The sequence below is a fragment of the Cellulomonas phragmiteti genome, from assembly GCF_016862775.1.
Classification (GTDB): domain Bacteria; phylum Actinomycetota; class Actinomycetes; order Actinomycetales; family Cellulomonadaceae; genus Cellulomonas; species Cellulomonas phragmiteti.
This window is the reverse complement of record NZ_BONP01000031.1, coordinates 1-40,668: the sequence shown is the minus strand read 5'-3', so window position 1 is coordinate 40,668 and position 40,668 is coordinate 1. Positions and strand designations below refer to the sequence as shown.

The window sequence follows — 40,668 nt, the reverse complement described above, 5'->3', positions numbered from 1 at the left end:
CACGGGCGACCGTCGCCGAGCTGACCCCGAGCCGGTCGGCCAGCAACCGACTCGACCAATGCGTGACGCCCAGCTTCTTCGGCGGCGGCTTCAACGTCGCCGTCACGATCGCGGCATGGTCGGTCGTGCGCGGACGGCCCGAGCGCGCCTGGTCGACCAGCCCGGCCAGCCCTTTGCCCAGGTAGCGACCACGCCACAGCAGCACCGTCGGGACCGAGACCCCCACGACCTGCGCGATCCGCGCGTTCGCCTCCCCGTCCGCGGCCAGCAGCACGATCCGGGCTCGACGCGCCGCGCCGGCACCGATCCTCGATGCCCGCAGCCACCGCTCGAGCTCCTCGCGATCGCCCGCACGCAATGTCAGCGCCGGAGCAGGTCTGTTCGCCATGCCACATGGTCTCGAACCCAAACCATAAAGGCACTTACGACACGCGACACTAGTGGCCGTGGCCGGGGACCTTCCGCGCATGCGGCGATCGCCCGCTAGTCTCGGCGCCGCACCCGACCGGACCCGGAGAAGATGCGTGAACGCGCCCCAGCAGTCGACCGTCGAGCTCAGCACGTCCCCGGCAGGCATCGCCCGCCTCCTGCTGCTGGGCGTGCTCATGACCGCCGCCTCGGCCTGGCTCGTCGTGCTCGACGGCGGGGTCCTGATGACCGTCACCGGGTGGGTCGGTGTCGTGTTCTTCGGCGGGTGCGGGGTCCTGTGGGTCGCGCGGGCCGTCCGGCTCCGCGGTCGCGTCGTGACGATCTCCCCCGAGGGCTTCCGTGACCTGCGGGTCGCCCGCGAGGTCGTGCCGTGGTCCGAAGTCCTGGAGATCTCGACGTGGACGCACTCGGGCCAGCAGGTCATGGTCCTGCGCGTGCCGGACGAGGTGTGGGACCGCCTGAGCCTCACGGTCATCGCGCGCTCGTCGCGCCGCGCGAACCGGGCACTCGGTGTCGACGGGCTCGCCATCTCCGCGCAGGGCCTGCGCGCGACCTACCCGCAGATGTTCGAGGCGACCGTGCGTGCGGCCTCGGCCGCGTGGGAGGCGGGCCACGGGCCCGGTGCTCGCCCCGCCGGCAGCTGATCGGCGCGCTGGTTCACCCGGCCGCGGGCGGCGGGGCCCGTCGGCCCTGCGTAGCGTCCGGACCATGCCCCGCGACCGCGCCGCCGACCGTTCGCACGTCCCCGGCTGGGCGCTCGCGTCCGCGGTGGCCGCACCCGTCGGCATGATCGGCGGCTGGACCGTGGCCGCCGCGCTCCAGGACGCGTTCGACCCGGTGCGCGAGACGATCAGCGCGCTCGCGGCGTCCGACGCGACCGCGCCGGGGGTCATGACCGCGGGACTCGCGCTCACGGGAGTCGCGCACGTCGTCACGGCCGCCGGGCTGCGGCCGCTGCCGCGGGCCGCCCGGGCGCTGCACGCGCTCGGCGGGGTCGCGACGCTCGCCGTCGCGGCGCTGCCGGTCGACGTGTCCGCCCGCCCGCACGGGATCGCCGCCGGGATCGGGTTCGTCGCGCTCGCGCTGTGGCCGGCCGCGGCGTGGCGGCCGGCCGGCCGTGGCGTCCTCAGCCGGCGGGTCGCACTCACCGCGGCCACCGTGCTCTCCGGCTTGCTCGTGCTGTTCGTCGCGGAGCTCCAGGGCGTGACGCCCGATGGCGGAGCGGCGACCGGCCTGACCGAGCGGCTCGTGGCCGGGGCGCAGGCGCTGTGGCCGCTCGTCGTCGTGGTCGCGCTGCGCCGCGAGCAGGGCCGCACGCGTCGGCCCTGACCCTCTGCACCCCGCGCCCCGCTCACCGCCGCGTCGACACCGTCACCGTGAACTTCGGGTCCCGCCCCACCTGCCGCGTCGGCCCGACCACCTGCTCGAGCGTCGGCCGGTAGTGCAGGTGCGAGTTCCACACCGCCCAGAGCTCGCCGCCGGGCCGCAGCACGCGCGCGGCCTCGGCGAACAGCGCGTGCGCGGCCGCGGGTGCGACGGCGGCGCCGACGTGGAACGGCGGGTTCAGCACGACGACGTCCACGCTCGCGTCCGGCAGGTCGCCGGCGCCGTCGGCGCGCGTGACGGTGACGCGGTCGGCGACGCCGTTGGCATCGACGGTCGCGCGCGCCGACGCGACCGCCGCCGCCGACTCGTCGGTCGCCGTCACCACCAGGCCCGGGCGCAGCCGGGCGAGCGCGACGGCCAGCACCCCGGTGCCGCACCCTAGGTCGACTGCCGTGCCCGCGGTCGTCGCCACCCCGTCGAGGTGGGCCAGCAGTGCGCGCGTCCCGATGTCGACGCCCGTCCCGGCGAACGCCCCTCCGTGCGCGCACACCACCAGGCCGTCGTGCTCGGCCCGCTCGGGCCACCGCCGCGCCGGCCGCTCGCCCGCCGGCCGCTCGCCCGCCGGCCGCGGCGCCGACGCGACGAGCACCCGGGACTTCTGCCGTGCGAGCCGCGCCTCGACCACCGCGAGGTGCCGCCCGAGGACGTCGTTCATCGCCGTCGTCATGTGCTTGACCCGCCCGCCGGCGACGACCACGACCGACGGGTCCGCGTGCTCGGCGACCAGGGCGGCGATCTCGTCGAGGGCGTCGAGCGCGCGCGGCAGCTGCAGCAGGACGAGCCGCGCGCCGGCGACCAGCTCGCGCGTCAGACCGTGCGACGTGAACCCGCCGAGCCCGAGGCGCGCGGCGTTCGCGTGCAGCGCCCGCTCCCCGGTCAGCCGGTCCTGGTGCGTGCGGACCCCGGTCACGCCGTGCCGGGCGACCGCCCCCAGGGTCAGCGCCCCGTACCGGTCCCCGATCACCACGACGGTCCCGTCCGTCGCGCCCGCGAGCGCCTCTGCGGCCTCGTCGAGCACCAGCCGGTCCGTCGCGTCGACGGCGTACAGGTTGGGCGCCTCGACGTCGGGGTGGCGCCGCAGGCTGTCGAGGACGTCGCTCACGACGTGCGGCGGGGTCGGGTCACCGGGCCGAGGCTAGCAACGGGCGCCGCGCCGGACGCCAGGCGCCAGGCCGCGGTGTTTGTGGCGTCCGCGAGACCGGGATCAGGTGACTGACCAGCCGCGAGGATCGACCTGAGCCCGGTCTCGCGGTTTCGCGGCGAGGAGGTTCGCGGCGAGACGCCCGATAGCCTGGCGCCGCCCCGATCGCCGCCGATCGACCCGAGGAGACCCGTGCCCGCACGTCGTACCGGCGTGGCCACCGCCCTGGCCGCCCTGCTGGTGGTCGTGGGGGTCCTCGCCGCGGCGCTCAGCGGTCCGCTGACCCTCGAGGCGCGGCCGCGCGTGGAGCCGACATGGACGCCGCCCGTGGCCACGGACGTGCCGACGAGCACGCCCGCCCCGGCGGCGCAGGACCTGGGCGAGGCCCCGCCGACCCCCGCGTGGGCGCAGTGGCTCGTGCGGGCCGTGCAGGCCCTCGTGGTGCTCGCCGCGCTCACCGCCCTCGCGCTGCTGCTGCGCTACGTGACGCGCGGCTGGCGGTGGGACCGCCCCGACCCCGACGCGGACGACGTCCCGCCGGGCGACGACGCGGGGGAGGAGCTCGGGGACACGGCCGTGGCGGTCCTGCGCGAGGGCGTGCAGGAGGCGACGCGGGCCCTCGAGGACGACGTCCCGCCCGGTGACGCCGTGATCGGCGCGTGGCTCGCGGTGGAGACCGCCGCGGCCCGCACGGGCGTCGTCCGCGACCGCGCGCAGACCGCCAGCGAGTTCGCCGTGCAGGTCCTCGACGCCACCCGTGCCGACCCGGCGGCCACACGGGAGCTGCTGCGGCTGTACCTCGCGGCCCGGTTCGGCACGCACGGGGTGGCCGTCGACGACGTGCGACGCGCGCGGGACCTGCTGGGCGTCGTCGGGCAGGGGCTCGTGCCGCGCGAGCCGGCCCCGTGAGCGCCCGGCAGGCCCGTCCGGGCCGTGCGGGTCCGGTGCGCTCCGTCCTGCGGACGGTGGGGCAGGCCGCCTGGCGCCCGGTCGTGATCGCGGCGGCCGTCGGCCTGGTCGCCGCCGCGCTGGGCATGGTCCCGCGGTCCGCGGTCGTGGTGGCGCTCGCCACCGGGACGCTCGCCGCGGTGCTGCTGCGCGTCGACGCCGTGCCGGAGCCGCGCCCCGCGGGACGCACGCACCACGCCCGGGACGGTGCGCGCGGCGAGGTGCAGGACCTCGCGTGGTCGATGGCGGGCCGCGACGGACGCGCCGGCGAGCGGGCCCTGCGGCACCTGCGCACCGCCGCGGCACGCCGCGTCGCGCGCCACGGCCTGGACCTGACCGACCCCGAGCAGGTCGACGCGGTCACCGCGCTGATCGGTGCGCGCGCCCACGGCACGCTCACCCGTCGGCAGCACCCCCTGCCGACTCTGCCCGACCTCGTGCACACCCTCGGCGTCCTCGAACGCCTCGGCCCCACCCGCACGCGTCCGGCGACGCCCCACCCCGGCACCGACCCCCACCCCGCCCCCGACCCCCACCCGAGGAGCCCCCGATGACGTCGACGCCCGAGCCCACCACGGCGCCGACCGCCACCCCGGCGACCGCCCCGTCCGCCCCGTCCGTCGCGGACGTGGCCCGCGACGGCCGCGCCGTGCTCGACGAGGTCGCCACCGCCGTCGTCGGCATGACCGAGCCGCTGCGCATCGCGCTCGCCGCGCTGCTCGCCGGCGGGCACGTGCTGTTCGAGGACGTCCCGGGCCTGGGCAAGACGCTCGCCGCGCGCAGCCTGGCCACCGCGCTGGGGCTGGACTTCCGCCGCATCCAGTGCACGCCGGACCTGCTGCCGTCCGACGTCACGGGCTCGAGCGTCTTCGACCCGGCGACCTCGCAGTTCGAGTTCCGCCCCGGCCCGGTGTTCACGGGACTGCTGCTCGCCGACGAGATCAACCGCACCGCCCCCAAGACGCAGTCGGCGCTGCTCGAGGCGATGGCCGAGCGCCAGGTCAGCGTCGACGGGACGACGCACCCGCTGCCCGCGCCGTTCCACGTGGTCGCGACGTCCAACCCCGTGGAGTACGAGGGCACGTACCCGCTGCCGGAGGCGCAGCTCGACCGGTTCATGGTGCGGCTGGCCGTCGGGTACCCCGAGCGGTCCGCCGAGGTCGACGTGCTGACCCGGCGCCTCGCCCGGCGGCAGGAGGGCGCGTCGGTGCGGCAGGTCGTCGACGGGGCCACGCTGCTCGCCATGCAGGCGGGCGTCGAGGCCGTCGAGGTCGACGCCGACGTGCTCGCGTACTGCGTGGACCTCGCCGCCGCGACGCGCGCGCACCGTGCGGTGGAGGTCGGGGCGTCGCCGCGCGGGTCGCAGGCCCTGGTCCTGGTGGCGCGTGCGCTCGCGGTGCTCGACGGCCGCGACTACGTGACCCCGGAGGACGTGAAGGCCGTCGCCGCCCCGGCGCTCGCGCACCGGCTGTCCCTGACGCCGCAGGCGTGGGCCGCCGGCCTGGCACCCGAGGCCGTCGTGACCGAGGTGCTCGCGCAGGTCGCCGGGCCGACGACGGCACGGCGCGCGTGAGCCTGCCGGAGGCGCCACCGGCCCGTCCGCCCACGTGGGTGCCGGACGTCCCGGCGGAGGACCCGGGGGCGGCGACCGGGCCGTGGACGCCCGCGCTGGCGGCGACGTGCGCGTCGGCCGCGTGCCTCGTCCTGCTCGTGCTGGGCGTGCTCGCCGCCCGCCCGGACGTCGCGGTGCTGGGGGCCGCCCCGCTGGTGCTGGCGGTCCGGGCGCTGCGGGCGCGGCCGACGGGGGCCGTCCAGGCGCGCTTCGAGGCCGGCGACGACGACCCGGGGGCCCCGAGCAGGGCCGGGCGGCTGCACGCGACGCTGGTCCTCGACGGACCCGCGCGCTGGGGGCTCGTCACCACGACGCGGCAGGGCCGCGCGGGCGCCGAGGTCCTCGTCCGCGCCGTCGGCGGCCGTCGCCTGCCGGTCGTCGCGAGCACCGTGCGCACCGGGCCGCAGGAGATCGCCGCGGCCGACGTGCAGGGCGTCGGGCCCGACGGCGCGAGCGTGGCCGAGCCGACCCCGGCGGTCACCCGCTCGACCGTCGTGCTGCCGTCGACGACGCCGCTGCTCGACCTGCCGCTGCCGCAGCGGCTGCGCGGCCTGACCGGACCGCACGAGTCCCGCCGTCCCGGCGAGGGCGGCGGGCTGCGCGACGTGCACCCGTGGGTGCCCGGCGACCGGCTGCGCCGCATCGACTGGCGCGTCACCGCCCGCCGCTCGCCGGACCTGTCCGAGCTGTACGTGCGGCGTGAGCACGCACAGGCCGAGGCCGTCGTGGTGCTCGTCGTCGACTCCCGCGACGACCTGGGACCGGACCCGCGCACCTGGCGGGGGTCGGTGGCACCGCGCCCGCAGGACGCCACGTCGCTGGACCGTGCGCGGCAGGCCGCCGCGTCGCTGGCCCGCGCGTACCTCGAGCGCGGCGACCGCGTCGGGCTGGACGACCTGGGGGTGCGACGGCGCCCGGTGCCGCCCGGCGGGGGACGCCGGCAGCTCGACCGGATCCGTCACGCGCTCGCGCTCACCGCGCCGGAGGGTGAGCCCGCCGCGCGGCTGCGGCCCCCGCGGCTGCCGTCGGGTGCCCTGGTCGTGGTGTTCTCCACGTTCCTCGACGAGGAGTCGGCGCAGGTCGCCGCGCGGTGGCGGACCGCCGGGCACCGGGTCGTGGCCGTTGACGTGCTGCCGCGGGTGCGTGCCGCCGGGCTGTACGACCGCGAGCGGCTGGCCCTGCGGATGATGACGCTGACGCGCGAGGACCGGATGGCCGAGCTCGTCGACCAGGACGTGGAGCTGGTGACGTGGCGCGACGAGCCCGCGGTGGCGCTGCGGGTGCTCGCGCGCCGTGCGCAGCGCCGTGCCGGGGCGGGGGTGCCGCGGTGAGGGCCCGGTACGGGTCCGAGGGCCTGGGGGCGTGGGTGCTCGACCGCGTCGGGACGGGCGCCCGGGCCCCGCGCCGGCGCGGGGAGCCGCCGGAGGTCGACGTGCGGACGTCGCGCAGCGTGCCGTCCGTGACGGTGCGTGCCGCGCTCGCGCTGGTGGCGGTCGCGGCCGTGGTCCTCGCCGTGACCGCGCCCGGGAGCGTGGTCCCCCCGGGTGTCGTCGCGCTGCTGCTCGGGGTGGCCCTGGCGCCGGCCGTGGTGCCGCGCTGGCCGGTCGCGGCCCTGGTGGTGCTCGTCGTGGGCGTGCGGGTGTGGCTCGCCGACCCGGTGTCGCCGCTGGTGCTGGCGACGCTGGTGCTGCTGGTGCACGTGCTGCTGCGGCTCGCGGCGGTGGCGGCGCGCACGACCTGGCGCACGCGCGTCGAGGTCGCGGTGCTGACCGACGACTGGCGGGCCGCGCTCGCGGTGCAGGGGGGTGTGCAGGCGCTCGCGCTGCTCGCGGGCGCGGTCGCCGCGGCGGGGGACGACGGGGCGTGGCGGCTCGCCGGTCTGGCTGCCGTGCTGGGGCTGTCGGTGCTCGCGCTGGCGCGGCCCGCGCGGCCGTGGTGGCAGGGGCGCCCGGGCGCCTGAGCCGACCACAGTCCCGCTGCCGGGCGGCGGCGTCCCCAGGGCCCGTCGCGCGCCGGCCCGCGACGTCGGCGAGGTCCCTAACGTCGCGGCCATGTCGACGACCGTCATCTCCGCCGCGCTCGCGGACGTCCGCGCCCAGGTGTGGGCCGCGCAGGTCGCGGTGGTGCGCGCGGGTGCCGCCACCTGGGCGGGCGGCGCGGCCGACGCCGCCGAGGTCCGTCGTGCCGACCTGCTGGCGGACCTGCGGCGCTGCCTCGACGCCCTGGACGCCGCGGACCGGCTCGTGGACGTCGCGCGGCGGGCGGAGCAGCAGTGCGTCCCCGGCCGGGCCGTGGTGCGCGCGGGGGTGGCGGCGTGGGCGTGAGGGACGGCCGGTCGCTCACGCTCGGTGGCGGCGGTCCGGTGCTCGTCGACGCGGCCGAGCTGGTCGCGGCGGCCCAGCGGCTGCGTGGTGCGGCGGACGGGCTCGACCACGCGGACGTCCGGCTGGGTGCCGCGGCGTGGCGGGCGGGGACGCTCGCGGCCGACGTGCCGGAGGCGGGTGCGCTGTTCGACGCGCTCGACACGGTCCGGCGTGCGACGTGCGGACCCGCCGGCCTCGCGCGGGACGTGCGCGACCTCGCGGCGCGGACGCGTGACGCCGCCGCGGCCTACGACCTCGCGGAGACCGACGCGCAGGCCCGGTGGGCGTCGGGCGTCGGCCTGCTGGGACGGGTCGTGGGTGCCGGGCCGCTGGGTCCGGCGCTGCTGGGCAGCGCCGCGCTGGGCGTCGCGATCGGGGACCTGCTGCTGGCCGAGGCGCGGTCGCTCGCCCTCGACCCGTGGGGCACCCTGTCGCCGCTCGGGCTCCGCGACGACCTCGAGCGGCTCGCCACCGTGCCGCAGCGCGTGGTCGCCGACGGGCGCGGGGCGCTGGTCCTGCAGCTGCTCGCGGCGGCGCTCGGGTCCGTGACCGGCGCCCACGGGCCGCACCTCGACCCCGTCCGACGGTTCGCCGCGCACGTCGCCGGGCTGCTGCCCGCGCGCGACGTGCGGCTGGTGCCGCGCGCCGACCCGCCGGACCTGCCCGCACCGCGGGGGATCGAGGGACTCGTCGACCTGGTCGCCCGGACGTACGACGAGGACACCGCGACGGGCGAGCCGGGCACCCCGCTCGCCACGGTGACGGTGCAGCGCCTCGACCACGCCGACGGCACCCGCTCCTGGGTGGTGGCCGTGCCCGGTACCCGGGCGGCCGGCCTGACGGGCGACGTGCCCACCGACAACGGCACCAACCTCGCGCTCGAGGGCGGCGTGCCCGACGTCATGACGCGCGCGGTCATCGCGGCGATGGGCGAGGCCGGGATCGGTGCCGGGGAGGCCGTCGCGCTGGTGGGGCACAGCCAGGGCGGCATGGTCGCGACCAACGTCGCGGCGGCCACGGCCGGGACGTACGCGGTGCGGCTGGTCGTCACCGCCGGGTCGCCCGACGTCCCGGCGGTGACCCCGCCCGGTGTGGCCACCGTGACCCTGCGGCACCGTGAGGACGCGGTGACGATCCTCGACGGCCGGGTCGGCGAGCGCGGGGGACCGGACGCGCTGTCGGTGGTGCGGGACCTCGCACCCGCGGGCGGGACGCCGCCGTCGTTCACCGAGGCCCACTCGGTGGCGGAGTACGCACGGACGGGCGCCCTGGTGGACGACGCGCTCGGCGAGCTGCCGCCGGACGACCCGGTGCGGCGTGCGCTGACCGACGTGTTCGGGGCGACGCCGACCGGGGCCACGACGACGCAGGTCACCGTGACCGCCGCCCCGCCACCGGCGCCCGTCGCGCCGCCCGCGCCGCAGGTCGCGCGGCCGATCACCCCCGTGCCCGCCGCGCCGGGGGGTGGACCGTTCGACGCACCCGGTGCGCCACCGCCGTGGCCGCCGACCCCTCGGACGCCGTGGTCCCCGTAGCGGGCGGCGGGTCGACCCGGCGGACGCGGGACGCCTGCGCGCCCGAGCAGGTCGGGGTCGAAGCGGCTGCCCGTCAGTCCCGGGACGACGTCATCGACGACAGCACGAAGCTGACGACCGACACGATGAGGGCGCCCAGCACCGCGGTGCCGAAGTTGTCGATGCGCAGGCCCCACGTCGTCTGCTCGGTGATCCACGCGGTGAGCATGAGCATCAGGGCGTTCACGACCAGCGTGAACAGCCCGAGCGTGAGGATGTACAGCGGGATCGAGATCACCGCGACGATCGGCTTGACGACCGCGTTGACCAGACCGAACACCAGCGCGACGAGCAGCACGATCCCGACACGCTCCGCCGTCGACTCACCCCCGACCACTGCCAGGCCGGGCAGGAGGAGCGTCGCCAACCAGATGGCGACACCGCTGACGAGTACGCGCGCGACGAATCCCATGCCCCGATCCTGCCACCGGAGCCTGTCCGGCGGCAGATCCGGTGCGGACGCCGCACCCGACGCGCGACGGGTGGCATGCTGACCGGCGTGAGCCGCGTCCCTCTCCGTCGTGCCTTCTCCGACCTGCCCGCGTACGTCCCGGGCGCGCGCGCCGCGGTCGGTGCCGCCGCGTACAAGCTGTCGTCCAACGAGAACCCGTACCCGCCGCTGCCGTCGGTGGTCGCGGCGATTGCCGACGCGGCCGTCGACGTCAACCGCTACCCCGACATGTACGCCACCGAGCTCACCGCGGCGATCGCGCAGCGCCTGGGCGTCGCCCCGGAGTCCGTCGTGGCGGGCACGGGCTCGGTCGCGGTCCTGGGGCACGTCCTGTCGGCCGTCTGCGAGACCGGCGACGACGTCGTGCTGCCGTGGCGCTCGTTCGAGGCGTACCCGATCGCCGTGACCCTCGCGCACGCGCACCAGGTCCGCGTCCCCGTGCTCCCCGACGGCCGCCTCGACCTGCCGGCGATGGCCGCCGCGGTCACCGACCGCACCCGCGTCGTCCTGGTCTGCACGCCGAACAACCCGACGGGCCCCGCGGTGCGCGACGCCGAGCTGCGCGAGTTCCTCGACGCGGTCCCGCGCGACGTGCTGGTCGTGCTCGACGAGGCGTACGTCGAGTTCGTCCGGGACCCCGACGCCCCCGACGCGCTCGCGCTGTTCGCCGCCCACCCCAACGTCGTGCTGCTGCGCACGTTCTCCAAGGCGTACGGCCTGGCCGGCCTGCGCGTCGGGTACGCCGTCGCGCGACCGCGCCTCGCCGCGGGCATCCGCACGGCGTCGACGCCGTTCGGCGTCTCGCACGTCGCGCAGCTCGCCGCCGTCGCGTCGCTGCGCGCCGAGACCGAGCTGCTGACGCGCGTCGACGCGATCGTCGCCGAGCGCACGCGGATGCTCGACGGACTGCGCGCCCAGGGCTGGGACGTGCCGGACAGCCAGGCCAACTTCGTGTGGCTCGCGCTCGGCGACAGGACGGCGACGTTCGCGGACCGCTGCGCGCAGGCCGGTGTGCTGGTGCGGCCGTTCGCCGGCGAGGGCGTGCGCGTCAGCGTGGGCGAGACCGAGGCGACCGACATCTTCCTCGACGTCGCCGCGGAGCAGGCCCCCCGCTGACGGTCGGCCGTCCGCGCGCCGACGTCGCAGGATCGTGCGGGGTTGCCGTCGTCCCGCGGCGGGAACCCCTCACGATCGCGCAGCCGTGCTCTGCCGTGTGCGCGGGGCGGCTGTGGGATGTCGACAACGGGGGCTCGGCAGGGTTTGTCGGGCTTCGGTCCTACTAACCTACGGGTGCGTAGCCTACGCTGACGTAGGTTCGCACCCCAGGCGAAGGAGAACCGCGTGAGCACGTCCGCACCCGCGGCCGACGGCCCCCTGACCGACGACGGTCTCGTCCAGCTGCTCACCCCGGCAGGCGAGCGCGTCGCGCACCCCGAGTACGACGCGTGGGCCGCCGAGCTCGACGGCGAGCGGCTGCGGGCGATGTACCGCGACATGGTCCTGACCCGCCGGTTCGACACCGAGGCGACGTCGCTGCAGCGCCAGGGCGAGCTCGCGCTGTACGCGCAGTGCCTGGGCCAGGAGGCCGCGCAGATCGGCTCGGGCCACGCGCTGGCCCCGCAGGACCACGTGTTCCCGTCGTACCGCGAGCACGGCGTGGCCCTCGCGCGCGGGCTGGAGATGACCGACCTGCTGCGGCTCTTCCGCGGCGTCGACCACGGCGGCTGGGACCCGGCCGCGCACGGGTTCCACCTGTTCACGCTGGTCATCGGCTCGCACACGCTGCACGCCACCGGCTACGCGATGGGCGTGCAGCGCGACGGCCTCGTCGGCACCGGCGACCCGACGCGCGACACCGCCGTCGTCACGTACTTCGGGGACGGCGCGACCGCGCAGGGCGACGTCAGCGAGGCCCTCGTGTTCAGCTCGGTCAACCAGGCGCCCGTCGTGCTGTTCTGCCAGAACAACCAGTTCGCCATCTCCGAGCCCACGTCCCGCCAGTCCCGGGTGCCGCTCGCCGACCGCGCCCCCGGCTTCGGTGTGCCGTCCGTGCGCGTCGACGGCAACGACGTCGTCGCGACCTACGCGGTGACCCGCCAGGCGCTGGAGCGCGCACGCAGCGGCGGCGGCCCCACGTTCGTCGAGGCGTTCACGTACCGCATGGGCGCGCACACCACGTCCGACGACCCCACCCGCTACCGCACCTCGGAGCAGGAGGAGCACTGGCGCCGCCGCGACCCGATCGAGCGGCTGCGCGTGCACCTCGAGCGCACCGGCGAGCTGCCCGAGGTCTTCCAGGCGCAGCTCGCGGCCGAGTCCGACGCCTTCGGCGAGCACGTCCGCGCCGCGGTGCGCGCGATGGGGCACCCGTCGCCGCACAGCATGTTCGAGCACGTCTACGCCACGCCGCACGCCGTCGTCGAGAGCGAGCGGGCGTGGTTCGCGCAGTACGAGCAGTCCTTCGTCGGCCCCGACGGCCGCACCACGGGAGGCCACCGATGACCGTCACGAGCGAACGCACCCGGCAGGCCACGACCGACCTGCCCCCGGCACCGGCCCCCGCGCCCTTCCCGACGGGCACGCAGCGTCTGCCGATGGCCAAGGCGCTCAACCTCGGCATGCGGCGCGCGCTGGCCAACGACCCGCGCGCCCTGCTCATGGGCGAGGACATCGGCCGCCTCGGCGGCGTGTTCCGCGTGACCGACGGGCTGTTCGCCGAGTTCGGCGAGGACCGCGTCGTCGACACCCCGCTCGCGGAGTCCGGCATCGTCGGGACCGCGATCGGCCTGGCGCTGCGCGGGTACCGGCCGGTGGTCGAGATCCAGTTCGACGGGTTCGTGTTCCCCGCGTTCGACCAGATCACCACGCAGCTGGCCAAGATGCACTACCGCTCGCAGGGGCGCCTGAAGCTGCCCGTCGTCATCCGCATCCCCTTCGGCGGGGGCATCGGCGCCGTCGAGCACCACAGCGAGTCGCCCGAGGCGCTGTTCGCGCACACCGCGGGCCTGCGCGTCGTGTCCCCGTCGACCCCGGCCGACGCGTTCACGATGATCCAGCAGGCCATCGCCTCCCCGGACCCCGTGATCTTCCTCGAGCCCAAGGGCCGGTACTGGGAGAAGGGCGACGTCGACCTCGACGCCCCCCTGCCCGCGCCGCACGGCGGCCCGGCGGACCTCGACCACGCGCGCGTCGTGCGGGCGGGCACCGACGTCACGGTCGTCGCGTACGGCCCGACGGTCGCGACCGCGCTCAAGGCCGCCGAGGCCGCCGCCGCGGAGGGCACGAGCATCGAGGTCGTCGACCTGCGCACCATCTCGCCGCTCGACACCGCGACCGTCGCCGCGTCCGTGCAGCGCACCGGTCGGTGCGTCGTCGTCCACGAGGCGCCCGTGCTCTACGGGTCCGGCGCCGAGGTCGCGGCCCGCATCACCGAGGAGTGCTTCTTCCACCTGCAGGCGCCCGTGCTGCGGGTCGGGGGGTTCCACACCCCGTACCCGGTCGCCAAGATCGAGCACGACTACCTGCCCGGTCTCGACCGGCTGCTCGACGCCGTCGACCGCGCCCTCGCGTTCTGACCCCCGCCGCCACCGGAGAGCCCCGCGTGCCCACGTACCAGCAGTTCCCCCTGCCCGACGCCGGCGAGGGCCTGACCGAGGCCGACATCGTCACCTGGCACGTCGCCGTCGGCGACCGCGTCGAGGTCAACCAGACGATCGTCGAGATCGAGACGGCCAAGTCGCTGGTCGACCTGCCGTGCCCGTGGACGGGCGTCGTCACGCGGCTGCTGGTCGACGTCGGCCAGACGGTCGAGGTCGGCACCCCGATCATCGAGGTCGACGTGGACCCCGGCGGCGCCGCCCCGGCACCCACCGCCGCCCCGGCCGCCGAGGGGGTGCGCGCACGCCAGCCGCACGCCAGCCGCTCGTCGGTCGAGCCCGGCGGCGCGGACGAGGTCGGGTCCGTCCGCGACGAGCTGCGCACCGCCGCCGCGTCGGACGACACCGCCGGGTCCGGCGCCGTGCTCGTCGGGTACGGCGTGGCGGACGGCACCGCGACGCGCCGGCAGCGGGCGACGGCGCCGGCCGCGACGTCCGCTCCGACGACGGCCCCGACGACGGCCCCGACGTCCGCCCCCGCGGACACCTCGGCGACCCGCCCCGACGGCACCGCGCACGCGTTGGCCAAGCCGCCCGTCCGCAAGCTCGCCCGCGACCTCGGGGTCGACCTCGACGCCGTCACCCCGACGGGCCCCGGCGGGATCGTCACCCGCGAGGACGTGCTCGCGCACTCGGTGCGCGCCGAGGGTCGCGAGCTCGCGACGTACCCGGGCGACGACCGCCCGTGGGCCGCGGGCGGCGTCGTCAGCCCCGACGGCCGCCAGACGCGCGTGCCGGTGAAGTCGGTGCGCAAGCGGACCGCCGAGGCGATGGTGTCCAGCGCGTTCAGCGCGCCGCACGTCACGGTGTTCCACACGGTCGACGTCACGCGGACCATGAAGCTGGTCGAGCGGCTGCGCGCCGACCGGGAGTTCGCGGACGTGCGCGTCACGCCGCTGCTGGTCGCCGCCAAGGCGCTGCTCATGGCCGTGAACCGCCGCCCCGAGATCAACGCGTCCTGGGACGAGGCCACGCAGGAGATCGTCTACAAGCACTACGTGAACCTCGGCATCGCCGCGGCCACACCGCGCGGGCTGGTGGTGCCGAACATCAAGGACGCGCACCGCCTCGACCTGCTGGGCCTGGCACGCGGGCTGGGGGAGCTCACCTCGACGGCGCGGGCGGGCCGCACGTCGCCCGCCGACATGTCCGACGGCACGATCACCATCACCAACGTCGGGGTGTTCGGCATCGACACGGGCACCCCGATCCTCAACCCGGGCGAGGCCGCGATCCTCGCGTTCGGCGCGATCCGTCAGCAGCCGTGGGTGCACAAGGGCAAGATCAAGCCCCGCCACGTCACGCAGCTCGCGCTGAGCTTCGACCACCGGCTCGTCGACGGCGAGCTGGGCAGCCGCGTCCTGGCCGACGTGGCCGCGGTGCTGGCCGAGCCGGCGCAGGCGCTCGTCTGGGGCTGACCCCGTCCTCGGGCGTCGACGGGTGTCGGCCGTCCGAGGGGTGGGACGAGGTCTCGACGGGACCGGGCTCAGCCACGGCCACGGGCTGCGTGAGGGCCCTGAGCCCGGTCTCGCGCACCGCCCGTCCCAGGACGTGGCGTGGACCGGCCGGCGGGAGGTGCCGACGGGCGACGACGGCCGCCGGCAGGCACTGAAGCGATTCGGTGCCTGGACCGCGGAGGCCCCGCGGGTGATGTTCGGCGGATGCCGCCCGCCGAGACGACGCTCGCGCCGGGCCGGACCCCGGGGGTGCTGGCCCGCGGTGCCGGCCTGACCGCCGCCGTGCTCGCAGGCGCCGTCGCGGGCCACTGCCTGGCCGGCGGGCACGTCCCCGGGCCGGCCGTGCTCGGCGCCCTCGGCGCGCTCGTCCTGGTCGTCGGGGTGCTGAGCGCGCGCAGCGTCGCCCGGCGCAGCACCCGGGTCACGGCCGTGCTGGCCGCCGCCGTGCTCGCCGCGGCCCTGCACCCGCTGCTCGTCCTGCTGGCGGCACCGACCGCGACCGCCGCCGCTCCCGGTGGGCACGCCGCGCACGGCGCCGCACCCGGTCAGGACGGGGCGACGACCGCGGGGCCGGCACCCGTGGACCTCGACCCGCTCCTGCGGGCCGGGATCGACCTCGACGCCGTGCGGGCCGCGGGCACCGACCTCGACGCGCTCGTCGCCGCGGGCCTCGACGCGCCCACCCTCGCGGCCGCGGGCCTCGACCCGGCCGACCCGCACGCCCCGCACACCGTGTCCTCCCTGGTGGCGGCGGCGGACCGGGCGGCGGCAGCCGGCGACGGGGCCGCCGCGGCCGCCGCACCCGACGGCGACGCCGGGCCCGTGATCCGCGACACCCCCGCCCAGGCCCTGGGCCTGCCCGAGGTCGGGCGGCAGGTCGCGCTCGCGGTGACCGTGCTGCTCACCGCCCTGCTCGCCGTCGCGACGCTCAGCGTGCCCGCGCACCGTCGCCGTCCCGCACTGCGGTCCGCGGCCGCGTGAGGCTCCCGCGCCCGTTCGCCCGCACCGGGGCACCCGTGATGGGATCGAGGGACCCCGCCCCTGCAGGAGAGGTGCTCGTCGTGCCGTCCGTCGTCCCGTCCCCCCGCCCGCTCACCCCGCGGCGCGCCGGAGCGCTCGCCGCGCTCGCGCTGCTGCTGGCGTCGCTCGGGACGGCGCTGCTCGCGTCGCCCGCCGCCGCGCACAACACGCTGCGCTCCACGGACCCCGCCGACGGCTCGACCGTCGCGACCGCGCCCGCGCAGGTCACGCTCACGTTCGACCAGCCGGCGCTCGAGCTCGGGACGCAGATCGTGGTGACCGGCCCCGACGGCGTGGCCGTCAGCGACGGCCCCGTGCAGCTCGTGGACGTGTCGGTCGTCCAGCCGCTCGTCACCACCCTGCCGGCCGGGACGTACGACGTCGCGTGGCGCGTGACGTCCGCGGACGGCCACCCGCTGACCGGCGCGTTCACGTTCACCGCGACGGAGCCGGTGGGCGTCCCCGCGCCGGCCGAGGAGCCCACGGACGCGAGCGAGCCGACGGACGCCGCCGCGACGACGGCCGAGGCGACGCCCGCGGCCGAGCCGAGCGACCCGGCCTCGCCGACCGAGGAGGTCGTCGCGACGCCGATCAGCGCCGAGCCCGCGCAGGACGGCCTGCCCGCCTGGGCGTGGGCCGGGCTGGCGGTCGCCGTGCTGGCCGCGGGCGGGATGGTCGCGCTGCTCGTCTCCCGGCGTGGGCTGGACGGCGCATCCGGCACCGGCACGGGTGCCGGCGCCGCGCCGGGGCCCGACCCCACCACCGACCCCAGCGTCGACCCCACCACCGACCCGACCACAGGGCCCGGCCCCGGCGGCCCGCTCGACGGTCCGCCGCCCCGCGCGTGACCCGCCGGGCCGTGCGCCGCGGCCCCGTCGCCGGCGGCCCGGTGCCACCCGCGTGCGGCCTCGTCAGGCCCGCTCGCCCGGCTCGCCGCGACGCCTAGGCTGGCCGGGTGGACGAGTCCGTGACCCTGGTGCGGCGAGGTGCGCTCGGCGTGCTCGCGGCGACGGGCGCGGTCGCCGCGCTCGTGGGCGTCGCGTTCACCGGGGTCGCGGCAGCGGTCGCGGTCGGCGACCCGGGCGCCCTGGTGCGGTGGGGGCTGCCGGTCGTCGAGACGCTCACGGAGCTCGCCGCCTCCCTGACGGTCGGGGCGCTGCTGCTCGCCGTGTGCGTGCTCCCGCGCCGGGTCCCGGCACCGGGGGGTGCCGCACGGCCGGGGGCCGCCGACGGCTCGGCGTACCCGCGCAGCCTGGTCCTGGCAGGTGTCGCCGCGGGGGCGTGGACGGTGCTGTCGGTCGTGCACCTCGTCCTGGCGTACGCGTCGGTCGCGGGCGCCTCACCGACCTCGCCGACGTTCGGCGACGAGCTCGCGCTGTTCGTCACGCAGATCGACCTCGGGCGCACCCTGCTGTCCGTCACGACGGTCGCCGCCGTGGTCACGGCCCTCGCGCTCGTCGTCGCGACCCCCACCGGCGCCGCGTGGGCGGCCGCCCTGTCGCTCGTCGCGCTGTGGCAGCTGGGGCAGACGGGCCACGCCGCGGGGGCCGCGAGCCACGACCTCGCGACGTCCGCGATGGTGCTGCACCTGGTGAGCGCGGCCGTGTGGATCGGTGCGCTCGCGGCGCTCGCCGTGCTCGTGCGGCGCCTGGGCAGCGACGTGGTCCCAGCCGTCGCGCGGTTCTCCGTGGTCGCCGGGTGGTGCGTCGCGGGCGTCGCGGTCTCCGGCGTCGTCAACAGCGTCGTGCGCCTCGGCGGCTGGGACGGGCTGCAGACGCGGTACGGCGTGCTGCTGATCGTCAAGGTCGTGCTGTTCGGGTCGCTCGCGCTGCTCGGGCTGGCCCACCGGCGGGCCACCATCCCGCGCCTGGCGGGCCCCCGTGGCGGCCTGCTGTTCTGGCGCGTCGTCCTCGTCGAGCTCGCCGTCATGGGCGCCGTCTCCGGGGTCGCGGTCGCGCTGGGCGCGTCCCCGCCGCCGGTGCCGGACGTCGCCGTGGCCGACACCTCGCCCGCCTACGTCCTCACGGGCCACGCGCTGCCGCCCGAGCCGACGGCGCTGCGCTGGCTCACCGAGTGGCGCTGGGACGTGCTGATGGCCTCCGCCGCCGTCGCCGGGATCGTGGTGTACCTGCGGTGGGTGCGCCGGCTGCGCCGCCGCGGTGACACCTGGTCGTGGGCCCGCACGGCGTCCTGGGTCACGGGCATGCTGCTGTTCGGCTGGACGACGTCCGGCGGCCCGTCCGTCTACGGCCACGTCCTGTTCAGCGCGCACATGATCCAGCACATGGTGCTCGTCATGGTGGTGCCGCTGTTCGTCGCGCTGTCGGCGCCCGTCACGCTGCTGCTGCGCGCCGTGCCCGCCCGCGCCGCGACCCTGCGGGACGACGCGTCGCGCGGCCCGCGCGAGTGGGTGCTGACGCTGGTGCACAGCCACGTCGGCCGGTTCGTCGCGCACCCGCTGGTCGCCGCCGTGAACTTCGCCGGGTCGATGGTGCTGTTCTACTACTCGGGCCTGTTCGAGTGGTCCCTGCGCTCCTCGGTGGGGCACCTGGCGATGATCGTGCACTTCACGCTCGCCGGGTACCTGTTCGTCAACGCGCTCGCGGGCATCGACCCGGGCCCCACGCGCCCGCCGTACCCGATGCGCCTGCTCCTGCTGTTCGCGACCATGGCGTTCCACGCGTTCTTCGGCGTCGCGCTGGTGGACGGCGAGGCGCTGCTGGTGGCCGACTGGTTCGGCCTGACGGGCCGGCCGTGGGGGCCGTCGGCGATCCGGGACCAGCAGATCGGCGGCTCGATCGCGTGGGGCATCGGGGAGATCCCCACGCTCGCGCTCGCGGTGCTCGTGGCGGTGCAGTGGATGCGCGACGACGAGCGCACGGCACGGCGCCGGGACCGGCGTGTGGAGCGCGACGGCGACGTCGAGATGGACGAGTACAACGCGATGCTCGGCCGGCTGGCCGAGCGCGACGCCCCGCGCTGAGCCCGTACCGCGCGCCAAGAGTTCGCCGTCCCGTCGCCGATCCGCCATCCCCTGGTCCCCGCGTCCGATTGGTCGGGTTGCCAGGCTGGGTCCTGTCACCCCGCCGCTTGACGACGACGAGGACCTGCGATGACGACGACCTCCCACGACCGCCCCGGCCCCGGGCGTCGTGCCCTGCTGCCCTTCCTGCCGATGGCGGGCCGCACGGCCGGTCGCCGGTCACCCGTGACGTGCCACCTGCGGTGCGGGGACGCGTGCGCGCAGCCGGTGCCCAACACCAGCGACTCGCCGTACTTCCGTGACGTCGCGGACGCGGCACTGACCCGGCGGTCGGTGCTCGCCGGCGCGCTCGCCGCCGGCGCGGCGATCACCATCGGTCCGGACCTCCTCGGTGCGGCGCCGGCGGCCGCGCACGACGGGCCGGGCAAGGGCCGCCTGCCGTTCCGTCCCATCGCCCCCGTCCCGGCCACGACGGACGCGCTCACCGTGCCGCCGGGCTACCGCTGGTCGCCGATCGTGCGCTGGGGGGACCCGCTGTTCTCGACGGCGGACACGTTCGACCCGACGACCCTCACGCCCGAGGTCGCCGAGCGGCTGCTCGGCTACAACTGCGACTACGTCGACCTGCTGGAGGACCGCCGCGGCCGGGACGCGCTGCTCGTCGTCAACCACGAGTACACCAACGAGGGCATCATGTTCCCGCCGGCGACGACGCCGCAGGAGCTGGACCGCCAGCGCCGGGTCGCGATGGCGTCGCACGGCATGTCGGTCGTCGCGCTGCAGCGGCCCCGCTCCGGCCGGCCCTGGACCTACCGCGTGGGCGCTCCCCAGAACCGCCGGATCACGGCGACGACGCCGTGCGTCGTCGACGGACCCGCCGCCGGCTCGCCGCTGCTGCGGACGGTGGCGGACCCGGCCGGCACCACCGTGCTCGGCACGCTCAACAACTGCGCCGGCGGGACGACGCCGTGGGGGACCGTGCTGTCGGGCGAGGAGAACTTCCACCAGTACTTCAGGACGACGGGCGCCACCCCCGCGGACCGTCGGTACGGCCTCGCGGACCGGGAGACGACCCGCGGCTGGGAGCACGTCGACGCGCGCTTCGACGCCCGCACCCCGGGGTACGAGAACGAGCCGCACCGCTTCGGCTGGATGGTCGAGGTCGACCCGTCCGACCCGTCCGCGCCGCCCGTCAAGCACACCGCGATGGGGCGGTTCAAGCACGAGGGCGCGCACGTGCGCGTCGGGCGCTCGGGGCACGTCGCGGCGTACATGGGCGACGACGAGCGGTTCGACTACGTCTACAAGTTCGTCTCCCGGGACCGCTACCGCCGCGGGGACAAGCACCGGCAGCACAACAAGGGCCTGCTGAGCGCGGGCAGCCTGTACGTCGCGCGGTTCGACGGCGACTCCCCGACGTCCGAGATCACGGGCACCGGCGCCCTGCCGTCGGACGGCGCGTTCGACGGCACCGGGGTGTGGCTGCCGCTCGTCGTCGACGGCGTCAGCCAGGTCCCGGGCTTCACGACGGACGAGGTGCTGGTGCACACCCGCCTGGCGGCCGACGCCGTCGGCGCGACCAAGATGGACCGGCCCGAGGACGTCGAGCCGCACCCGACGACCGGCCGCGTCTACATCGCGTGCACCAACAACAGCGACCGGGGCGCCGCCGGCAAGGAGGGGGCGACGGAGTCGAACCCCCGTCACGCCAACCGCGACGGCCACGTCATCGAGCTCACCGAGGCCGGCGACGACGTCACGGCCACGACGTTCGGCTGGAGCATCCTGCTGCTGTGCGGTGACCCGGCGACCAACACGACGACGTACTTCGCGGGGTTCCCGCCGGAGAAGGTCTCGCCGATCTCGTGCCCCGACAACCTCGCGTTCGACTCCGCGGGCAACCTGTGGATCTCGACCGACGGGCAGCCCGGCGTCATCGGGTACTGCGACGGGCTGTTCAAGGTGCCGCTCACGGGGCGCGAGCGGGGCCGGGTGCAGCAGTTCCTGGCCGTGCCGGCCGGGGCCGAGACGTGCGGGCCGGTCGTGCGGGACGACGACGGCATGGTCTACGTCGCCGTGCAGCACCCCGGGGAGGACGGGTCGTGGGACGCGCAGCAGTCGCTCTTCCCCGACTACGTGGCCCCCGGTGCGGTGGGCGGGGGCCGGTGGGGTGGGCCGCGGCCGAGCGTCGTGCAGGTGTGGAAGGCCTGACACGACGCGGCGCGGCCCGCGACACGCCGCCCGACACCGAGGTGTCACACGCGGGTCACCGTGTCGCGGTGGTTCCGGAAACACCGCCGCGCCACGATTCACCCGTCCGTGCCACCCGGTTGAGGGAAGTGGATCCGCCCGTGCTGAAGAAGTCCCGTTCCGTGAAGTCCGCCACCTGCACCCTGACGTTCGCCCTGCCGTCGACCGCGCTGGACGGTCCCGTCAGCGTCGTCGGGACCTTCAACGACTGGACGCCCGGCGTCCACCCGCTGCGTCGGCGGTCCAACGGCACCGCCAGCACGTCGGTCGTCGTGCCCGCCGGCTCGACCGTGCGGTTCCGCTACCTGGGGACGGACGGCCGCTGGTTCGACGACGCCGACGCGGACGAGATCACGCCGGAGGGCTCGGTCGTCCTGGCCTGACCCCACGGTGTGACGACGGCGCCCGGACTCCTCTCGCCCGGGCGCCGTCGTGGACGTCACACGGGTCAAGGCGTGCCCTGCTGCGGGCCGGGTGCGGCCCGCGGCAGGGCGGGACCGGGCCGGGACTTGGACGGGTGACCACCGGGGCGGGGGGAGCCGTTGGCACACCCGTGGGGTGGGCATGCCCCAGGCCGCGCCGACGGGCGCGCGCCCGTCCTGCGCCCGACGATTCACCCTGGTCAGCGGCGGTCGTATCGATACGATGAGTCCCTGACGCGACACGGCACCGACCACCGCGCCCCAGCACCCCCAGCCCCACCAGCGCGGAGTTCCCCCGTCATGTCCAAGGCCCTCACCACCGGCAGCCCCTGGCGCGTCATCGCGGCGTTCTCGGTGCCGCTCCTCATCGGCAACGTCGTCCAGCAGCTCTACCACTTCGCCGACGCGATCGTCGTCGGGCGCGTCCTGGGCGTCGACTCGCTCGCCGCCGTCGGCGCGACCGGCAGCCTGCTGTTCCTGCTCATCGGGTTCGCCTGGGGCATGACCTCGGGGTTCGCGATCCCGACCGCGCAGGCCTTCGGCGCCGGCGACGCCGCCGCCGTGCGGCGCTCGGTGGCGACCGGGGCGCTGCTCACCGGCGCGGTCACCCTGCTGCTCACCGTCGCCGCGCCGCTGCTCGCCGAGCCCGCGCTGCGCCTGCTGCGCACCCCCGAGGAGCTGCTGCCCGAGGCGACCACGTTCGCGGTCATCAGCTTCCTGGGTGCCGCGACCACGATGGCCTTCAACTTCCTGTCCTCGATCATCCGCGCGATCGGCGACTCCCGGACCCCCCTGGTGTTCCTCACCGTCAGCTGCGTCGTCAACATCGGCCTCGTCGTCGCCCTCGTCGGCGGCCTGGGCACCGGCGTGGGCGGGGCGGCCCTGGCGACCGTCGCGTCGCAGGGCATCGCCGTCACGCTGTGCCTGCTGTACGTGTGGCGGCGCGTGCCCGTGCTGCACGTGCGCCGCGAGGACTGGCGGGTGTCGCGCGCCGACCTGGCCCGCCACCTGCACCTCGGCCTGCCGATGGGCTTCCAGGCGTCGATCATCGCGATCGGTGCGCTCGCCGTGCAGGTGCGGCTCAACTCCCTGGGCCCCGAGGCCGTGGCCGCGTACACCACCGCCGCCCGCGTCGACATGCTCGCCGTCACGCTGCTGGCCTCCCTCGGCCTGGCCATGTCGATGTTCGTCGCGCAGAACCTCGGCGGCGGGCGGCCCGACCGCATCCGCGCCGGCGTCGTGCAGGGCATCTGGATGGCGGTCATCGCCTCGGTCGTGCTCGGCGGCGTCCTCATCCTCGCCGGCAGCCACCTCGTCGAGCTGTTCGTCGGCGACGGCGAGGAGCGCGTCGTGGAGCTCGCCGCGTACCTGCTGCTCGTCAACGGCGCCCTGTACGTGGTCCTCGGCGTGCTCATGGTCGTCCGCGGGGCGCTGCAGGGCCTGGGGCACACGATGGTGCCCACGGTCACCGGGCTCGTCGAGCTGGTCATGCGCGTCGGCGCCGCGGTCGTGCTCGGCGCGGCCTACGGGTTCGAGGGCGTCGTCTGGGGCAACCCGCTGGCGTGGGTCGGTGCCGTCGCCGGCCTGGTCCCCGCGTACGTGCGCGCCCACAAGCGCCTCGCGCTCGAGCCCGTCGCCCCGCTCGCTCGCGTCGCGGCCACCCCGGAGCCGGTCGCGCTCGAGGGACCGTCCGAGGGGTCGCTCGTGGTCGACGCCGTGGTCCCGGCGCCGCGCACCGCGTCCGCGCGTGCCGGCGACCCCGCGCGTGCCGGCGACCCCGCGCGTGCCGGCGACCCCGCGCGCACCGGCGACCTCGTCGCCGCCCAGCCCGAGCTCTGCGACCCCGGGGTGCGCTGACCCCACCCCGGCGGGCGACGGGTCACAGGCTCCGACGGGTCACAGGCTCCGACGGGTCACAGGCTGCCGAGCGGCGCCGTCGTGAACACCCAGGCGAGCCACGCGACGCTCACGACGACACCGGCCCGCAGGGCCAGGGCCACCCGGGTGTGCCGGACCAGGTCGCGGTCGTCGACGGTGGGCGTGGCTCCGCGGCCCGGCGGCAGCGGCACGGCGACGTCGGACGTGAGCGGGCGCACCACGCGCCGGCGGGCCGCGCGCTGCGCCGTGCCCAGCGTCGCCGTGGTCAGCACGTCGGGCTCCCACGCCTCGCCGAGCAGCACGTGCAGGTGCTGGGCGAGGCCTGCCACGTCGGCCGGGTGCAGGCGCGCCGGCAGGCCCCGCAGGTGGTCGGCGAGGGCGTCGCGCGACACGACGGCGGCGCCGCACCCCTCGACGGCCGCCGCGGGCCGGTCCGTGGCGCAGACCACCGCGCGGACGGCCGAGCGGTGGCGCGGCGCGAGCAGCGAGGTGACCCAGCCGGCGGCCTGCGCGGCGTCGGTGGCGTCCACCACGACGACGCCACCGGGACCGATGACGACGTGGTCGATGCGCCCCGCGCCCCGGCCCGGCCCGCGCAGGCCGGGCAGCGAGGTCCAGCCCTCGGGCCCGAGGTCGTGCAGGACGGCGGCGACCGCCGCAGCGGCGGCAGCGTCCGGGGTGCCGCGGCGCGGCGCCCACGACGGCAGGCCGCGGCGTGCGCCGGACCTCGCCGCGGCCGAGCCGCGACGCGCGACGCCCGGCTCGTTGCCGATGCTCACCTCGCCCCCATGCCGTGGGTATCGGCCCGTCCGGCACCCGACCTGAGCACCCGCCGCCGTCGAGCGGCCCCGCACGCCGACATCTCCCCGCAGATCACCCGCGCGCGGGGCGGCGCACGTCGTAGGGTCGCCTCGGTGCCTTTCGCACCCGGGACAAGGGGGACCGATGCAGCACGCTGCCGTCACGAGGGCGAGGGTGGCCGTCGGGGCCACCTACGCCGCGCAGGGGTTCGGGTACGCGACCGTCGTCACGGCGCTGCCGGGCCTCAAGGCCCGCACCGGCATCGAGGACGACACGATCGCGCTGGTGCTGCTCATGGGCGCGCTGCTCGCGGCGGCCGGGTCGGTCACCGCCGAGCGGCTCGCGCGCCGCTGGTCCAGCCGCACCGCCGTCGTCGTCGGGCTGCTCGCCCAGGCCGTCGGGCTCGGGTTCGTCGCCGCGGCGACCTCCGTGCCGCCGCTCGTCGGGGCGTTCGTGGTCTTCGCGCTCGGCCTGGGCATGGTCGACGCCTCGTGCAACATGCAGGGGGTCGCGCTGCAGCACCGCGTGGGCCGGTCCATCCTGTCCACGCTCTTCGCGTGCCTCACCGTCGCCGCGATCGTCGCCGCGCTCTCGCAGTCCGGGCTCTCCGGGCTGGGCACCACGACGGGCGCCGTCACGGCGCTGGTCGTCGCCGCCGTCGTCGCCGTCGCCGTGGCGCTGCTCGTGCGGCCCTGGCTCGTGCACGGCACGTCGGGTGCCGACGCCGGCCCGGACGCCGCGACCGCGCACGCCGCGACCGCGCACGACGCCGGGCACGAGGGAGTCGTGCACCACGACGGCATCGCCCCCGGCGCCCGGTCCGGCGTCGCGGCACCCGACGTCGAGGACGCCCCGCGGGCCAAGGTCCCCCTGCCGCGCGCCGGGATCTGGCTGTTCGGCGCGCTGGTCGCCGTCGCGTTCGTCGTCGACTCGGCCGTCTCCAGCTGGAGCACGGTGTACCTCTACGACGAGCTGGGCGCGTCGGGCACCATCGCGCCGCTCGGCTACGCCGCCTACCAGGGGGCCGTGCTCGTCGCCCGCCTCGCGGGCGACCCGCTCGTGCGCCGCTACGGCCGGGTCCGGGTCGCCGCACCCACGGGGGCCGTCGCCGCGCTCGGGCTGTTCGTCGTCGCGCTGGTGCCCAGCCCGGTGGCCGCGGTCGCCGGGTTCGCGCTCGCCGGCATCGGCGCCGGGGCCCTGGTGCCGCTCGCGTTCTCCGCCGCGGGTGAGCTGGCGCCCGCCCGGCTCGACGACGTCGTCGCACGCATCAACCTGTTCAACTACGCGGGCGCGATCGTCGGGGCCGTCGTCATCGGCCTGCTCTCGCAGGTGACGGGGCTGGGGCCCGCGTTCCTCGTGCCCGCGCTGCTGCTGGTGCCGGCCATGGCGATCGTCCCGCGCCTGGGCGGCCGCACCCCGGCCGCCGCGTCCAGCACCTCCTGACCGCGCCGCACCGGGCCGCGGGTCCAGCCGGTGTGGTCGCGCGACCACCCGTGGGAGTGGTGAGGCCGCGCGGGCCTCATGCGAGGGCGCGTCGCGACCGATAGAGGTCCAGACGGGGAGGACGACCGAGCATGCCTGCAGGGGACTCCGCGGCGCACGAGGCGAGCCGACAGCTCGCGCTCGCCGCCGCGCACGAGAGGGCCGCGGCCGACGCGCGCGCGACGGCGTCGCGGTACGGCGTCGCGTCCGCGACCGAGCAGCGCACCGCCGCCGCGCTCGCGCCGCTGGCCGCCGCGGGCTACCACCTGCTCGCCGACCGGCAGTGGCCGGGCAGCCGTCGCGCGCAGGTCGACATGGTCGTCGTCGGGCCCGCCGGGGTGTTCGTCGTCGACACCAAGGCGTGGGCGGACGTGACGATCGCCGGCGACCGCATCCACCGCGGCCAGGACGACGTGACGGACGAGCTCATGGCGCTCGCGGACCTCGCCTACCGCACCGAGGGGGAGCTCGCCGAGGTGGGCCTGGCCCCCGGTGAGGTGCACGCCGTCGCCGTCCTCGCCGGGCGCACCGGCGTGGACGAGCGCGTCGGGCCCGTGCAGGTCGTGGGGGACCGCGACGTGCTGCGGCAGATCGCGCGCCGCGGCGCCCGGCTCGGGCCCCGGCAGGTCGACGCGGTCCTCGCCCGCTGCCTCGAGTGGTTCGGCCAGGTGGGTGACCCCGCCCCGGTCAGCACGACGCTGCCCGAGCCCGTGCTGCCGGCCCCGCGCGGCCCGGTGCTGCTGGCCGACGACGCGCCGGACGGGTCGGACGCGTCCGCGGCCGTCGTCCCGGAGCAGCGGTCGGCCCCTGACGGCCCAGAGCCGCTGCTCACCGACTCCGAGGTGCACCAGGCGATGCTCGAGGGCCTCATGGCCGCGCCCGTCGAGGAGTGGATGGCGTTCCTGCACCCCGCGCAGGCCCGCGTCGTGCGCCGGTCGTACAACGGGCCCGCCCGGATCCGCGGCGCGGCCGGCACCGGCAAGACGGTCGTGGGGCTGCACCGCGCGGCGTACCTGGCGCGCACCCGCCAGGGCAAGGTCCTGGTGACGACGTACATCCGCACGCTGCCCGACGTGCTGCGCCAGCAGCTGACGCGCCTGGCCCCGGACGTGGTGGACCGCGTCGAGTTCGCCGGGGTCCACGAGACCGCCAAGCGGATCCTCGACGAGCGGGGCGTCACGCACCGCATCGACGGCAAGCAGATCGCGTCGGCGTGGACCGCCGCGTGGGGCAAGGTCGCCGGCGGCAGCGTCATCGACACCGACCGCCACGAGCAGGACTACTGGCACGAGGAGGTCAGCTACGTCATCAAGGGACGCGGCCTGACCCGGTGGGAGCAGTACGCCGACCTGCCGCGCCTCGGCCGCCGCCACCGGCTCGGCCCGCACCAGCGGCGCGTCGTGTGGGAGCTGTACGAGGCGTACGACCGGGAGCTGCGGGACCGCGGCGTCCACGACTTCGCCGACCAGATCGCCCTGGCGGAGGCCGAGCTGCGGCGCGAGCCGCCGACCGACCGGTACACCGCGGTCGTCGTGGACGAGGCGCAGGACCTCACCTGCATGATGATCCGGATGATGCACGCGTTCGTCGGGGACGCCCCCGACGGCCTGACGCTCGTCGGGGACGGCCAGCAGACGATCTACCCGGGCGGCTTCACGCTCGCCGAGGCCGGGGTGTCCGTCGCCGGGCGCGGCACGGTCCTCGACGTCAACTACCGCAACACGCGCGAGATCCTGCAGTTCGCGTCGATGCTCGTGCGGGACGACGAGTTCGCGGACATCGAGGGTGCGACGGCCCGCGGCGACCGGCCGGCCGAGGTGCCGCGCACGGGGCCGAAGCCCGTCTACGTGCGCTGCGCGAGCGAGGCCGACCGGCAGCGCCGCATGGTCCTGCGCGTGCACGAGGTGGTGGCCGAGGTCGGCACCAACTTCGGTGACGTCGGCGTGCTGTCGCTGTCGCGGCGCGGTGTCGAGGCGGCGACCGAGGCGCTGAAGAAGGCGGGCGTGCCGGTGGTGAACCTCGAGAAGTACGACGGGGTGCCGGTCAACCGCGTGAAGGTCGGCACCGTCAAGCGCGCCAAGGGCCTGGAGTTCAAGCAGGTCCTCGTCGTCGACCCGTACGCCTCGTGGCTCACCGAGAAGGTCGAGGACCTCGACGACGTGGACCGCGAGCGGCGCGACTTCCGGCTCCGGGAGCTGTACGTGGCGATGACGCGGGCCCGCGACGGGCTGTGGGTCGCGGCCATCTGACCGGTGCCCGGCGGGAGTAGGTTCGCCACGTGAGCACCTCCCGGCCGTCGTCCGTCCCTGCGTCCGCGCGTCCGTCGCTCGTGGGGCCCGTCGCCCTGACGGTGACGGGCGTGCTCCTGCTGCTCGGCGCCCTGGTGCTCGCCGTGGTGACGGCCGGCGGGTTCGTCGGGCTGGTCCGCAGCGACGTGCTGGCGGGGGACGGGCAGCCGGGTGCCGCCGTCCTCGCGTCCGCCGGCGCGCCGGGCGTGACGAGCGTCGACCTGGTCGCCGGCGAGCGGTACGCGGTGTACCTCGTGGTGCCGCGGGACGCGGTCGGCGAGGACGAGCGCCCCCGGCTCGACGAGGCGGTGCTGCTGCGCGCGCCGTCGGGCGACGTGGTGGCGGCCGACCGGTCGCCAGGGGTGAACGCGACCAGCCGCGTGCGGGGGTGGGTCGCCGGGACGGTCGGGGCGTTCACCGCACCCGAGACGGGGACGTACGAGGTGGCGGTGCCGTCCGCCGGGGTGCCGGACGCGTGGGTGGCGCTCGCCGCGGACCGGCCGTTCGGGCCGTTCTTCGGTGCGGTGTGGGGGACGGTGCTCGGGGTCTTCGGGGTGCTCGGGCTGACCGCCGCGGGGTTCGGCGTGGGCATCGGCGGTGCGGTCTGGTGGGTGCTGCGGGCGCGTGCCCGGCGGCCCGTGCGCGGCTGACCTGCACGGCTGACCGCACGGCCGACCGCACGGCCGACCTGGCGCCCCGGCGGGCGCGTGGTGCGCGCCGCGCGCCATCCGTTGACGCCTGCCCAGCACCCGGTTAGGTTGCGCTAAATCGGACTAGCACACGTGCTAGTCCGATTTAGCATCGGGGCTGCCAACGGGGGCCGTCCCGGCGATGTCGAAGGAGACACGCATGACTCGACCACCCGGACGCACGTCGTCCGCCTCCCGGCCGCCCGGTGGCCGCGCCCGGTCGCTGACCGCGCTGGCCGCCGCCGCCGGGCTCGTGGCCACCTCCCTGGCTGCCGCGGCACCGGGCGTCGCCGCCCCCGGCGACCCCGCGGGGATCCTGTCCGTCACGCCCGTCACCGAGGTCTACCTGTCCGGCCAGAAGGTCGCCGCGGTGGCCGTCGAGTACGACGGCACCGTCGACCCCGCCGACGTCACCCCCGCCGGGTGGACGGTCGAGGACAGCACCTACAACTTCCGCTTCAGCGCGAGCCTCGACGAGCTCGACGACCTCGCGGCGCGCACCGTCACCCGGGCGTACACCAACGACCGGGTCGGCCTGCTCACCGGCGGGTCGTCCGTCGCGGGGCGCTACGTCATCCTCGAGCTCGACCCCGCCGACGTCGGGGGCAGCACCGTCATCCGCTCGACGTGCCCCAGCCTGTGCTTCGAGAAGATCAACACCGACCTGCGCACGCAGGTGACCCAGCACGGCGACGTGCACGCGACCGACGGCACCCTGCTCGCGTCGGCCGCCGCGGCGCCCCTGCGCGCCACCGCGCCCGCCGTCAACCTCGTCGCCGACGACTTCACGTACGACACGTTCGCGGTCGGCGGTCAGCAGCTGCCGTACTCCTACCAGCTGCCGGCGGGGTACGACCCGGCCCGCAGCTACCCGCTGGTCGTCGCCCTGCACGGCTACGGGTCCGGCTACGACGGGGAGAACCCCGGCGTCAACGTCGCCGTCGACATCATGGTCCCCGCCTGGAACCAGCAGGAGTGGACCGGCGTGGACGAGGACGTCATCGTCCTCGCGCCGCAGAACCCGCGCGTCGGCAACCCGGCCGAGGCCGACGCGATGGTCGCGCTCGTCGAGTCGTTCGTCGCCGACCACGCGGTCGACACCGACCGCATCTACGCCGCGACGTTCTCCTGGGGGTCGACGCTCGCCTGGGCCGCCATGGCCGGCGACCCGGACCTGTTCGACGCCGCCCTGGTCGTCTCCGGCTTCGCGATCAGTGAGGAGCAGGCGCAGGCGGTCGCGCAGCACCCCGTCCCCGTCATGCTCACGCACGCGACGAGCGACCCGGTGCTCCCGGCGTCGTTCTCCACCACGAGCCGCGACCGCCTGCGCGCGGCGTACGTGGCCGCCGGCATGGACGAGGCGCAGGCCGCCGACACGGTGCGGCACGTCGAGTACGCCGACGACGCGTTCGTCATCCCGGACTACCACGCCGCGACGGCGCCGACCTACTCCGACCAGGGCATCCTGCAGTGGCTGCTCGCCCAGGGACGCGCGGCGGCCCCGAGCCCGGTGCTGGGCGTCACCCCGGTCACCGCGGTCGGGTCGTTCGGCCAGCAGGTCACCCACGTCGTGCTCGAGTACGCCACGCCGGTCGACGCGTCCGCGCTGACCCCGGCCGACTTCCGCGTCGAGGACTCCGGGTACAACTTCCGGTTCGCCGGGATCGAGACGCTGCCGGACCTCGTCGACCGCGCGGTCGCGTCGGTCTGGACGACCGACGACCCGGCCCGGCTGCTCACGTCCGCGCGTCCCGAGGCGCCGGGGCGGTTCGTCGTCCTCGAGCTGGAGGACTCGCCGGAGGGCGGGTGGACGGTCATCGTCTCGCTGTGCCCGACGTTCCTGTGCTCGGTGCGCGTCAACCCCGACCAGCTGACCCAGGTCACCCAGCTCGGCGACGTGCGCGGCACCGACGGTGCGCTGGTCGCCGCGGCGGACCCGGCGCGGGCCCACCGCCTCACCGAGCCCTCGATCGACCGCGAGGTCGACCAGTTCGTCCTCGAGACGTTCGCGTCCGGCGCCGGCCCGCTCGAGTACGCGTACCGCCTGCCCGAGGGCTACGACCCGGCACGCTCGTACCCGCTGGTCGTCGCGCTGCCCGGCCACGGCATGGGCTTCGACGGGCAGAACCTCGGCGTGCAGCTCGCGTCGGACATGCTCGCCACCGCGTGGTTCCAGGAGTCGTGGACGGGCACGGACGAGGACGTCATCGTCCTGGCCCCGCAGAACGTCCGGACGGGCAAGGCCATCGAGGGGGCGCAGACGATCGAGCTGGTCGAGGCCTTCCTCGAGCGCTTCGCCGTCGACGAGGACCGCGTGTACGCGGCGTCGGTGTCGTACGGCTCGCAGCTGATGTGGGAGATGTTCTCCGAGCGGCCCGACCTGTTCGCCGGTGGCCTGCTCACGGGCGGGTTCCCGGGCGACGAGGACGAGTTCGCGCGCATCGCGGCGGGCGAGGTCCCGATGTGGATCACGCACGGCATGAACGACCACCTGCTGCCCGTGACCCGGGCCCGGGAGTCGTACGAGGCGCTCGTCGCCGCGTACGAGGCGCGGGGCCTGGCCCCCGCGCGGATCGCCGAGCTGGCGCTGTGGACGGAGTACGGCGACGACGCGTTCGCGCTGCCGGACCACCACCTCGCGGCGGCGCCGACCCTCGAGGACCCGGCGACCCTGCAGTGGCTGCTCGCCCAGGTCCGGGGCGCCGGTGTCGAGGACCCCGGCGGCACGGACGGCACGGGTGGCAGCGGTGGCACGGGCGGGACCGGTGGCACCGGTGGGACCGGCGCGTCCGGCCCGGGCGCCGGCGCCGGGACCGTCGCCGGGACACCGGCCGCCGCGGGCGGTCAGCTGGCGGTGACCGGGCCGTCGCAGCTCGCGCTGCTGCTCGCCCTCGCGCTGGGCCTCACGGGGGCGGGGACGCTCCTGGTGCGGAGCCGTCTGCGCGGCACCCGGGGCGTGTGACATCCCCACCGGGCCGCCTCCGTCCACGGACGGGTGGCGGCCTGGTGGGCCGTCGTGGTGCGGTCGCGGAGGCGTCAGGCCGAGGCGTCGGGCCGGGCCGTCAGGCCGGGGCGACCGAGCCGCGGGCGCGCAGCGGCACGGGCAGGCGGTGCACGTCGGGCCCGCCGGGCCCGCCGGCGATCTCCGCGAGCAGCAGCTCGACGGCGCGCCGCCCGAGCGCCTCGTGCGGGATGGCGAAGGACGACACCCCGGGTCGCAGCCAGTCGGCCATCGGGTAGTTGTCGAACGACACGACCGACACGTCGTCCGGGATGCGCAGGCCGGCCTCCTGCAGCGCCTGGTAGGTGCCGAACGCGAGGCGGTCGTTGAAGCAGATGACGGCACGCGGGCGGGGGTGCTGCTCGAGCAGGTCGTGGGTCGCGGCCCAGCCCTGCGGCGGCACCCAGTCGTCGCAGAGGTGGCCCGAGGCGGGCTCGAGGCCGGCGGCGTGCAGGACCTCGTGGATGCCGGTGAGCCGCTCGTGGCCGGCGACGGTGTCGGGCGGCACGTCGTCCGCGCCGGGACCGGCGCCGACGAGGTGGATGTCGCGGTGCCCGGCGTCGAGCAGCAGCTGCGCGGCGGCGCGCCCGGCCGCGACCTCGTCCGGGACGACGGCGGGTGCGCGCGTCGGCCCGGCGGGCAGGGTGTTGAGCAGCACGGTGGGCAGGCGCTCGAGGGCCGCGGGCACCGCGCGGGTGCGCGTGAACATCGAGGTGAGCATGATCCCGTCGACGCGGCGGTCGAGCATGGCGTCGATGAGGGCGCTCTCGATGGCGGGGTCGCCCTCGGTCTCACCGATGAACAGCATGTACCCGTGGTCGCGGGCGGCCTCGATGGCGCCCTTGATCATGTCGCCGGCCATCTGCCCGGTCGCGACGGTGTCGGACACGAGGCCGAGGGTGCGGGTGGTGCCCTTGCGCAGCCCGACGGAGACGATGTTGGGGCGGTAGCCGAGCTCGGCGGACGCACCGCGCACGCGCTCCTGGACGGCGGGGGAGATCCGCAGCTCCGACCCGCGTCCGGACAGCACGAGCGACGCGGTCGTCGACGACACACCGGCGGTGCGTGCGACGTCCGCGAGGGTCACGCGCTTGTGGCTCACGTCGTTCCTCCCGTCGCTGGGGATCCTAAGGGGCGGTGGCCGGCAGGGGCTCGCGGGGTGCGGTGGGCGGGGCACGGGACGGGCGCCGGCGGGTCGTCGTCGGCCGTGGTCGCGCGACCACCGTCCGCTCCTGGACGTTTGTCCGTTGCGTGCGCGGGTGAAGGCCGTCCCGTGACCGATCTGTGACCGCCTCCCGCTTGACACCCCAGGTCGCAGATGGCGAACATGAGCTTGCTAACACGATTTAGCAAGGCCGGGAGCCCCCTGACCTAGCCCGAACGAAAGGGAGACGACGTTGTCTCGAACCTCTGGAACGTCCCGGCGCGCGGTCGCGACCGCGTCTCTCGCGCTGAGCGGCATCCTCGCCCTCACCGCGTGCAGCGCACCGGGTGGCAGCACCACCGACGACTCCACCGCGGACGGCGGCTCCACCGCGTCCGGCGACTTCACCTGCGGCACGGACGACGTGACGCTCAGCGCCTACATCGAGACGGGCTTCCCGCTCGCCACCGCGCTGTTCGACGAGTTCTCCGCCCAGCACCCGAACGTCACCATCGACGTGCGCGAGGACCAGTTCGCCGTCATCACCCAGAACGCCCCGCGCGTCCTGGCCGACGACCCGCCGGACCTCATGCGCCTCCCGCAGGTCTCCGACCTCGCCGCCGACGGCCTGCTCTACGACCTCGAGGACGCCGCCGCCCACTTCGGCTGGGACCAGTGGCCCGGCTCGCAGCTCGAGCAGATGCGCGTCGACGAGAACGGCCGCCGCGGCAACGGGCCCCTGTACGCCATGGGCCTGAACTTCTCCATGACCGGCATCTTCTACAACGTCGAGCTGGCCGAGCAGATCGGCATGACCGAGCCCCCCGCCACGCTCGCCGAGCTCGACGCGGTCATGCAGGCCGCGAAGGACGCGGGCATCACGCCCATGGCGCAGTTCAACGGCGGCGCCACCGGTGGCCTCGCGTTCCCGCTGCAGGGCCTCATGGCGTCGTACGGCGAGCCGGCCGACATCAACGCGTGGACGTTCCAGCAGCCCAACGCGACGATCTCCACCCCCGAGTACGCGCGGGCCGCGGAGCACCTGCAGCGGTGGGTCGAGGCCGGCTACTTCGCCCCCGACGTCAACTCGCTCGACTACTCGATGATGATGTCCCGGTTCATCGACGGCGAGAGCCTGTTCATCTTCAACGGCGACTGGGAGTCGGGGAACCTCGACACCCAGATGCCCGGCAACGTCGGCTTCTTCCTCGTCCCGCCGGTCGAGGACGGTGGCGAGGTCGGCGCGATGTCGGCCCCGCTGACCTACGGCATCTCGGCGCGCGCCGCGAACCCCGAGTGCGCCGCGTACTTCCTCGACTGGGTCGCGACCAACGACCAGGCCCGCACCATCGCCGTCGAGATCGGCGGCTCGCACCCCATGGGCCCGGCCGACGCGTTCATGCCGGAGATCTCGGCCGACAGCGTGACCGCCCAGACGCTGGCCGCGGGCGCGACCATCGGTGAGGACAACGGCGCGATGGAGTTCATCGCCAACGCGACCGGTGCCATCTACGCCACCAGCTGGACCCCCAACCTGCAGAAGCTCGTCGCCGGTGAGATCGACGCCGCGACGCTGCTCGCCACGGTCCAGGCCGACTACGAGAGCCAGATCGGCAACTGATGAGCGCCACGCGGACGACCGGAACCAGCGGCGTCCGCGGGGCCGTCGGGACCACCTCGCACAGCCAGGAGGACAGGCGCCGCGCCCTGCGGGCGCGGCGCCTGCGCCGAGGCTGGGTGGCCCTCGGCCTCGTGGTCCCGGCCGCGGTCGCGTACGCAGTCTTCGTGCTGCGTCCGCTGGCCCTGACGGTCCAGTACTCGTTCTACAAGTGGAACGGCGTCACCGAGTCCACCTGGGTGGGCCTGGACAACTACACGCGGCTGCTGGGCGACGCGCGGATGCTCGGCTCGATCGGCAACGCCCTGCAGCTCATCGTGTACTTCAGCTTCATCCCCGTGATCCTCGGCCTGCTCGCCGCGGCCACGATCCGCAAGTTCGCGACCAGCCGCCTCGCGCTGGTCTCCCGGACCGTGCTGTTCCTGCCCCAGGTCATCCCGCTGGTCGCCGCCGGCATCATGTGGACGTGGCTGCTGGCCACCGACGGCCTGGTCAACGAGCTCATGCGGGCCATCGGGCTCGGCGGCGTCACCCGGGCCTGGCTCGGTGACACGAACACCGCCCTGCCCGCCGTCGGGGTCATCGGCGCGTGGGTCGCACTCGGCCTGTGCCTGATCCTGCTCCTGGCGGGCATGTCCAAGATCGACCCCGCGCTGTACGAGGCGGCCCGCATCGACGGGGCCGGTGCCGTGCGCGAGTTCTTCTCCATCACGCTGCCGAGCGTGCGCCAGGAGGTCGGCGTCGCCGTCACCGTCACGGTGATCTCCGCACTGGCGGCGTTCGACATCGTCTACATCTCCACGCAGGGCGGGCCCGCCAACTCCACGATGGTGCCCGGCCTGGAGATCTACTACCTCGGCTTCTTCAGCCGCGAGGTCGGTCAGGCCTCCGCGCTCGCCGTCGTCTTCATGGCGCTGGTGCTCGCGGTCGTGCTGCCGATCCAGCGCCTCACCCGGGAGGACGCACGATGATCGTGTCGCGTCGCGAGACGGTGGTGGGCCGCGTCCTGCTGATCGTTCTCATGCTGGTGACGGTGGTGCCGTTCGTCAGCCTGTTCGTCACCGCCCTGCACGAGCCCGGCACGTACCCGTCGGGGCTCGAGTGGCCCGAGACGCCGTACTGGTCGAACTTCGTCGACGCCTTCCAGGCGGCGAACATGGGCGCGCTGCTGTGGTCGAGCGTCCTCATCGAGATCGGCGTCGTCCCCGTGGCGCTGCTCATCGCGACCCTCGCCGGGTTCGCGCTGGGCCACCTGCGCCCCCCGGGCCACCGCGTGATCTTCCTGACCTTCCTGCTCGGCCTCACGCTGCCGTTCCAGGCCGTCATCGTCCCGCTCTACTACCAGATGCGTGACCTCGGCCTGCTCAACACCCGGTGGGCGATCATCCTGCCGCTCATCGGCCTGTACATGCCGTTCGCGGTCATGTGGATGCGTGCGCACTTCGTCAACATGCCCGAGGACCTCTCGGAGGCCGCGCGCATCGACGGCGCCGGCACGTGGAAGCTGTTCACCCGGATCCACCTGCCGCTGTCCACGCCCGCGCTGTCCTCGCTCGGGATCCTCATGTTCCTGTGGACGTGGAACCAGTTCCTGCTCGCCGTGGTGCTGGTGTCCGACCCGACCCGGCGCACCATGGCCGGGGCCCTCGGGGCGTTCCAGGGGCAGTGGGGCACCAACGTGCCGCTGCTGTGCGCGGGGTCGCTGCTGATCCTCACCCCGACGCTCATCGTGTTCCTCATCTTCCAGCGGCAGTTCGTGACGGCGCTCATGCAGGGCGCGCTGAAGGGATGACGACGACCACGGCCACCGCCCGGCCGCCGTTCGACCCCGCGGTCGCCGCGGCGCTGGCGGGGCGACCCGACGACGTCGTCACGACCCTCGCCGCAGACGAGATCGCGTCGCTGCGGGCGCGGGCGACCCCGCCCGACCTCGCCGACGTGGCCGCGGCCGCGGGACGCGAGCTGACGTGGCACCACGCGCCCGGCACCGCCGGTGACGTGCGCGTGGCGCTGCTCCGCCCGGCCGGTGCCACCGGACCCGTGCCCGTGCTGCTGCACCTGCACGGCGGCGGGCTGGTCGTCGGGACCGTCGCGGACGACGTGCCCGCGGCCGCGCAGCTGTCCCCCGGCTGCGCGGTCGCGTCGGTCGAGTACCGGCTGGCTCCGGAGCACCCGTACCCGGCGGCGGTCGAGGACGCGTACGCGGCCCTCGTCTGGCTCGTCGAGCACGCCGCCGACCTGGGCCTGGACGCCGACCGTGTCGTCGTCACCGGCGTCAGCGCGGGCGGTGGCCTGGCGGCCGCCCTCGCGCTGCTGGCCCGGGACCGCGGCGGGCCGGCGCTGGCCGGTGCGCTCCTGGCCTGCCCCATGCTCGACGACCGCAACGACTCGGCGTCGGGCCACCAGATGGCCGGCGTCGGCTCGTGGGACCGCACCGCGAACGCCACCGGCTGGGCCGCGTACCTCGGCGACGCCGCCGGTGGCCCCGGCACCCCGTCGTCCGCGGCGGCGGCACGGGCCACCACGCTCGCGGGCCTGCCGCCCGTGTTCGTCGACGTCGGCTCCGCCGAGACGTTCCGCGACGAGTGCGTCGCGTTCGCCGCCCGCATCTGGGCCGACGGTGGTGACGCCGAGCTGCACGTGTGGCCCGGCGGCTGCCACGGCTTCGACGGGCTGCTGCCCGACGCGCCGCTGTCGCGCGACGCACGCCACGCGCGCGCACGATGGCTGGACCGCCTGCTGCACCGCACCGCCGCACCCGCGGCCCCCTGACCGCCGCGCCGCCTCCTGCTGCCCCCTGCCGGGAGGCGGCGCGGCACCCACGTCCCGCACCGAAAGGCCCGACCGTGACCTTCCACGGCCCTCAGCTCATCACCTACGCCGACCGCCTCGCCGGTGACCTGCGCGGTCTGCGCACCCTGCTCGACGGTCCCCTCGCCGGGGCGTTCGACGGTGTGCACCTGCTGCCGTTCTACCCGCCGTACGACGGCGCCGACGCGGGGTTCGACCCGCGCGACCACACCGCGGTCGACCCGCGGCTCGGCTCGTGGGACGACGTGCGCGCGCTGGCCGGCGGTCGCACCGTGATGGCCGACGTCATCGTCAACCACGTCTCGGCGGAGTCCGAGCGGTTCCGCGACGTCCGCGAGCGCGGTGACGACTCCCCGCACGCCCCGATGTTCCTCACGCTGGGCGCGGTGTTCCCCGACGGCGCGACCGAGGAGGACCTGGCGCGCGTGTACCGCCCGCGCCCCGGGCTGCCGTTCACGGTGATGACCCTGGGCGGGCGTCGTCGCCTGGTGTGGACGACGTTCACGCCGGACCAGGTCGACATCGACCTGCGCACGCCGCAGGCGTGGGAGTACCTGACGTCGGTCGTGGACGCCCTGACGTCCGGCGGCGTGACCATGCTGCGCCTGGACGCCGTGGGCTACACGGGCAAGGAGGCGGGCACCGACTGCTTCATGACGCCCGCGACGGACGCGTACACCGAGCGGATCGTCGCGCAGGCGCACGAGCGCGGCGCGCAGGTGCTGGTGGAGGTGCACGGGCACCACACGCAGCAGATCGAGATCGCCCGCAAGGTCGACCTGGTCTACGACTTCGCGCTGCCGCCGCTGGTGCTGCACGCGCTGACGGCCGGCGACCTCGAGCCGCTGGCCGGCTGGCTGCAGATCCGCCCGGCCAACGCGGTGACCGTGCTGGACACGCACGACGGCATCGGGATCGTCGACGTCGGCCCGTCGGACCTGCGGCCCGGGGAGCCGGGGCTGCTGGCGCCGGAGAAGATCGACGCGCTCGTCGAGCGCATCCACGAGAACTCGGGCGGCACGTCGCGCCAGGCCACGGGTGCCGCGGCGTCGAACCTCGACCTCTACCAGGTCAACTGCACGTTCTACGACGCCCTGGCGCGCGACGACCGTCGCTACGTCCTGGCGCGGCTGATCCAGCTGTTCGTCCCGGGGATCCCGCAGGTGTACTACGTGGGCCTGCTGGCCGGCGCCAACGACATGGACCTGCTCGCGGCCACGGGCGTGGGCCGGGACGTCAACCGGCACCACTTCACGCCGGAGGAGGTCACCGCGGCGCTCGAGCACCCCGCGGTGCGCGGGCAGCTCGCGGGGCTGCGGCTGCGCTCGTCGCACGCCGCGTTCGGCGGGACGTTCGAGTGGGACGTCGACGGGACGCGCGGCTGCCTGGCGTGGACGGCCGGTGAGGCGCGCGCGACGCTCACGTTCGACGTCGCCGACGGCACGTTCGCGGTGCACGCGACGGGCGACGACGGCGAGCACGTGGTGCTCGCGCACACGGACGTCACGGCCTGACGCCCCGCCCCCCGCACGACGACGGGCCGCCGCGAGAGATCGCGGCGGCCCGTCGTCGTGGGGGTCGGGTTCGGTCAGGCGCTGCGGCGCCGCCGGGTGCCGACGGCGACCGCGAGGCCGCCGGCGACGAGCAGCGACGTCGCGAGCAGCAGGCCCGCGTCGAGGGACCCGCCCGTGGTGGCCAGCGCCGCGCGGCCCGTGGTGGGCGTCGCGGTCTGCGGCGGGCGCACCCCCTCGGTGGCGGCCGCGACGAGGACGCCCGAGGCGGTGCTCACGAGCGAGCCGTCGGAGGCCGTGCCGTTGAGCTGCAGCGTGTGCTGCCCCGCCGTCACGCCCGCGGGGAGCGCGAACCGCGCGCCGAACGTGCCGTCCGCCTCGACGCGTGCCGTGCCCAGCAGCACCGGGGTCGAGAACAGCCACACGTCGACCAGCTCGCCGGGGGCGAACCCGGTGCCGGTGACGAGCACGGCACCGTCCGGCGTGACGACCACCTGGTCGGGCGCGCCGACCGTGCGGCCCGCCGCGTCGACGCCCGTGAACGTCACGCGCACGGCACCCGCGGTGATGGTCCGCGTCCCGCTGTCCGTCGTCACCGCGCCGGGCACGGCCGTGCCGTCGACCCACGCGGCTCCCTGGCCGGGGGCCAGGACGGGCAGGGCGAGCGTGCCGTCGGCACCCGGGACCGCGTACGGCGCGGGGACGGGCGTCCCGGTGGCCGACGCGGTGCCGCTGCCGGCGCCCAGCGCGTTCTGCGCCCGCAGCATGACCCGGTACGCGGTGCCGTTGACCAGTCCCGTCACGACGACCGGCGAGCCGGCGACCGGGACCCAGGTGATGCCGCCGTCGAGCGAGTACGCGTACCCGGTGACGGGGCTGCCGCCGGTCGTCGTCGGGGCCGTGAACTCCAGGGTCAGGCTGCGGGAGCCGACCGTCAGGGCGGTGATCGTCGGGACGCCCGGCACGTCCGTGGCGGACAGGTGCAGCGTGAACGTCGTGGTGCCGACGAGCACGTAGCGCGGTGCGGCCGGGACGGCCTCGATGACGACGTGGCCGCTCAGCGCGTGGTCGCCGGGGGCGAGCGGGGCGCCGTCGTGCAGGTAGGTCACGCCGGTGACCGCGGGGATCGTGACGACGTCCTGCGCCGTCCCCGGGTTGTCCGTGGCGGTCGGCGCCACGGGCGTCACGTGCTCCAGGTCCGTGAACGTGACGGTGTACGTGGTGGTGCCCGCGAGCTCGTACCCGGGTGCCGGGGTCGCGACGAGGGTCACCGTGCCGGTCCCGGGGTGGGTGCCGGGTGCCAGCACGCCACCGTCGCGCGTCCACACGACGCCCTCGACCTCCGGCAGCGTGAACGTGTCGTCCGCGGTGCCGTCGACGTCGTGCCACGTGGGTGCGACGACCTCGACGAGGGTGATGTCCGTGAACACGAGCGTGAACTGCGAGGCGCCCGACAGCTCGTGGCCCGGCGTGGCGGTGGCGGTGACGACGACCGTCCCCGTGGCGGGGTAGGTGCCGGCGGCGACGGGGGTGCCGTCGACGGCGTACTGCACGCCGGTGACCGACGGGATCGTGTAGGTGTCGTCGGCGGTGCCGTACGGGTCGTGCTGCGTGGGTGCGGTCGCGGTGACGAGGCGGACGTCGGTGAACGTGAAGGTGAACTCCGACGGGCCGGTCAGCTCGTACCCGGCGGTGGCGGTGGCGGTGACGACGACGGTGCCGACGGCGGGGAAGGTGCCGGGGGCGACAGGGG

The 40,668-nt window shown here is 75.9% G+C and carries 34 protein-coding genes; 28 read left to right on the top strand and 6 right to left on the bottom strand.

All coding sequences use genetic code 11. The features are described from left to right. Positions 1–388 (bottom strand): helix-turn-helix domain-containing protein (locus Cph01nite_RS17165; RefSeq protein WP_203675942.1); only part of this gene is annotated, 388 nt, incomplete at its 3' end. Positions 389–524: 136 nt separating this feature from the next. On the opposite strand from Cph01nite_RS17165, the gene Cph01nite_RS17160 reads away from it, so the two are divergent. After that, on the top strand, positions 525–1,073 hold the full coding sequence (locus Cph01nite_RS17160) for an STM3941 family protein (protein WP_203675940.1): 549 nt from the start codon (positions 525–527) through the stop codon (positions 1,071–1,073). Between the two features lie 64 nt (positions 1,074–1,137). After that, complete coding sequence (locus Cph01nite_RS17155) at positions 1,138–1,758, top strand: DUF998 domain-containing protein (protein ID WP_203675938.1); 621 nt, start codon at positions 1,138–1,140, stop codon at positions 1,756–1,758. A gap of 22 nt (positions 1,759–1,780) precedes the next feature. On the opposite strand, the gene Cph01nite_RS17150 is transcribed toward Cph01nite_RS17155, so the two are convergent. Continuing rightward, positions 1,781–2,917 carry a class I SAM-dependent methyltransferase gene (locus Cph01nite_RS17150; RefSeq protein WP_203675936.1) on the bottom strand — a complete coding sequence of 379 codons (1,137 nt, stop codon included), beginning with the start codon at positions 2,915–2,917 and terminating at the stop codon, positions 1,781–1,783. A gap of 231 nt (positions 2,918–3,148) precedes the next feature. On the opposite strand from Cph01nite_RS17150, the gene Cph01nite_RS17145 reads away from it, so the two are divergent. The 7 genes from Cph01nite_RS17145 (at position 3,149) to Cph01nite_RS17115 (ending at position 9,414) form a co-directional block, all read left to right on the top strand. Next, complete coding sequence (locus Cph01nite_RS17145; protein WP_203675934.1) at positions 3,149–3,865, top strand: DUF4129 domain-containing protein; 717 nt, start codon at positions 3,149–3,151, stop codon at positions 3,863–3,865. Further along, positions 3,862–4,458 (top strand): hypothetical protein, encoded by a 597-nt coding sequence (locus Cph01nite_RS17140; RefSeq protein ID WP_203675932.1) that lies wholly within the window; start codon positions 3,862–3,864, stop codon positions 4,456–4,458. Before Cph01nite_RS17145 ends, Cph01nite_RS17140 begins: the two co-directional genes overlap by 4 nt. Beyond that, positions 4,455–5,477, top strand: coding sequence for an AAA family ATPase (locus tag Cph01nite_RS17135; RefSeq protein ID WP_203675930.1), 1,023 nt, complete (start codon positions 4,455–4,457; stop codon positions 5,475–5,477). Before Cph01nite_RS17140 ends, Cph01nite_RS17135 begins: the two co-directional genes overlap by 4 nt. Further along, positions 5,474–6,847, top strand: coding sequence for a DUF58 domain-containing protein (locus Cph01nite_RS17130; RefSeq protein WP_203675928.1), 1,374 nt, complete (start codon positions 5,474–5,476; stop codon positions 6,845–6,847). Before Cph01nite_RS17135 ends, Cph01nite_RS17130 begins: the two co-directional genes overlap by 4 nt. After that, entirely contained in the window at positions 6,844–7,476 is a 633-nt protein-coding gene (locus Cph01nite_RS17125) for a hypothetical protein (RefSeq protein ID WP_203675926.1), read from the top strand. Before Cph01nite_RS17130 ends, Cph01nite_RS17125 begins: the two co-directional genes overlap by 4 nt. Positions 7,477–7,567: 91 nt before the next feature. Beyond that, entirely contained in the window at positions 7,568–7,840 is a 273-nt protein-coding gene (locus Cph01nite_RS17120; RefSeq protein ID WP_203675924.1) for a hypothetical protein, read from the top strand. After that, positions 7,831–9,414 carry a hypothetical protein gene (locus Cph01nite_RS17115; protein WP_203675922.1) on the top strand — a complete coding sequence of 528 codons (1,584 nt, stop codon included), beginning with the start codon at positions 7,831–7,833 and terminating at the stop codon, positions 9,412–9,414. The genes Cph01nite_RS17120 and Cph01nite_RS17115 overlap by 10 nt, the downstream gene beginning before the upstream one ends. A gap of 73 nt (positions 9,415–9,487) precedes the next feature. Here Cph01nite_RS17115 and Cph01nite_RS17110 read toward each other — a convergent pair whose 3' ends face one another. Further along, a complete protein-coding gene (locus Cph01nite_RS17110; RefSeq protein WP_203675920.1) occupies positions 9,488–9,865 on the bottom strand; it encodes a phage holin family protein in 378 nt (125 codons plus the stop codon). A 75-nt stretch (positions 9,866–9,940) separates the two neighbouring features. Here Cph01nite_RS17110 and hisC point away from each other — a divergent pair, with 75 nt between their 5' ends. From hisC to Cph01nite_RS17060, 10 genes are all read left to right on the top strand, one after another. After that, the gene (hisC, locus tag Cph01nite_RS17105) at positions 9,941–11,020 is read left to right on the top strand and encodes a histidinol-phosphate transaminase (protein WP_203675918.1); all 1,080 of its coding nucleotides are present in this window, start codon (positions 9,941–9,943) and stop codon (positions 11,018–11,020) included. Positions 11,021–11,245: 225 nt separating this feature from the next. Further along, positions 11,246–12,406, top strand: coding sequence for a pyruvate dehydrogenase (acetyl-transferring) E1 component subunit alpha (gene pdhA / locus Cph01nite_RS17100; protein WP_203675916.1), 1,161 nt, complete (start codon positions 11,246–11,248; stop codon positions 12,404–12,406). Further along, on the top strand, positions 12,403–13,479 hold the full coding sequence (locus tag Cph01nite_RS17095; RefSeq protein ID WP_373307600.1) for an alpha-ketoacid dehydrogenase subunit beta: 1,077 nt from the start codon (positions 12,403–12,405) through the stop codon (positions 13,477–13,479). Before pdhA ends, Cph01nite_RS17095 begins: the two co-directional genes overlap by 4 nt. 26 nt (positions 13,480–13,505) lie before the next feature. Further along, on the top strand, positions 13,506–14,978 hold the full coding sequence (locus Cph01nite_RS17090) for a dihydrolipoamide acetyltransferase family protein (RefSeq protein ID WP_203675914.1): 1,473 nt from the start codon (positions 13,506–13,508) through the stop codon (positions 14,976–14,978). Positions 14,979–15,221: 243 nt separating this feature from the next. Next, complete coding sequence (locus Cph01nite_RS17085; RefSeq protein WP_203675912.1) at positions 15,222–15,998, top strand: hypothetical protein; 777 nt, start codon at positions 15,222–15,224, stop codon at positions 15,996–15,998. Positions 15,999–16,078: 80 nt separating this feature from the next. After that, a complete protein-coding gene (locus tag Cph01nite_RS17080; RefSeq protein ID WP_203675911.1) occupies positions 16,079–16,885 on the top strand; it encodes a copper resistance CopC family protein in 807 nt (268 codons plus the stop codon). A 107-nt stretch (positions 16,886–16,992) separates the two neighbouring features. Beyond that, complete coding sequence (locus Cph01nite_RS17075) at positions 16,993–19,020, top strand: bifunctional copper resistance protein CopD/cytochrome c oxidase assembly protein (RefSeq protein ID WP_203675910.1); 2,028 nt, start codon at positions 16,993–16,995, stop codon at positions 19,018–19,020. A gap of 129 nt (positions 19,021–19,149) precedes the next feature. Beyond that, entirely contained in the window at positions 19,150–21,231 is a 2,082-nt protein-coding gene (locus Cph01nite_RS17070) for a PhoX family protein (protein ID WP_203675909.1), read from the top strand. Positions 21,232–21,392: 161 nt separating this feature from the next. Beyond that, positions 21,393–21,653 carry an isoamylase early set domain-containing protein gene (locus tag Cph01nite_RS17065; protein ID WP_239069337.1) on the top strand — a complete coding sequence of 87 codons (261 nt, stop codon included), beginning with the start codon at positions 21,393–21,395 and terminating at the stop codon, positions 21,651–21,653. A 339-nt stretch (positions 21,654–21,992) separates the two neighbouring features. Next, positions 21,993–23,549 (top strand): MATE family efflux transporter, encoded by a 1,557-nt coding sequence (locus Cph01nite_RS17060; RefSeq protein WP_203675907.1) that lies wholly within the window; start codon positions 21,993–21,995, stop codon positions 23,547–23,549. Between the two features lie 56 nt (positions 23,550–23,605). Here the strand turns inward: Cph01nite_RS17060 and Cph01nite_RS17055 are convergent, their stop codons facing one another. Continuing rightward, positions 23,606–24,349 carry an NERD domain-containing protein gene (locus Cph01nite_RS17055; protein WP_203675906.1) on the bottom strand — a complete coding sequence of 248 codons (744 nt, stop codon included), beginning with the start codon at positions 24,347–24,349 and terminating at the stop codon, positions 23,606–23,608. Between the two features lie 166 nt (positions 24,350–24,515). Between Cph01nite_RS17055 and Cph01nite_RS17050 the strand changes: the two genes are divergently transcribed. From Cph01nite_RS17050 to Cph01nite_RS17035, 4 genes are all read left to right on the top strand, one after another. Further along, positions 24,516–25,814 (top strand): MFS transporter, encoded by a 1,299-nt coding sequence (locus Cph01nite_RS17050; RefSeq protein WP_203675904.1) that lies wholly within the window; start codon positions 24,516–24,518, stop codon positions 25,812–25,814. 131 nt (positions 25,815–25,945) lie between these two features. After that, on the top strand, positions 25,946–28,102 hold the full coding sequence (locus Cph01nite_RS17045) for a nuclease-related domain-containing DEAD/DEAH box helicase (RefSeq protein WP_203675900.1): 2,157 nt from the start codon (positions 25,946–25,948) through the stop codon (positions 28,100–28,102). 29 nt (positions 28,103–28,131) lie between these two features. Beyond that, positions 28,132–28,791, top strand: a complete 660-nt coding sequence (locus Cph01nite_RS17040; RefSeq protein WP_203675898.1) for a hypothetical protein — start codon at positions 28,132–28,134, stop codon at positions 28,789–28,791. A gap of 199 nt (positions 28,792–28,990) precedes the next feature. Continuing rightward, a complete protein-coding gene (locus tag Cph01nite_RS17035; protein WP_203675896.1) occupies positions 28,991–31,792 on the top strand; it encodes a PHB depolymerase family esterase in 2,802 nt (933 codons plus the stop codon). 100 nt (positions 31,793–31,892) lie between these two features. Here the strand turns inward: Cph01nite_RS17035 and Cph01nite_RS17030 are convergent, their stop codons facing one another. Beyond that, a complete protein-coding gene (locus Cph01nite_RS17030) occupies positions 31,893–32,933 on the bottom strand; it encodes a LacI family DNA-binding transcriptional regulator (RefSeq protein ID WP_239069336.1) in 1,041 nt (346 codons plus the stop codon). Positions 32,934–33,228: 295 nt separating this feature from the next. Between Cph01nite_RS17030 and Cph01nite_RS17025 the strand changes: the two genes are divergently transcribed. From Cph01nite_RS17025 to gtfA, 5 genes are all read left to right on the top strand, one after another. After that, positions 33,229–34,596: an ABC transporter substrate-binding protein gene (locus Cph01nite_RS17025; RefSeq protein ID WP_203675894.1), complete on the top strand. Its 1,368-nt coding sequence runs from the start codon at positions 33,229–33,231 to the stop codon at positions 34,594–34,596. Continuing rightward, positions 34,596–35,564 carry a carbohydrate ABC transporter permease gene (locus Cph01nite_RS17020; RefSeq protein ID WP_203675892.1) on the top strand — a complete coding sequence of 323 codons (969 nt, stop codon included), beginning with the start codon at positions 34,596–34,598 and terminating at the stop codon, positions 35,562–35,564. The genes Cph01nite_RS17025 and Cph01nite_RS17020 overlap by 1 nt, the downstream gene beginning before the upstream one ends. Further along, on the top strand, positions 35,561–36,385 hold the full coding sequence (locus tag Cph01nite_RS17015; protein WP_203675890.1) for a carbohydrate ABC transporter permease: 825 nt from the start codon (positions 35,561–35,563) through the stop codon (positions 36,383–36,385). The genes Cph01nite_RS17020 and Cph01nite_RS17015 overlap by 4 nt, the downstream gene beginning before the upstream one ends. Continuing rightward, entirely contained in the window at positions 36,382–37,365 is a 984-nt protein-coding gene (locus tag Cph01nite_RS17010; protein WP_203675888.1) for an alpha/beta hydrolase, read from the top strand. Before Cph01nite_RS17015 ends, Cph01nite_RS17010 begins: the two co-directional genes overlap by 4 nt. Positions 37,366–37,439: 74 nt before the next feature. Beyond that, the gene (gene gtfA, locus Cph01nite_RS17005; protein WP_203675887.1) at positions 37,440–38,918 is read left to right on the top strand and encodes a sucrose phosphorylase; all 1,479 of its coding nucleotides are present in this window, start codon (positions 37,440–37,442) and stop codon (positions 38,916–38,918) included. 74 nt (positions 38,919–38,992) lie between these two features. Here gtfA and Cph01nite_RS17000 read toward each other — a convergent pair. Next, positions 38,993–40,668: fibronectin type III domain-containing protein (locus Cph01nite_RS17000; RefSeq protein ID WP_203675886.1), on the bottom strand; the 1,676-nt coding region annotated here is incomplete at its 5' end.

Excerpts from the sequence above, each read along its gene's own strand:
- Cph01nite_RS17155 (WP_203675938.1), top strand. The coding sequence starts at position 1,138 with ATGCCCCGCGACCGCGCCGCCGACCGTTCGCACGTCCCCGGCTGGGCG.
- Cph01nite_RS17135 (WP_203675930.1), top strand. The coding sequence starts at position 4,455 with ATGACGTCGACGCCCGAGCCCACCACGGCGCCGACCGCCACCCCGGCG.
- Cph01nite_RS17120 (WP_203675924.1), top strand. The coding sequence starts at position 7,568 with ATGTCGACGACCGTCATCTCCGCCGCGCTCGCGGACGTCCGCGCCCAG.
- Cph01nite_RS17110 (WP_203675920.1), bottom strand. The coding sequence starts at position 9,865 with ATGGGATTCGTCGCGCGCGTACTCGTCAGCGGTGTCGCCATCTGGTTG.
- hisC (WP_203675918.1), top strand. The coding sequence starts at position 9,941 with ATGCTGACCGGCGTGAGCCGCGTCCCTCTCCGTCGTGCCTTCTCCGAC.
- Cph01nite_RS17095 (WP_373307600.1), top strand. The coding sequence starts at position 12,403 with ATGACCGTCACGAGCGAACGCACCCGGCAGGCCACGACCGACCTGCCC.
- Cph01nite_RS17085 (WP_203675912.1), top strand. The coding sequence starts at position 15,222 with ATGCCGCCCGCCGAGACGACGCTCGCGCCGGGCCGGACCCCGGGGGTG.
- Cph01nite_RS17070 (WP_203675909.1), top strand. The coding sequence starts at position 19,150 with ATGACGACGACCTCCCACGACCGCCCCGGCCCCGGGCGTCGTGCCCTG.
- Cph01nite_RS17060 (WP_203675907.1), top strand. The coding sequence starts at position 21,993 with ATGTCCAAGGCCCTCACCACCGGCAGCCCCTGGCGCGTCATCGCGGCG.
- Cph01nite_RS17050 (WP_203675904.1), top strand. The coding sequence starts at position 24,516 with ATGCAGCACGCTGCCGTCACGAGGGCGAGGGTGGCCGTCGGGGCCACC.
- Cph01nite_RS17045 (WP_203675900.1), top strand. The coding sequence starts at position 25,946 with ATGCCTGCAGGGGACTCCGCGGCGCACGAGGCGAGCCGACAGCTCGCG.
- Cph01nite_RS17035 (WP_203675896.1), top strand. The coding sequence starts at position 28,991 with ATGACTCGACCACCCGGACGCACGTCGTCCGCCTCCCGGCCGCCCGGT.
- Cph01nite_RS17020 (WP_203675892.1), top strand. The coding sequence starts at position 34,596 with ATGAGCGCCACGCGGACGACCGGAACCAGCGGCGTCCGCGGGGCCGTC.
- Cph01nite_RS17015 (WP_203675890.1), top strand. The coding sequence starts at position 35,561 with ATGATCGTGTCGCGTCGCGAGACGGTGGTGGGCCGCGTCCTGCTGATC.
- Cph01nite_RS17010 (WP_203675888.1), top strand. The coding sequence starts at position 36,382 with ATGACGACGACCACGGCCACCGCCCGGCCGCCGTTCGACCCCGCGGTC.